At 53.2% G+C, this 57,671-nt stretch carries 50 protein-coding genes and 2 tRNA genes (2 of these 52 only partly in view); 31 read left to right on the top strand and 21 right to left on the bottom strand.

Annotation, left to right across the window (positions count from 1 at the left end; genetic code table 11):
• From EB241_RS02630 to lplT, 4 genes are all read left to right on the top strand, one after another.
• Positions 1-772 carry the end of a multidrug efflux RND transporter permease subunit gene (locus tag EB241_RS02630; RefSeq protein ID WP_124231645.1) on the top strand. 2,324 nt of this gene lie to the left of the window's left edge, so only the last 772 of its 3,096 coding nucleotides appear in the window; its start codon lies beyond the left edge, outside the window; it ends in the stop codon at positions 770-772.
• Between the two features lie 6 nt (positions 773-778).
• Positions 779-2,191, top strand: a complete 1,413-nt coding sequence (locus EB241_RS02625; protein WP_124231683.1) for an efflux transporter outer membrane subunit — start codon at positions 779-781, stop codon at positions 2,189-2,191.
• A gap of 191 nt (positions 2,192-2,382) precedes the next feature.
• Positions 2,383-4,545 carry a bifunctional acyl-ACP--phospholipid O-acyltransferase/long-chain-fatty-acid--ACP ligase gene (gene aas, locus EB241_RS02620; protein WP_124231644.1) on the top strand — a complete coding sequence of 721 codons (2,163 nt, stop codon included), beginning with the start codon at positions 2,383-2,385 and terminating at the stop codon, positions 4,543-4,545.
• Positions 4,538-5,743 (top strand): lysophospholipid transporter LplT, encoded by a 1,206-nt coding sequence (lplT, locus tag EB241_RS02615; RefSeq protein WP_124231643.1) that lies wholly within the window; start codon positions 4,538-4,540, stop codon positions 5,741-5,743. The genes aas and lplT overlap by 8 nt, the downstream gene beginning before the upstream one ends.
• A 99-nt stretch (positions 5,744-5,842) precedes the next feature.
• Here lplT and EB241_RS02610 read toward each other — a convergent pair whose 3' ends face one another.
• The 4 genes from EB241_RS02610 to mutH form a co-directional block, all read right to left on the bottom strand.
• Positions 5,843-6,883 (bottom strand): NADP(H)-dependent aldo-keto reductase, encoded by a 1,041-nt coding sequence (locus EB241_RS02610; RefSeq protein ID WP_124231642.1) that lies wholly within the window; start codon positions 6,881-6,883, stop codon positions 5,843-5,845.
• Positions 6,884-7,054: 171 nt separating this feature from the next.
• Complete coding sequence (locus tag EB241_RS02605) at positions 7,055-7,270, bottom strand: YgdI/YgdR family lipoprotein (protein ID WP_124231641.1); 216 nt, start codon at positions 7,268-7,270, stop codon at positions 7,055-7,057.
• Between the two features lie 155 nt (positions 7,271-7,425).
• Positions 7,426-8,136 carry a TerC family protein gene (locus EB241_RS02600; protein WP_124231640.1) on the bottom strand — a complete coding sequence of 237 codons (711 nt, stop codon included), beginning with the start codon at positions 8,134-8,136 and terminating at the stop codon, positions 7,426-7,428.
• Positions 8,137-8,311: 175 nt separating this feature from the next.
• Entirely contained in the window at positions 8,312-8,998 is a 687-nt protein-coding gene (mutH, locus tag EB241_RS02595; RefSeq protein ID WP_124231639.1) for a DNA mismatch repair endonuclease MutH, read from the bottom strand.
• A gap of 679 nt (positions 8,999-9,677) precedes the next feature.
• Here mutH and rppH point away from each other — a divergent pair.
• The 4 genes from rppH to thyA all read left to right on the top strand — a co-directional run bounded on the left by rppH (position 9,678) and on the right by thyA (position 14,314).
• Entirely contained in the window at positions 9,678-10,202 is a 525-nt protein-coding gene (rppH, locus tag EB241_RS02590) for an RNA pyrophosphohydrolase (protein ID WP_124231638.1), read from the top strand.
• A gap of 12 nt (positions 10,203-10,214) precedes the next feature.
• Positions 10,215-12,461 (top strand): phosphoenolpyruvate--protein phosphotransferase, encoded by a 2,247-nt coding sequence (gene ptsP / locus EB241_RS02585; protein ID WP_124231637.1) that lies wholly within the window; start codon positions 10,215-10,217, stop codon positions 12,459-12,461.
• Positions 12,462-12,641: 180 nt separating this feature from the next.
• Entirely contained in the window at positions 12,642-13,523 is an 882-nt protein-coding gene (gene lgt / locus EB241_RS02580; RefSeq protein ID WP_124231636.1) for a prolipoprotein diacylglyceryl transferase, read from the top strand.
• Positions 13,520-14,314, top strand: coding sequence for a thymidylate synthase (gene thyA, locus EB241_RS02575; protein WP_124231635.1), 795 nt, complete (start codon positions 13,520-13,522; stop codon positions 14,312-14,314). Before lgt ends, thyA begins: the two co-directional genes overlap by 4 nt.
• Positions 14,315-14,500: 186 nt before the next feature.
• Here thyA and EB241_RS02570 read toward each other — a convergent pair whose 3' ends face one another.
• The 7 genes from EB241_RS02570 to EB241_RS02540 form a co-directional block, all read right to left on the bottom strand.
• Positions 14,501-15,043, bottom strand: a complete 543-nt coding sequence (locus EB241_RS02570) for a DEAD/DEAH box helicase family protein (RefSeq protein WP_124231634.1) — start codon at positions 15,041-15,043, stop codon at positions 14,501-14,503.
• Positions 15,040-15,693, bottom strand: coding sequence for a 2OG-Fe(II) oxygenase (locus tag EB241_RS02565; protein ID WP_124231633.1), 654 nt, complete (start codon positions 15,691-15,693; stop codon positions 15,040-15,042). Before EB241_RS02565 ends, EB241_RS02570 begins: the two co-directional genes overlap by 4 nt.
• Before the next feature lie 42 nt (positions 15,694-15,735).
• The gene (locus EB241_RS02560; RefSeq protein ID WP_124231632.1) at positions 15,736-16,980 is read right to left on the bottom strand and encodes an aminotransferase family protein; all 1,245 of its coding nucleotides are present in this window, start codon (positions 16,978-16,980) and stop codon (positions 15,736-15,738) included.
• Complete coding sequence (locus EB241_RS02555) at positions 16,964-18,013, bottom strand: sulfotransferase family protein (protein ID WP_124231631.1); 1,050 nt, start codon at positions 18,011-18,013, stop codon at positions 16,964-16,966. The genes EB241_RS02560 and EB241_RS02555 overlap by 17 nt, the downstream gene beginning before the upstream one ends.
• 13 nt (positions 18,014-18,026) lie before the next feature.
• On the bottom strand, positions 18,027-18,860 hold the full coding sequence (locus EB241_RS02550) for a TauD/TfdA family dioxygenase (RefSeq protein ID WP_233592517.1): 834 nt from the start codon (positions 18,858-18,860) through the stop codon (positions 18,027-18,029).
• A gap of 145 nt (positions 18,861-19,005) precedes the next feature.
• Entirely contained in the window at positions 19,006-19,785 is a 780-nt protein-coding gene (locus EB241_RS02545) for an SDR family oxidoreductase (protein ID WP_124231630.1), read from the bottom strand.
• Between the two features lie 415 nt (positions 19,786-20,200).
• Positions 20,201-20,440, bottom strand: a complete 240-nt coding sequence (locus EB241_RS02540; protein WP_124231629.1) for a hypothetical protein — start codon at positions 20,438-20,440, stop codon at positions 20,201-20,203.
• Here EB241_RS02540 and EB241_RS02535 point away from each other — a divergent pair.
• From EB241_RS02535 to recD, 8 genes are all read left to right on the top strand, one after another.
• On the top strand, positions 20,435-20,926 hold the full coding sequence (locus EB241_RS02535; protein WP_324128841.1) for a prepilin-type N-terminal cleavage/methylation domain-containing protein: 492 nt from the start codon (positions 20,435-20,437) through the stop codon (positions 20,924-20,926). The genes EB241_RS02540 and EB241_RS02535 overlap by 6 nt on opposite strands.
• Positions 20,917-21,468: a prepilin peptidase-dependent protein gene (locus EB241_RS02530; protein WP_124231681.1), complete on the top strand. Its 552-nt coding sequence runs from the start codon at positions 20,917-20,919 to the stop codon at positions 21,466-21,468. Before EB241_RS02535 ends, EB241_RS02530 begins: the two co-directional genes overlap by 10 nt.
• Positions 21,465-21,887, top strand: a complete 423-nt coding sequence (locus EB241_RS02525; protein WP_233592515.1) for a DUF2509 family protein — start codon at positions 21,465-21,467, stop codon at positions 21,885-21,887. The genes EB241_RS02530 and EB241_RS02525 overlap by 4 nt, the downstream gene beginning before the upstream one ends.
• Positions 21,880-22,185 carry a prepilin-type N-terminal cleavage/methylation domain-containing protein gene (locus tag EB241_RS02520; protein WP_124231679.1) on the top strand — a complete coding sequence of 102 codons (306 nt, stop codon included), beginning with the start codon at positions 21,880-21,882 and terminating at the stop codon, positions 22,183-22,185. The genes EB241_RS02525 and EB241_RS02520 overlap by 8 nt, the downstream gene beginning before the upstream one ends.
• A 351-nt stretch (positions 22,186-22,536) precedes the next feature.
• Positions 22,537-25,917, top strand: coding sequence for an exodeoxyribonuclease V subunit gamma (gene recC, locus EB241_RS02515; protein ID WP_124231627.1), 3,381 nt, complete (start codon positions 22,537-22,539; stop codon positions 25,915-25,917).
• Between the two features lie 133 nt (positions 25,918-26,050).
• Positions 26,051-28,939, top strand: coding sequence for a pitrilysin (gene ptrA, locus EB241_RS02510; RefSeq protein ID WP_124231626.1), 2,889 nt, complete (start codon positions 26,051-26,053; stop codon positions 28,937-28,939).
• Positions 28,936-32,472 carry an exodeoxyribonuclease V subunit beta gene (recB, locus tag EB241_RS02505; protein ID WP_124231625.1) on the top strand — a complete coding sequence of 1,179 codons (3,537 nt, stop codon included), beginning with the start codon at positions 28,936-28,938 and terminating at the stop codon, positions 32,470-32,472. Before ptrA ends, recB begins: the two co-directional genes overlap by 4 nt.
• A gap of 5 nt (positions 32,473-32,477) precedes the next feature.
• Positions 32,478-34,328 carry an exodeoxyribonuclease V subunit alpha gene (gene recD, locus EB241_RS02500; protein WP_124231678.1) on the top strand — a complete coding sequence of 617 codons (1,851 nt, stop codon included), beginning with the start codon at positions 32,478-32,480 and terminating at the stop codon, positions 34,326-34,328.
• Positions 34,329-34,382: 54 nt separating this feature from the next.
• On the opposite strand, the gene EB241_RS21730 is transcribed toward recD, so the two are convergent.
• Together EB241_RS21730 and argA are read right to left on the bottom strand one after the other, a co-directional pair.
• A complete protein-coding gene (locus EB241_RS21730) occupies positions 34,383-34,508 on the bottom strand; it encodes a hypothetical protein (protein WP_267431873.1) in 126 nt (41 codons plus the stop codon).
• 84 nt (positions 34,509-34,592) lie between these two features.
• Positions 34,593-35,936 (bottom strand): amino-acid N-acetyltransferase, encoded by a 1,344-nt coding sequence (gene argA, locus EB241_RS02495; protein WP_124231624.1) that lies wholly within the window; start codon positions 35,934-35,936, stop codon positions 34,593-34,595.
• A 238-nt stretch (positions 35,937-36,174) separates the two neighbouring features.
• Between argA and amiC the strand changes: the two genes are divergently transcribed.
• Positions 36,175-37,422: an N-acetylmuramoyl-L-alanine amidase AmiC gene (gene amiC, locus EB241_RS02490; RefSeq protein ID WP_124231623.1), complete on the top strand. Its 1,248-nt coding sequence runs from the start codon at positions 36,175-36,177 to the stop codon at positions 37,420-37,422.
• A 67-nt stretch (positions 37,423-37,489) separates the two neighbouring features.
• Here the strand turns inward: amiC and EB241_RS02485 are convergent.
• Positions 37,490-37,566: transfer RNA gene (locus EB241_RS02485), tRNA-Met, on the bottom strand.
• Positions 37,567-37,632: 66 nt separating this feature from the next.
• A tRNA-Met gene (locus EB241_RS02480) sits at positions 37,633-37,709 on the bottom strand.
• A 207-nt stretch (positions 37,710-37,916) separates the two neighbouring features.
• Here EB241_RS02480 and mltA point away from each other — a divergent pair.
• The gene (mltA, locus tag EB241_RS02475) at positions 37,917-39,059 is read left to right on the top strand and encodes a murein transglycosylase A (protein WP_124231622.1); all 1,143 of its coding nucleotides are present in this window, start codon (positions 37,917-37,919) and stop codon (positions 39,057-39,059) included.
• A 53-nt stretch (positions 39,060-39,112) separates the two neighbouring features.
• On the top strand, positions 39,113-39,913 hold the full coding sequence (tcdA, locus tag EB241_RS02470) for a tRNA cyclic N6-threonylcarbamoyladenosine(37) synthase TcdA (RefSeq protein ID WP_124231621.1): 801 nt from the start codon (positions 39,113-39,115) through the stop codon (positions 39,911-39,913).
• A gap of 4 nt (positions 39,914-39,917) precedes the next feature.
• Here the strand turns inward: tcdA and csdE are convergent, their stop codons facing one another.
• On the bottom strand, positions 39,918-40,361 hold the full coding sequence (gene csdE, locus EB241_RS02465; RefSeq protein ID WP_199737291.1) for a cysteine desulfurase sulfur acceptor subunit CsdE: 444 nt from the start codon (positions 40,359-40,361) through the stop codon (positions 39,918-39,920).
• A 2-nt stretch (positions 40,362-40,363) separates the two neighbouring features.
• The gene (csdA, locus tag EB241_RS02460; protein ID WP_124231619.1) at positions 40,364-41,569 is read right to left on the bottom strand and encodes a cysteine desulfurase CsdA; all 1,206 of its coding nucleotides are present in this window, start codon (positions 41,567-41,569) and stop codon (positions 40,364-40,366) included.
• A 210-nt stretch (positions 41,570-41,779) separates the two neighbouring features.
• Here csdA and EB241_RS02455 point away from each other — a divergent pair, with 210 nt between their 5' ends.
• The 4 genes from EB241_RS02455 (at position 41,780) to rlmM (ending at position 44,797) form a co-directional block, all read left to right on the top strand.
• The gene (locus EB241_RS02455) at positions 41,780-42,004 is read left to right on the top strand and encodes a YgdI/YgdR family lipoprotein (protein WP_124231618.1); all 225 of its coding nucleotides are present in this window, start codon (positions 41,780-41,782) and stop codon (positions 42,002-42,004) included.
• Positions 42,005-42,335: 331 nt separating this feature from the next.
• Entirely contained in the window at positions 42,336-43,253 is a 918-nt protein-coding gene (locus EB241_RS02450; RefSeq protein WP_124231617.1) for a transcriptional regulator GcvA, read from the top strand.
• Between the two features lie 55 nt (positions 43,254-43,308).
• Positions 43,309-43,704 (top strand): DUF423 domain-containing protein, encoded by a 396-nt coding sequence (locus EB241_RS02445; protein ID WP_124231616.1) that lies wholly within the window; start codon positions 43,309-43,311, stop codon positions 43,702-43,704.
• On the top strand, positions 43,697-44,797 hold the full coding sequence (rlmM, locus tag EB241_RS02440; RefSeq protein ID WP_124231615.1) for a 23S rRNA (cytidine(2498)-2'-O)-methyltransferase RlmM: 1,101 nt from the start codon (positions 43,697-43,699) through the stop codon (positions 44,795-44,797). Before EB241_RS02445 ends, rlmM begins: the two co-directional genes overlap by 8 nt.
• 25 nt (positions 44,798-44,822) lie before the next feature.
• On the opposite strand, the gene xni is transcribed toward rlmM, so the two are convergent.
• From xni to queF, 3 genes are all read right to left on the bottom strand, one after another.
• On the bottom strand, positions 44,823-45,590 hold the full coding sequence (gene xni / locus EB241_RS02435) for a flap endonuclease Xni (RefSeq protein ID WP_124231614.1): 768 nt from the start codon (positions 45,588-45,590) through the stop codon (positions 44,823-44,825).
• Between the two features lie 42 nt (positions 45,591-45,632).
• Entirely contained in the window at positions 45,633-46,991 is a 1,359-nt protein-coding gene (gene ppnN / locus EB241_RS02430; RefSeq protein WP_124231613.1) for a nucleotide 5'-monophosphate nucleosidase PpnN, read from the bottom strand.
• A 190-nt stretch (positions 46,992-47,181) separates the two neighbouring features.
• A complete protein-coding gene (gene queF, locus EB241_RS02425; protein ID WP_124231612.1) occupies positions 47,182-48,027 on the bottom strand; it encodes an NADPH-dependent 7-cyano-7-deazaguanine reductase QueF in 846 nt (281 codons plus the stop codon).
• Between the two features lie 291 nt (positions 48,028-48,318).
• Between queF and syd the strand changes: the two genes are divergently transcribed.
• The 4 genes from syd (at position 48,319) to EB241_RS02405 (ending at position 51,027) form a co-directional block, all read left to right on the top strand.
• The gene (gene syd / locus EB241_RS02420; RefSeq protein ID WP_124231611.1) at positions 48,319-48,885 is read left to right on the top strand and encodes a SecY-interacting protein; all 567 of its coding nucleotides are present in this window, start codon (positions 48,319-48,321) and stop codon (positions 48,883-48,885) included.
• A gap of 565 nt (positions 48,886-49,450) precedes the next feature.
• Positions 49,451-49,777 carry a YqcC family protein gene (locus EB241_RS02415; protein WP_124231610.1) on the top strand — a complete coding sequence of 109 codons (327 nt, stop codon included), beginning with the start codon at positions 49,451-49,453 and terminating at the stop codon, positions 49,775-49,777.
• Complete coding sequence (gene truC, locus EB241_RS02410; RefSeq protein WP_124231609.1) at positions 49,777-50,556, top strand: tRNA pseudouridine(65) synthase TruC; 780 nt, start codon at positions 49,777-49,779, stop codon at positions 50,554-50,556. Before EB241_RS02415 ends, truC begins: the two co-directional genes overlap by 1 nt.
• A 21-nt stretch (positions 50,557-50,577) precedes the next feature.
• Positions 50,578-51,027: a flavodoxin gene (locus EB241_RS02405; protein WP_124231608.1), complete on the top strand. Its 450-nt coding sequence runs from the start codon at positions 50,578-50,580 to the stop codon at positions 51,025-51,027.
• A 27-nt stretch (positions 51,028-51,054) separates the two neighbouring features.
• Here EB241_RS02405 and garD read toward each other — a convergent pair whose 3' ends face one another.
• Positions 51,055-52,614: a galactarate dehydratase gene (gene garD / locus EB241_RS02400; RefSeq protein WP_124231607.1), complete on the bottom strand. Its 1,560-nt coding sequence runs from the start codon at positions 52,612-52,614 to the stop codon at positions 51,055-51,057.
• Between the two features lie 511 nt (positions 52,615-53,125).
• Here garD and EB241_RS02395 point away from each other — a divergent pair.
• The 4 genes in view from EB241_RS02395 to garL are tightly spaced (at most 27 nt apart) and all read left to right on the top strand, a layout consistent with a single transcriptional unit that may run on beyond the window.
• Complete coding sequence (locus EB241_RS02395) at positions 53,126-54,469, top strand: MFS transporter (RefSeq protein ID WP_124231606.1); 1,344 nt, start codon at positions 53,126-53,128, stop codon at positions 54,467-54,469.
• Between the two features lie 9 nt (positions 54,470-54,478).
• Positions 54,479-55,816 carry an enolase C-terminal domain-like protein gene (locus tag EB241_RS02390; RefSeq protein ID WP_124231605.1) on the top strand — a complete coding sequence of 446 codons (1,338 nt, stop codon included), beginning with the start codon at positions 54,479-54,481 and terminating at the stop codon, positions 55,814-55,816.
• Between the two features lie 27 nt (positions 55,817-55,843).
• Complete coding sequence (gene gudD / locus EB241_RS02385; RefSeq protein ID WP_124231604.1) at positions 55,844-57,184, top strand: glucarate dehydratase; 1,341 nt, start codon at positions 55,844-55,846, stop codon at positions 57,182-57,184.
• Positions 57,185-57,202: 18 nt separating this feature from the next.
• Positions 57,203-57,671, top strand: partial view of a 2-dehydro-3-deoxyglucarate aldolase gene (gene garL / locus EB241_RS02380; protein ID WP_124231603.1) — the 5' portion only. 302 nt of this gene lie beyond the right edge of the window; 469 of the gene's 771 nt are visible here — the first part of the coding sequence; the start codon lies at positions 57,203-57,205; its stop codon lies off the right edge, out of view.

Raw genomic sequence — 57,671 nt, 5'->3', positions numbered from 1 at the left:
GAATGATTCCGGCGACCAAATCCCACTTTCGGCGTTTGCGTCGTTTAGCGGCGGTAACGCGCCGCTGTCGGTCGCCCACCAGGGGCAGTCTGCTACCAGTACCATCGCCTTCAATCTGGCCGATGGTGTCTCACTGGAACAGGCCACGGCGTTGATCAAAACCGCCATGGCAAAAATTGCGCTGCCCGATACCATCCAGGCCGGATTCCAGGGAACTGCCAAAGCCTATGCGGCGTTGGCGGCGTCAATGCCGTGGTTGATCCTGGCGGCGTTGGCGGCGGTCTATATCGTGCTGGGGATGCTGTATGAAAGTTATATCCATCCGCTGACTATTCTCTCCACGCTGCCTTCGGCGGGCGTCGGCGCACTGCTGTTGCTGTTGCTGACCGATACGCAACTGACGGTTATCGCGCTGATCGGCATTTTACTTTTGATCGGTATCGTCAAGAAAAATGCCATTATGATGATCGACTTTGCGCTGGCCGCAGAACGTCAGCAGGGAATGACGCCACAGCAGGCGATTACCCAGGCCTGTCTGATGCGTTTCCGGCCGATTATGATGACCACGCTGGCCGCGTTCTTCGGTGCGCTGCCGCTGGCGCTGGGCAGCGGTGGCGATGCTGATTTGCGCAGCCCGCTGGGGCTGGCGATTGCCGGTGGTCTGGCGTTGAGCCAGCTGTTAACTTTGTTCACCACTCCGGTGGTTTACCTTTACCTTGATCGCGCCAGCCGTGCCACCAGACGGCAGTGGGCCAGATTGCGTAGCCATTAAACGATGATGAAAACAACGAACAAACTCACTCCTGTTTTACTGGCGCTGTTGTTAAGCGGTTGCGCCGTCGGCCCCGATTATCAGCGCCCAACCGCCAGCGTCCCTGCTCAGTACAAAGAGGCCAAAGGCTGGCGTCAGGCACAGCCGCAGGACGGTCAGAATAAAGGCGAGTGGTGGGCGGTTTACCATGACCACACGCTTTCCTCATTACTGCGTCAGGTGGCGGTGTCTAACCAGAACGTTGCGCAGTATGAAGCACAATATCGCCAGGCAAAGGCGCTGGTGGGGGAGTCGCGCTCCGATCTGTTCCCCAGCGCTACCTGGAGTGGCTCCTCAACACGCAGTGGTACAACGGCCAGTACTGCCAGCGGGCAACGTACCACCAGTAACAGTCATTCGTTGCAGGCCAGTGCCAGCTGGGAGCTGGATTTATGGGGCAAGCTCCGACGTACCCTCGAAGAGAACAACGCCAGCGCGCAGGCCAGCGCGGCCGAGCTGGCCAATATTACCCTGAGTGCGCAGTCTGAACTGGCGCAGGACTATTTCCAGCTGCGGATTATGGATCAGCAAATTGCGCTGTATCAGCAGAGTGTGGATGCCTATCAGCGTTATCTGAACGTCATCAACAACAAATATCAGGCGGGCAGCGAATCCCGCGCTACCCTGGCACAGGCGCAGGCGCAGCTGGAGAGCGCCCGTGCATCGGCGCTGGATTTGAGCTGGCAGCGAGCGCAAACCGAACATGCTATTGCCATGCTGATTGGCAAAACCCCGGCAGAGTTCAGTCTGCCAGCGGCGAAGCTTGACGCTACGCTGCCCGCGATCCCGCAGTCGGTGCCGTCTGAACTGCTGCAACGCCGACCGGATATCGCCTATGCGGAGCGTAATGTTGCCGCCGCCAATGCGGCAGTTGGCGTGGCTATCGCCGGGTATTTTCCCGACCTTACGCTAAGTGCTTCCGGGGGTTATACCAGCTCGTCGTTCCATAACCTTCTCTCTCTGCCTAATCGCGTCTGGTCGCTGGGACCGGAGCTGAGCGGTACGCTTCTGGATTTTGGCGCAACCTCCTCCAAAGTGGCTCAGGCCAGGGCCAGTTATGATGCGGATGTGGCCAGCTATCGGCAGGCGGTACTGACCGGCTTCCAGGAAGTGGAAAACTATCTGGTTGAGCTACACACCCTGCAGGAGGAGATGCTGGCGCAGCAGCGGGCGACTGACGCAGCGAAAGAGTCTGCCCGCGTCACTTACAATCAGTACCAGGCGGGCATGATTGATTATCTCGACGTGGCGACAACCGAAAACACCAGCCTCAGTGCGCAGCAGAGCCTGTTGTCGTTACAAAGTACGCAATGGGTAGCCAGCGTCCAGTTGATCGCCGCGCTGGGCGGCGGCTGGCAGGGGGAAAACCTGCCGAAGTAACCTGGTTTAATACCTGAATCAGCGTCAGCCAGCGCAGGAAGGCCTGTCAACAGAAGATTACGCTGCGTGACACGCCGCCAGTTTTTGTCCCGCACTGGCGGCGAACGTTACATTTTTCGTTGCCGTGCATTGAGTTATCCCCTGCTATCCTGCATCGTTATAGCCAACTTTTTTAAGCTCATGGAGTTGGCATGCTTTTTTCTTTTCTTCGTCTGTTGTTCAGACTCTGTTTTCGCACCCACCTGAACGGTGACCTGTCGGGTTTATCAAAAGAAAAAGTCCTGATCGTCCCCAATCATATGTCTTTTCTCGACGGTATCTTACTGGCGGTTTTCCTGCCGGTGAAACCGGTTTTTGCCGTGTATTCTTCGGTCAGCAGGCAGTGGTATATGCGTTGCCTGAGCAAGCTGATTGACTTTGTTCCCCTCGATCCGACCAGACCGATGTCGGTGAAATATCTTGTAAAGATGATCGGGCAGGGACGTCCGGTGGTGATTTTCCCTGAAGGGCGAATCACCGTGACCGGGGCGCTGATGAAAATATACGATGGTGCGGGGTTTGTGGCGGCCAAATCGCAGGCGACGGTTATCCCTCTGAGAATTGAGGGCGCGGAGTTTTCACTCTTTGGCCGACTTGCCGGCGTGTGTAAACGTCGTCTGTTTCCCCGTATCACCCTGACGGTGCTGCCAGCCACCACGCTGCCGATGCCGGAAGCGAACAGCGCGCGCGAACGGCGCAAACTGGCGGGAGAACACCTGCATCATATTATGATGGAAGCCCGCATGGCAGTACGTCCGCGCGAGACGCTGTATCAGGCGTTTCTGGCTGCACGCACGCGCTATGGCTGGTTCAAACCCTGCATAGAGGATGTCAGTTTTGCCGTGGACAGCTACAGCGGATTACTGAAAAAATCCCTTGGCGTGGGGCGCATTCTGGAACGTTACACGGCCCCCGGTGAGTATATTGGTTTACTGCTGCCCAATGCCACGGTGACGGCGGCGGCGATTCTGGGCGCATCAATGCGCGGACGCATCCCTGCGATGCTGAACTATACGGCCGGCGTGAATGGCATCAGCAGTGCGGCGATGGCGACCGGCCTGAAAACGGTTTTCACCTCACGGCAGTTCCTCGACAAAGGTAAGCTGTGGCACCTGCCGGAAGGGGTAAGCCAGGTAAAATGGGTTTTCCTTGAAGATCTGAAAGATACCGTCACGCTGGGTGATAAGCTGTGGGTGCTGAGCAGGCTGGCTTTTCCGCTGCAGGCCGCCGTTGCGCAGCAGCCGGAAGAGGCGGCGATGGTGCTGTTTACCTCGGGTTCAGAAGGCCATCCAAAAGGGGTGGTGCATTCGCATAAAAGCCTGTTGGCAAACGTCGAACAGATCCGCACGGTGGCTGACTTTACTCCGCGCGATCGTTTTATGTCAGCCCTGCCACTGTTCCATGCCTTTGGTCTGACCGTAGGACTGTTCACCCCGCTGATGACCGGGGCGCAGGTGTTTCTCTATCCCAGCCCACTGCATTACCGCATTGTGCCTGAGCTGGTCTACGACCGGAGCTGTACGGTGCTGTTCGGCACCTCCACCTTTCTGGCTAACTACGCCCGCTATGCCAGTCCATACGATTTTTTCCGTTTGCGCTATGTGGTCGCGGGGGCGGAAAAACTTCAGGACGCCACCCGACAGGCCTGGATGGATCGGTTTGGTATTCGCATTCTGGAAGGCTACGGCGTAACGGAATGTGCGCCGGTGGTGGCAATTAATGTCCCGATGGCGGCAAAAAACAACACCGTTGGCCGTATCCTGCCGGGGATGGATTTCCGGCTGATCGCCGTGCCGGGCATAGAGCAGGGAGGGCGGCTGCAACTTTGTGGTCCCAATATCATGAAAGGCTACCTGCGTGTCGACAATCCTGGCGTACTGGAAGCGCCGGAGGCGGACAACGGTGAAGGCCGCAGTGACGCCGGGTGGTACGACACCGGCGATATTGTCAGCGTTGATACCCAGGGGTTTTGTCAGATCCAGGGGAGGGTAAAGCGTTTCGCAAAAATGGCCGGTGAAATGATCTCGCTGGAAACGGTGGAGAAGATTGCGCTGGAAGCGTCCCCGGAGAAACAACATGCTGCTGTCGTGAAGCCCGATGGTCAGCGCGGTGAAGCGCTGGTGCTGTTTACCACTGACGCGACACTGGCACGGGATGCTCTACAGCGGGCTGCCCGGAAGCTTGGCTGCCCGGAACTGGCCGTGCCGCGTGATATCCGTTTCCTGAAACAGTTGCCGTTGCTGGGCAGCGGCAAGCCCGATTTTGTCAAACTGAAAAGCATGGCTGAACAGCCGGAGAATCAGAACGATGCATAATGTTGTTAGCGGCGAGAGGCTGCTGTCACGGAGTATGATGGCGGTGGTCACCGCCCAGTTTCTCTCGGCCTTTGGCGACAATGCCCTGCTGTTCGCCACGCTTGCCGTATTGAAACAGCAGGTATGGCCGGACTGGAGCCAGCCGGTTTTGCAGATGGTGTTTGTGGCGACCTACATTATTCTGGCACCGTTTGTCGGACAGATTGCCGACAGCTTTGCCAAAGGTCGGGTAATGATGTTCGCCAATGGGCTGAAGTTGTTTGGGGCGCTGGTTATTTGCTTCGGCTTCAATCCGTTTCTTGGCTACGGTCTGGTGGGGGTGGGTGCGGCGGCTTACTCACCGGCGAAATATGGCATTCTGGGCGAGATTTCAGATGGCAACACCCTGGTGAAAGCCAATGGCCTGATGGAGTCTTCCACCATTGCCGCCATTCTGGCTGGCTCTGTTGCTGGTGGCTTACTGGCGGACTGGAATCTGCTGGCCGCGCTGGTGGTCTGTGTTATTTCCTATGGACTGGCGGTGATGGCCAATGTGCTGATCCCCTCGCTGGCAGCGGCGCGCCCTGGGCAAACATGGCATCCGTTACAGATGTCATCCAGTTTCTTTCGTGCCTGTGGCGTACTGTGGCGGGACGGTCAGACCCGCTTTTCGCTGATGGGCACCAGCCTGTTCTGGGGGGCCGGTGTGACGCTACGTTTTCTGCTGGTGCTGTGGGTGCCGGTGGCGCTGGGGATCGCTGACAACAAAACCCCTACGTTGCTGAATGCGATGGTCGCCATTGGCATCGTTATTGGCGCGGCTGCCGCTGCGAAGCTGGTGACGCTGAAAACCATTGGCCGCTGTATGCCTGCGGGAATGCTGATCGGTGTGGCGGTAGTCTGTTTCTCACTGCAACACACGGCGGCGGGTGCTTATGGTCTGTTGATTGCCATTGGCGCACTGGGAGGCTTTTTTGTGGTGCCGCTCAACGCGCTTTTACAGGTTCGTGGTAAAGAAAGCGTTGGCGCAGGCAATGCGATTGCGGTCCAGAACCTTGGTGAAAACACCGCGATGCTGTTCATGCTGGGACTTTATTCGCTGGCGATCAGGCTGGGCGCGACGGCGGTGGCCACCGGCATCGGTTTTGGCGCGTTATTCGCGCTTGCGATAGCGCTGCTGTGGGGCTGGCAGTGGAAAGCGAAACAAAAACCACGCTGACGGCGGGATTGCCCCTGTGCCTGATGATGGCGGTCGCGGACTGCGGTTTAACAAAGCCGGAGCGATGACTCCGGCTTTATTACTTACCGCCATACCACTTTATGGCGCAGGGAAAGTATGGCGTTGATGAATGGCCTCCAGCTTCTGCAAGACTTCCTCGTCGAGCGTCAGGTGGTAGCTGTCAATGTTGGTCTGTAACTGTTCCAGAGTGGTTGCTCCGAGCAGGGTGCTGGCGACAAAGGGTTGCTGGCGAACAAAGGCCAGCGCCATCTGTGAAGGATCAAGCCCGTGTTGCTTCGCCAGCGTGACGTATTCCGCAATCGCCAGTTGAGACTGCTCGCCACTGTAGCGGGTAAAACGGCTGAACAGCGTGTTACGTGCTCCAGCCGGTGTGGCACCATGCAGGTATTTACCGCTCAGCGTACCGAATGCCAGGCTGGAATAGGCCAGCAGCTCAACACCTTCAAACTGGCTGATTTCTGACAGCCCAACTTCAAAACTGCGGTTAAGCAGGCTGTACGGGTTCTGAATAGTGACGATGCGCGGCAGCTCATGTTTTTCCGCCAGTTGCAGATAGCGCATTACCCCCCACGGCGTTTCGTTCGATACGCCGATATAGCGGATTTTACCTGCCCGTACCTGCTCATTCAGGGCTTCCAGCGTCTCCAGCAGGGTGACGGGAACGCTGCTGTCGCTCCAGGTGTAATTCAGTTTGCCGAAGCAGTTGGTCTGGCGCTGTGGCCAGTGAAGCTGGTAAAGATCGAGGTAATCTGTGTTCAGGCGTTTCAGGCTGGCATCAAGTGCCTCACGGATATTCCTGCGATCCAGTGCCTGGCCTGGACGAATTGCAGCATCAGCGCCACGGGATGGTCCCGACACTTTAGAGGCGAGGATAATTTTTTCGCGGTTACCTCTGGCCTTCAGCCAGCTGCCGATATAGGTTTCGGTTAAGCCCTGCGTCTCTGGCCGGGGCGGCACCGGATACATTTCAGCGGTGTCTATAAGGTTAATACCGCAGCGAAGTGCCAAATCCAGCTGGGCATGGGCGTCGGCTTCGCTGTTTTGCTCACCAAACGTCATGGTGCCCAACCCCAGGCTACTGACTTCGAGCGTACTGTGGGGGATACGATGATAGTGCATTTGCCGACTTCCTTTTTTCATTATTAAAAAGTGTGAAAGCTGACAGCCAGCTTAAGAGCGACCAGATCCGACATTTGACTATAACCGTCGATGGCAGGAGGGGGAAGAGGGGATTTATCGGGAAATGCGTTCACGCCACCCGCACGACAGATACGGGTGGGGACAGAGCGGTTAACGTTCAACAATCGATGAAACTTCATCGCCGTTAATCTGTAAAACATGGCCGGTGTTGTCGGTATATTTTACCAGCCCCGTTTCTTTATCAATCTCAGGTTTGCCCTGGGTCATGATCATTTTGCCGTCTTTCGTTGCCATCACATAGTCACTGCTGCATCCGCTGACCAGCGTAACCAGCGTCAATGCAACCGCGCTAACTATCCACTTCATATACCACTCCCATTGCCTGCTATTTATTTGGTTATTGATAACGCATATAGCACCATTTGCTAATCGTAACACTCTGATAATAGGTGCCCGACAGTCGCCGGATTCACTTTTTTTCGTAAAGTGATATTACAAATCTAATCACCGGACAGCGTAAATCAGGCGTGATTTTTTTTATTTCGTAATAAATTCAGGCATTCAACTGCCATTGAGAAGAACATGGCGAAATAAATATAGCCTTTGGATATATGGAAATTGACGCCTTCGAGGATCAGGGTAAAGCCAACCAGAATAAGGAATGCCAGCGCCAGCATTTTGACCGACGGATGACGATCAACAAACTCACCAATACTGCGGGCGGCAAACATCATGATCAGCACGGCAATGACCACCGCGGCCATCATGATAAACAGATGGTCGGAAAGTCCTACCGCAGTGATCACCGAATCCAGACTGAAAATGATATCCAGCAGCATAATCTGCACGATTGCCCCGGCAAAAGAGTGGACATTGGTTTGCTTTTCACTCTCGCTACCTTCAATGGTTTCGTCTATTTCCTGAGTTGATTTCCACAGCAGAAACAGTCCTCCGCAAATCAGGATAAGGTCGCGGGCGGAGAAGCTGTGATCCATCAGGGTGAACAGTGGATTGGTCAGACGGACAACCCAGGCGATGGAAGCCAGCAGGCCAAGCCGCATCAGCATGGCACCAGCCAGCCCCAGTCGGCGTGCGATATTTTGTTGATGTTTAGGGAGTTTTGCCACAACCAGCGAGAGGAAAATAATATTATCAATACCAAGGACGACTTCCAGAATCGTCAACGTACCCAGTGCCAGCCAGGCATTAGGATCTGTAATCCACGCAAACATAGCAATATTGCATCCTAAACAGAAGTTAAACGAAGAGGATACTCAACCTGGGCAACAGAAGCTATATGTGCACCCTATTTCGCTGGCATCGGCCCGCACATTAATGCAGACAGGCTGGTTTCCACACTGCGCCTTGCGGCTCTCACCGACCATCACTCTGGCACTGAACACGGGTTTACAGCAGGAAATGGCGCGCGAGTAAAGGGCCAGTAAAGGTTTTTTTCAGATAGAAACCGCGCGGCAGGGTCATCACAGGCTGGCCGTTTTCGCCAATGCCTTCGGTCAGCGCTTTGCTGTTGGCAGCTTTGGGACGGATTTGCAACACTTCGCCATGCCGTGCCGTAATCCGCTCAACCTGGCCGAGCACAATCATATCCATCAGTTCTTCCCAGTCCTGACGAAGCTGTGCTTCCTCTTCCTGATTCGGGCTCCATAACAGTGGCGCACCCACCCGGCGTTCAGCCAGCGGTATGCTACGCTCACCCTCTACCGGTACCCACAGCACCCTGTCCAGCTTATGACGGACATGGCTGGTCTGCCATACCACGCCGCTATTACCGGTAAGTGGAGCCACGCAGACAAAGGTGGTTTCCAGGGGGCGTCCCAGCGCATCGACAGGAATGGTTTTCAGCTCCACGCCAATGCCGACAAAATCCTGCTCTGGCTTACTGCCCGCAGTGGCACCTAAATGGCGCTCCAGTAACATGCCGACCCAGCCCTTATCCCGACGCAGATCGCGGGGAACAGGAATATGTGCCCGTTGTGCCAGTTCTGCCAGCGTAAAGCCAGCCAGTTGTCGGGCGCGCTCCAGAAGTTGGGCTTCATTTTCCGGTGGAGGAACCGGAGGGAAATGTTGGCTCATGGATAATTCCCGGTTGCCGTATAAAAAAACGTCATATCACCTTCAGTGCTACCAAGGACATTGTGTACAAGCGGAATAATAGCATGATAAATCATGTTTTTTTGTTTTTACGGCGCGGCGTTTTTTTTACCCGCTGTCGGGTTATGCTCTGGTTACCAGCGACAATAAACAGGATCTTACCCCCTGTTATCCACAGAAAAGTGGGATAACTCATCTGCCGTGAGAATACTGTTTCGATTTACAGCCTTGACGTCAGCGATTTACACCGCTTTTACGCTTTTTTTGCTCATCATATCGGCATAACCTGTGGATAAAAATATTGATGTTCGATCTTTCGCCAACGCAGATTCAAATTAATGTGACAGCCACATGACAGCGATGAAAAATCATGAAAAGGTGATATTAACACTCTATTAAACATGGTGTTATTGAATTTCCCTTCCACTGTTTCTCTGACGTCTCAGAAAGTTTTCCCCACGGGTTAATTAAGTTCTGCACAAAGATATCCACAGAAAAGGTGAATAAAATCGTCTTGAAACGGCAATTTCTGTTCATAACCAGGCTGATTATCGTAAGTTATCCCATCTTCGCGGCGGGCAAAGCAGGTAAACCAGTGGTTTACCACCTGTAAGGAGTATGAAACAATCAGAACATCCTAGTTTTAGTTTGAGGTAGTCCAGTGATCGATGATGATGGCTACCGCCCGAATGTTGGTATCGTAATTTGTAACAGGCAGGGGCAGGTGGTGTGGGCCAGGCGGTATGGTCAGCACTCCTGGCAGTTTCCTCAGGGCGGGATTAATCCCGGGGAGACGGCGGAACAGGCGATGTATCGGGAACTTTTCGAGGAAGTCGGCTTGCACCGTAAAGATGTGCGTATTCTTGCCTCAACCCGCAACTGGTTACGCTATAAGTTGCCAAAACGTTTGGTGCGTTGGGACACAAAGCCGGTTTGTATTGGCCAGAAACAGAAGTGGTTTCTTCTGCAATTATTGTGCAATGACGCGGATATCAACATGCAAACCAGCAGCACGCCGGAATTTGATGGCTGGCGTTGGGTCAGCTTCTGGTACCCGGTAAGGCAGGTAGTTTCTTTTAAACGTGATGTTTATCGTCGCGTGATGAAGGAGTTTGCCGGTGTGGTCATGCCATTGCAGGAAAATGCCGGACAGCGAAATGCGTTTTACCGTCGAAAGCGAGGTTAAGCCAGAAAGATTATGCTGACACAGCTGCGCGAAATAGTCGAAAAAGTCGCCGGAGCCCCAAGGCTGAACGATGCACTTGATATTCTGGTTAACGAGATTTGCCTGGCGATGGAAACCGAAGTGTGCTCGGTTTATCTCGCTGACCACGATCGCCGCTGTTATTACCTGATGGCGACCAGAGGACTGAAAAAGCCGCGCGGTCGTACTGTTGCACTGGCCTTTGATGAGGGGATCGTCGGACTTGTCGGACGGCTGGCGGAGCCAATCAACCTTGCGGATGCGCAAGCTCACCCCAGTTTCAAATATGTTCCTTCGGTAAAAGAGGAGCGTTTCCGCTCTTTCCTGGGAGCCCCAATCATCAGCCGACGCCAGCTGCTCGGCGTGCTGGTGGTGCAGCAGCGTGAACATCGTCAGTTTGACGAAAGTGAAGAATCGTTTCTTGTCACGCTCGCCACCCAGATGGCGACCATCCTTTCCCAATCACAGCTCAATGCATTATTCGGTCAGTACCGGCAGACCCGTATCCGTGCGCTGGCGGCGGCGCCCGGCGTCGCGGTCGCCACGGGGTGGCTGGACAGCACGCAACCTTCGCTGGATAACGTTTTTGCTGCCTCCACGCTGGACACGGTACGTGAGCGTGAGAGGCTCTCGCTGGCGATGGATGAAGCAGCTGGTGAATTCCGTCGTTTCAGTAAGCGCTTCACTGCCAGTGTGCAAAAAGAGAGCGCGGCGATCTTCGATCTCTATTCTCACCTGTTAAGCGACAACCGCCTGAAAAAAGATCTTTACGCCAAAATCGACGCCGGGTCGGTGGCGGAGTGGGCGGTAAAGACGGTGATTGAAAAGTTTGCTGCACAGTTTGCCAGCCTTCAGGATAACTATTTACGTGAGCGCGCTGGCGACCTGCGCGTCCTTGGTCAGCGCCTGCTGTTCCACCTTGATGACAGTATGCAGAGCACCAACAGCTGGCCTGAGCAATTTGTGCTGGTGGCTGACGAACTGACCGCAACAACGCTGGCGGAGTTGCCGCATGATCGCCTGGTCGGCGTGGTGGTAAGAGACGGTGCGGCCAACTCGCACGCGGCGATTATGGTGCGGGCGATGGGTATCCCGACGGTGATGGGCGTGGATGCTCAACCTGAACTGCTGAATGGCCGCCTGCTGATTGTTGATGGATATCGCGGTGAGCTGCTGGTGGACCCGGAGCCAGTGCTGGTGCATGAATACCAGCGGCTAATCAGTGAAGAACACGAACTGAGCAAGCTGGCTGAAGATGTGGTTGAATGCCCGGCGGCGCTGAAAAGTGGCGAAGCGGTGAAGGTGATGCTCAATGCCGGGTTGAGTGCTGAGCATGAAAAAGCGCTGGGAAACAGGGTGGATGGGGTTGGCCTGTACCGCACAGAAATTCCGTTTATGCTACAAAATGGTTTTCCATCGGAAGAGGAGCAGGTGGCGCAATATCAGGGAATGTTGCAACTGTTTCTCGATAAGCCTGTCACCCTGAGAACGCTGGATATCGGTGCTGACAAGCAACTGCCTTATATGCCAATTAGCGAAGAAAACCCCTGTCTGGGCTGGCGTGGTATTCGCCTGACTCTGGATCAGCCAGAAATCTTCCTGGTACAGGTAAGGGCGATGCTGCGGGCTAATGTCGCCAGCAACAATCTCAGCATTCTGCTGCCAATGATTACCAGTATTGATGAAATCGACGAAGCCATTCGGTTAATCGATCGTGCCGCTCAGGAAGTGGAAGAGATGCTGGGTTACGCCATTCCCACACCGCGCATTGGGGTGATGATTGAAGTTCCGTCGATGATTTTTATGATTGGTCATCTGGTGGGACGGGCCGATTTTGTCTCTGTCGGCACCAACGATCTGACCCAGTATCTGTTGGCGGTGGACAGAAACAACACCCGCGTCGCCACGCTTTATGACAGTCTGCATCCGGCGATGCTCAGGGCGTTAAAAACCATAGCCGATGAGGTGAAGCGGGCCGGAATAGAATTGTGTGTCTGTGGCGAAATGGCAGGAGATCCGTCCTGTGTCCCGCTGTTAATTGGGCTGGGATATCACCATCTGAGTATGAATGGGCGCAATGTGGCGCGGGTGAAATATCTGCTGCACCATCTTGACTACGCGGACGCACAGAAGCTGGCAGAAGCAGGGCTAAAGGCACAGCTGGCGACAGAAGTGCGACAACAGGTGGCGGCGTTTATGGAACGCCGTGGACTGGGTGGCCTGATAAGAGGCGGTCGTTAGTACAGCTCGCGGTTGTCAGTAATCTTCGGAAATCTTAACCGGTTAATAAAGTTTACAGTTAAGCCAGGCCCGGACATTTCTGGCTGTGATATGATGCCCGCCTAATTTTCGCGCCCCGTGCGCACCGGATGACCTACTTTGCCTCCTGCGGTTCAGGAGCGATACTGAAAATGGTGAAAGATGACTAACGGATATCTGGCTTTCCCTCAATTTGATCCTGTGATTTTTTCTGTCGGGCCAGTTTCCCTGCACTGGTATGGCCTGATGTACCTGGTTGGTTTTCTTTTCGCTATGTGGCTGGCAGTGCGTCGCGCCAACAAGCCCGGTAGCGGCTGGAAAAAAGAAGAAGTTGAAAATCTGCTCTATGCGGGATTCCTCGGTGTATTCCTTGGTGGTCGTATTGGTTATGTGCTGTTCTACAACCTTCCGCTGTTCCTCGATAACCCGCTCTATCTGTTTAAAGTATGGGATGGAGGCATGTCGTTTCACGGTGGCCTGATCGGGGTGATCGTGGTAATGCTGTGGTTTGCCCGTCGCACCCGGCGAAATTTCTTTCAGGTGGCTGATTTTATCGCCCCGTTAATTCCGTTTGGCCTGGGTGCCGGTCGCCTGGGGAACTTTATTAACGGTGAACTGTGGGGGCGTGTTGCACCCGATCTGCCGTGGGCAATGCTGTTTCCGGGATCGCGTAGCGAGGATGTCGCGCTGGTGGCGACTCATCCTGAATGGCAGTCTCTGATCTCCACTTATGGCATATTGCCCCGTCATCCTTCCCAGGTCTATGAACTGCTGTTGGAAGGCGTGGTCCTGTTCATTATTCTGAACCTGTTTATCCGTAAAAGCCGCCCAATGGGTGCGGTTTCTGGCCTGTTCCTGATTGGCTATGGCCTGTTTCGTTTTATTGTGGAATTCTTCCGCCAGCCTGATGCGCAGCTGGGCCTGTTTGACAACAGTATCAGCATGGGACAGATCCTCTCCACGCCAATGATTTTTGCCGGTATGGTGATGATGATCTGGGCTTATCGCCGTCGTGGCGCACAGCAACTCAGTGAGGAAAAATGAAACAATACCTGGAATTAATGCAAAAAGTGCTCACTGAGGGCACGCCAAAAAATGATCGTACCGGAACGGGCACCCTGTCAATTTTTGGTCATCAGATGCGTTTCAACTTGCAGGAGGGGTTTCCGCTGGTAACCACCAAGAAATGCCATCTGCGGTCAATCATCCATGAGTTGTTATGGTTCCTTAACGGCGATACCAATATTGCTTACCTGCGTGATAACAAGGTGACCATCTGGGACGAATGGGCTGATGAGCAGGGCGATCTGGGGCCGGTTTATGGTAAGCAGTGGCGCAGCTGGGGTGCTGCCGATGGTCGTGAGATCGATCAGTTGAGCCAGGTAATGCAGCAGCTTAAAAGCGATCCTGACTCGCGTCGCATTATTGTCTCAGCGTGGAACGTGGGTGAACTGGATCGGATGGCACTGGCACCGTGCCATGCTTTTTTCCAGTTTTATGTCGCCGATGGCAAACTGTCCTGCCAGCTTTATCAACGCTCGTGCGATATTTTCCTGGGATTGCCGTTCAATATTGCCAGTTATGCGCTGCTGGTGCATATGATGGCACAGCAATGTGGGCTGGCGCCTGGGGATTTTGTCTGGACGGGCGGCGATACCCATCTTTACAACAATCATCTGGAACAGACCCGGTTGCAACTTACCCGCGAACCACGTGCGTTGCCAACCCTGACCATCAACCGCAAACCGGCTTCACTGTTTGACTACCGCTTCGACGATTTTGAGATTGAAGGGTACGATCCGCATCCTGCTATTAAGGCCCCGGTGGCCGTCTGAATCATGGCGGCGGCGAAGCCGCTGCCCTCGAAAAGCGGGTAAATCACGCCAGGACGCCAATTATTGCCACAGTCAGGCGGGGCATTATGCCACCATGCAATGGGTTATACCCCACCAAAAACTGTGGTCATCCAGGATAGCGTTCAGCAACGGAAAATTGCGAAGCGCTTCATTGCAGCTGGTTTTTCAGGACGGATAAAACCAGTGCATCAGACGTTCAACAACCTGCTGGGGGGCCAGCGAGGAGGTATAAAACGTACGATGATGCGTGGCGTCGATTGCGTTGCCGTAGTCGCAGTTTTTCAGAATCTCCCTGAGTTTCCCCTGCGTATTTACCTTGCCAAACTGGCGCCGGTCAGCGTTTTCCACCCGATTTAACAGGTGCGTATCGTCACTACAGAGCTGCACGAAAAATGGCGTAATACCATGTTCCGTACAGACTCTTTTGATTTCCTCAATGTACCAGTTGTCGCTGTTTCCTTCGTAACAGAAGGTGGTGATGAGTTCGCGGGCGCTTTCTTCAAACAGCCGTGTTATGGCATCAAGCCTGAGCTGACAGGCGAAGCGTCTGATGGTGCTGAATTCACTGTCAGGTGCCAGTAGTTCCATCGCTAAGTCATACGTCATGTGATTATGGAAGAGAATGGCTTCCATTTTCTTCATCAGTAAACGACTGACGGTAAGTTTACCTACCGCTGGCGGGCCGTAGATAAAAATTAGCTTCCTCATTGCGCTGTACTCGTCGTGCTGGAGTCATACCAGGTGATATTGAGTGCATTGCGTGTTTTAACGGAAATGCCGGTTAATGGCACCACTTCGTGCCAGGTTTCATCATATCCGTTACGGATGATGACGCTGGCGTTGCCCATGACTGGCAGTACAGAATGGCATACCTCGGCATGATTTACCGGGTTGAGGATCCGAAATGCTCCTCCCCAGCTTTCGTCCCAGTCAATGTTAAAGTAGATGATCAGTCGAAAGCCCTGCTTTAAAGAAGAATCAACATGCGGGCGATAGTGCGTGTCTCTGCCACCCCGAAATGCCACGGCTTCCATTTTATATTCGGAAAGATCGGCTTCACAAAACGCGGACATCGCAAGCGTAAATTCATCAGAAACCAGTTCGGAGCACATTTCCTGCCAGGCCGTTGACAGCGTGGTCGTCTCGCCTGCTTTACCGGAAGCTAAGGGAATAATGGTGCGGCGATAATAGTAGCCCCCGTTACGCTCACGATAGTTAAACCCGTCAGTCGGAAATTCGTCAGCAAGAATGGCAGCGACAGTATCGTTACGCCATATTTGCGTCAGCTCTCCCCAGGGAAAAGGTGTTTTATGCCGTTTGCCGTCGACGATACGCTCAAGATCAAAATAACTGGACATATTTTCATTCCCTGTTGGCAAAGTTGGGTTAATTAACGTCTGTTACAGGTTTCTCAGGGCTGTCGCCATCCGCCGGGTGAGTTCCTCAATTTCCTGGGCAGAAATGGTAAATGCTGGTGCCAGTTTCAAATGAGGGCCTGCTGTGCCCACGATAACACCCTGCTGGCGGATGGCCGACTGCGCACGGCTGCTGAATGCGGGGGACGCAAAGGTTATCGACAGCATCAGCCCTTTTCCTTGCAGGCTGATCAGCCCTTCTGTTTCGGGAAACTGCTGTCTGGCGAGGGCCAGGAACTGCTTTCCTTTAGTCATTACGTCATCGTAAAGATGATGATTATCGAGATAATCAAGGACGAACATCCCCGCGCGGCACCCTAACAGGTTGCCGGATTGTGTGTGTCCATGGCGAAAAAACGGAAAAGGCTGTCCCCTGAAACTGTCTGCGATGGTTTCGGTGGCAAGCACGGCGGTAACTGGAACCCCACCGCCCAGACACTTACTGAAAATGATGATGTCAGGATATACGCCTTGTGAGATTGATTCACAGAACGACCCCGTCCGACCAATGCCACAATAAACCTCATCACAGATCAGGGGAATATCGTGCCTTTTGGTGAGCCGTGAGAGCTGTTGCAGAAAACCTTCGGGCAACTGTCTGGTACCCTCCATCGCCATAACCGGCTCAATAATCACGGCGGCGATGGTTGACTCCTGCTCTTCCAGTAGCGTTTCCCAGCTTTTAATGTCTTCGGAATGCTCCGGGGCAGGCATGGTTATCGTGTTGCTGGCGAGTAAAGACGGTAAAATGCCATCGTTAATAAAAGGGCGTCTTGTCGCCATCATTGCACCCAGCGTACAACCGTGATAAGCACCGTCGATCGCAACAATTCGCGTTCGGGCGGGGTGTGAAGCATTGACCTGATATTGCCATGCCATCTTCAGTGCGCTTTCCACGCCCTCGCTGCCGCTACCAACAATAAATGTTTTACGCAGACCGCTTTTGCTTAACCGGGAGACGAGTTTTTCCGCCATTTCACCGGGAAGCTGCGTGTTTGAATAGATGTTGCAGGCGTGGACCAGCGTGGATAACTGTTGTTGTAATGCAGCAATGAATTCAGGATGAGAGTGTCCGAGACAATGGTTATAGCACCCGGAAATCGCGTCGAAATAGCGCCTGCCCTGTTTATCATACAGATATACGCCTTCGCCACGCTGGATAACGGGTCGCTGATCCTGTCCGGTAAGGGCGGTGTACGGCGGCCAGTATGAATCAGAGGTTGCATTCATATTTTGTTCCTTCCAGCCTGGTTCTGATCTCGTCAGGGTTACTGATGACGGAGTTAATCGGTTGCGTCTCTTTTTTTCCTGTGCCGGCACAAAGCCTTAAATCAGCAACGCCAAGAAATGAGAGCAGGCGACTGGCAGCACTGTCTGGAGATGAAATGACATCTTCGTAATCAACAGTGAGAATATCGTGATGTTGAAACGCCTGATAAAACCTGATCTGGTTTTCCCTGTTTTTATCAATAAAATCGGTTAACTCATCGACGGAAACCTCTATTTTTTCTCTGTCCTTTGGTCGGTTATCATCCCGGCCCACGTACCAGATGCGATCGCGCAGGCTTTTTTTCAGGGAGACAAATTGCTGTAAACGACTTCTTCTTTCCAGGAGGATAAGCTTCAGATTCGGAATAGCCTGTAATGCAGGCCAGATCGGCGTGTTGTCCCAATCAGTGTCCAGGTCGCGAAATAACACAAAGCCGACGGCTTCAACATATTCGAAATAGTGTCTGAACAGGTGGCGATCCAGGATGGTCTTTACAGAGATGTCTTTAACATTATAAGGCAGCAGGTGTTGACCAAACCGGTTGAATGCTTCGCCATGCATTTCAATATTTGGATGAGAGCCAAGCAGGGTGCGCAGAAAGTGGGTGCCCGCTCTCGGCGTCGAGACAATCGCAAATTTCTGATAGCGGGTTTGTGCCGACAGAATGTCTGCACTCAGACTACCACCAACCCATTTGTATTTTTCGGCAAGGGATATTTTCTCGCAAAATAGCCTGTAGCAGGAAGGCGCTTCATGCTGAAGATCTTTTAGCCGATCCTGAACTTCATCACCACGTATTCCCTGTTTGCTCCAGTTCACGCCGCCCAGTCGGAATTCATCAACGAATGCCACCAACATCGACAGTGTATCCTTGCCGATCGCGTTGGTGGCTAAATCACCCTGTATTTGTCGCTGAAGTTGATCCGCTGGGCACTTTAACCAACGATCCCAACATGCCGCCAAAGCGGTTTCACTGATTGAACAATTATTCATTCGCTCTCCTTAATTACGCGACCAACACAGGCGCGTGGGTAAACAAACCACGTAGCAGCGTTCTGGGATTCTCAGGATCATCAACATAGGACTGACGTCCATGTGAGATTTTATCGTTGCGAAAAATCAAAGCCTGCCCTTTGTTGAGTGGAAATTCGAGATAATAGCGGCTGTTTTCAGAAGCCAGTCGTGAAAGATATTCCACGGCTTCTACAACCCGGGGATTAATCCTGCGTGAATAATCCCAGTCCGCAGTGGGATCCAGCGTAAATCCACCAATAAACCCACCGTTTTTATCGGGACGAAATACCGGGCCAATATGAGAATATTGTTTGCCAGAATGCGTGACGGTTGAACGGCGCCGGAAAATGTTTTCTTCAAGCAGGATCTCCGCCAAGTCAGGGTGCTTAGTCTGGAGCTGCTGAAATGCGGATGTGCTGTCAAACAAAATGGTTCTACCGCCCTGGCTTGCGTGCTGTTTACAAAGAAGAACCGATGTTTTAATACTTCCTATTGGAATATAAGAACCATCGGTATGAAGAGACAGAGGTGAGGTGCTGTTAAAAACCGCATGTATGCCGTTTAAAAGCCCACCAATCTGATTAATCCCGGAATGCTGCACTCCCTCCTTGTGTTCCAGACGATTAAAATCTGACTGGTAAATATGCCCTAATGAATACAGTGATGATATTTTGTAGAAATCGGATTCGTCATAATTCCATTCGCTGGTAACGATTGCAAATTGATGTTTTTCAAGGTGATAAATTACTGATTTTTTATTTTCACAATCAATAATTTGTGGGGACCATCCGTCAAAGCAACTTTTCATCGCTGTTATTCCTTTCATTAGCGTGACCGGATGGATCGGTAAAAAAGCATCGTCACACTTTACATAATATGCGTTTTATTCATTGTCAAAGAATACCCACAATGCGTCTGGTGAGTAGTATAAAACTAAAGGAAATAGTGATTAGCAGAGCAATAAATGGAAATTATATGGCGCTCATTCCTCCGTCAATAGCAAGAATCTGGCCTGTGATGTATTTGCTGGCATCGGAGGAAAAAAGGAGCGCGGCACCTTTTAAATCGTCATTATCACCGATACGCTTCAGGGGGGATTTTTGCGATAAAAAATCCACACCATGCCGGTTCAACAAATTACGCGTCATTGCGGAAGCAAAAAAACCGGGGGCAAGGGCATTGACGGTGATATTAAATTCTCCCCACTCACCGGCTAAAGCCCGGGTAAAATTTACCACAGCGCCTTTACTGGTGCTGTAGGCGATGCCTTCCAGCCAGCCTGGCAGATTACCTTGTAAACCAGCCACAGAAGCGACATTGATAATTTTGCCATAGTTACGGGGGATCATGGTGCGCTTACCGATTATTTGCGTGAGTAAAAACAGGCTACGAATATTCAAATCCATTACATGATCCCAGTCTTCAATGGCGTGATCTTCAGCAGGTGCACCAAGCGCAATACCGGCATTGTTAACGAGAATATCTATTTTCCCCGTTTTGGCTATGGCCTCATTTGCAAGATATTCCACGTCGCGATCTTGCATATTGTCAGCGGAAATCCAGTCAGCACTAATTCCCAACGAAGAAAGGTGTGACTGTGCTGTTTGTAATTCATCGTGGTGGCGTGCGGAAATAATAACATGAGCACCTTGTGCACCAAGCGCTTCGGAAATTTGTAGCCCCAGCCCACGCGATCCCCCGGTAATGAGCGCTGTTTTACCTGACAGGTCAAAGAAGTGTGGTGTATTCATATCTATCCTTTTATATCGTGTTTTATAAACAGGAATTTATTGTGGATAATTTGATGTGAAACATAAACATTATTACTAAAACAGGTCAAGTTAAAGAAGATTTTTTTTCTCATAATTCTAGCAGGAAAGGTACTCAAGTCATGCTTTGAAAAGTTAATCTGCCTGCCTGATTTACAGGTTATTCAAACCATAACGACCCGCAGTGACATTAAAAAACATAAAGTATTTCTCGCTAGGAATTTTCTGAATTTTAAATTTTTGCTTACGTTACAGTTTGGGGTTAACCAGGAAAATAAATATTGACAAGACAGATGATCTGAACATTTTTCCAGTAAAAATATGATTTATAAATCTTTATAAGGTAATCCAGAATGACAGTGACATGATTTTTTTGATGCAGCAGGGTTAAGTACAATTATGTGCCTGAATACCGTTTTGATTGTACTGTTAAAGCAAAATTTTTCAGGAGAGGGCTGAAAAAACCGTTAAAATTATCTCTTCCTTGTGCAGCGCGATCATATAGTGGCGAGACAACCGTGAAAGGTACTCCGGGAAAATAACCTCGATTTTTCGGCACATGCCGCAATAATTTTTCTCTCTTTTTCTTATTACCATGATTCTCTGTAAACCACCATACAAAACTGTCGTTATGCATTTGAGCTTCTTTATTAAATATCACATGCTAAAAGCCATGCAAAAGATAAACGGATTTACCTTAATGGAACTGCTGGTCGTCATGGTCATTGCCAGCACACTTACCCTGACGGCCATTGATGGTTGGCAGCAGTGGCAGCATCGTCAGAGGCTGAATACCAGTGCCAGACAGCTTCAGCATTTCCTGCTGCGACTGCGTAATGAAGCAAACTGGCACAATCAGCGGGCACTCCTGTGGCAACAGCATGGTGAAGTGTGGTGCGTGGGAAGCGGGCCTTTTCCCTCTGCGTGTTCGGTGCAACGACGGGTGTTTGTTGCGCCGTGGCCGGAAGTCAGGCTGATAAGGCTGACGGAAGGAATGGGATTTTATGGCCGTCGCAATGTAGCGAAACCGGGAAGGATCGTCATTGCCAGTGAGGCAGGAGAGCGTCATATCATCGTCTCGTCACGTGCCAGAGTACGTATATGCGAGGCATCGTGCCTGTGAAAGCGACAGGGTTCAGTCTGCTGGAGATGCTGATCGCGCTGGCAATTAGCAGCCTGTTGCTCACCGGTGCCGCCAGATTTTTGCCGCAATTGCAGAAAGCAAATCTGCGTACGTTGATGATGTTACAACTGAATGAGGAGCTGTACCTGATGATGGCAACGCTGGAAAAAGCGGTGCGCCGGGCGGGCTATTGTCGGGGAGCATGTGAAGGGCCAGGGCTGATTATGACGCAGCATCCCCAGACCTGTCTGCTGGTGCGCTGGGATGAAAACAGTAATGGCACGTGGGAAGGCGTGGAAAACCAGGACAGCGACTATTACGGCTATCGCCTGCGGGACGGCAACCTGGAAGCCCAGCGCGGCGTGGCGAGTTGCAGCGCTGGCGGTTGGGAAAAACTCAACGATCCTGCGACGATGACGGTCACGGCGTTTCAGGTAACGCGTACAGGTGCAAAAATTCGTCTGAAACTAAGCGGTATCGCTCTGGCCTTCCCTCAGTCACCGGTCACGCTTGAGAGCTGGCTGACAGCGAAAAATTTATGATCCACAGGCAACAGGGAAATGGGGCAATGATTATGGTCATTACCGTGCTTTTGATGTCAGCCGCATTGCTGAACGCCACCCGGCGGCAAATGGAAGATGCGCTGAGTCTGCTGGTTGGTGAACAGGCTTATTATCAACAGTCCAGCCAGGCAATATCAGCGTTGAACTGGGGGGAACAGCAGCCGTGGTCTGAACAAACGGGCTGGCAGTGTAAAACCCTGAATGCAACAGGCTGGCGTGCCTGCCTGTTGCAACGCAGGCAGTCTCCGTCTTTGCTCCGTGCAGACAGTGGTAACGGCACCATCGCATTCTGGCAATGGATGACACGAAGCACCGCTGGCTATCTGAAAAAGGTGCCCCATGGCTGGCTGGATTTTTGTCCACTTACCGACGAAAAGTTGTGTCAGCCGGATGAATAGCCAACGTGGTTTCAGCCTGCCAGAAACGCTGGTGGCACTGCTACTGTTTACGCTCAGCTTTACGGCATTACTGAATTATCAGCTGATGCTGGCTCAAGGCGCTCAGCAGCAGATACAGCAAAGAGAAGCCTGGCGGCAAGCCTGGTTGCGATTTGAAGGTTATCAGGCACCGGACTGGCGGACGTCACTGGAAAAGGAAAACGTGCAGGGGTGTCTTATGTGGACCGCCAGTGCTATCAGCAGTGGCGGCAGGCGAGCGGTGCTGTCGCAATTACATTGCGATGGGGCAGAGAAATAATCTGCCTGAGTCTGACTCTGTGGAGGGTGTTGTGATCGCTTAAACCTGAGGGGGTTATATATGTATTTATCTGATATAAAACCTTTTTTATCCGATGATAAACCAACCGCTGTGATTAATCACCGCGATGGTTGCGGTTAGTCAGACCGCGCATATCGTGGTAAGCGGCCTTGTCGGACGATAGTTTTTAAACGATGCCGATAAAATGCAAAACCGACGATCTGAATCTTCAGCGAGGATTGCTGGAATATCAACCTCAGCAACCAAAGGCAATGCCGTTACATTTGCAATGAATGCCGGACGGGGTAGAGTGTCCGCCCGGAGTCCGTCCCCAGTGATACAGGAGCAAAGATGTTTACCGTTTACCACTCAAATCAGCTGGACTTGCTGAAATCGCTGGCGGCCTGGCAGATAGAGCATCAGCCACTGCGTGATCCGTTCCAGCCGGAAGTGGTACTGGTGCAAAGTCCGGGGATGGCGCAGTGGCTGCAAATTGCGCTGGCAGAGCAATTTGGTGTCGCTGCCAATATTACCTTCCCGCTCCCCGCCTCCTTTATCTGGGATATGTTTGTGCGTGTTCTGCCTGATATTCCCGGCGAAAGCGCGTTTAATAAGCCTGCCATGAGCTGGAAACTGATGGCGATCCTGCCCCAGATGCTGGGGCAGGATGAATTTGCCATGCTACGACACTATCTGGCGGATGATAAAGACCAGCGCAAGCTGTTCCAGCTGGCTTCCCGCGTGGCCGATCTGTTCGATCAGTATCTGGTGTATCGTCCTGAGTGGCTCAACAGCTGGGAAAACGGACAGACGCTGGCGGAATTGGGAGAAGCACAGCAGTGGCAGGCTCCTTTGTGGGCGGCGCTGGTGGCGTACACGCATCAACTTGGCCAGCCGGAATGGCATCGTGCCAATCTCTATTCGCGTTTTATTGCCGCGCTGGAAAACAGCCAGCGCCGGCCTGCTAACCTGCCGGATCGCGTTTTTATCTGCGGGATTTCGGCACTGCCACCAATCTATATGCAGGCGTTACAGGCGTTGGGTAAGCATATTGATATTCACCTGTTGTTCACCAATCCGTGCCGTCATTATTGGGGAGACATCCAGGATTATGCTTTTCTGGCGAAGCTGCAAAGCCGCCGACGCCAGCATTACAGCACGCAGGGTGAAAGTACGCTGTTTCGCCAGACGGATGCATCAACGCTGTTTAATGAGTCCGGTGAGCAACAGCTGAGCAACCCGCTGCTGGCCTCCTGGGGCAAACTGGGACGCGATAATCTGTACCTGCTGGCACAGATGGAGTGCCGGGAGATCGATGCTTTTGTTGATATTGAACCGCAGAATCTGTTGAAAACCCTGCAACGCGATCTGTTGGAGATGGAGGATCATGCGGCGATGGGGCTGAAGCCGGATGAGTGGGAAACCAGCCGTAATAAACGGTTGTTGGATCCCGCCGACCGTTCCGTCAGCATTCATCTGTGCCACAGTCCACAGCGCGAAGTGGAAGTCCTCCAGGATGCTCTGCTGGAAATGATGGCGAACGATCCTGCACTTTCGCCACGCGAGATCATCGTAATGGTGGCGGATATCGACACCTGGGCCCCGTTTATTCAGGCGGTGTTTGGTAATGCTCCCCCGGAACGCTATCTGCCTTTCGCCATTTCTGACCGGCGTGCCAGCCACGCCCATCCTGCGTTGCAGGCTTTTATCTCCCTGCTGAATCTGCCAGACAGCCGTTTTACCTCAGAAGAGGTACTGGCACTGCTGGAAGTTCCCGCCGTTGCTGGCCGTTTCAATATTGATGAAGAGGGGCTGCGACGGCTGCGACAATGGGTGGAGGAAGCTGGTATTCGTTGGGGGTTGGACGATGACACGGTAAGGGAGATGGATCTGCCCGCCACCGGGCAACACACCTGGCAGTTTGGTCTGTCGCGAATGCTGCTGGGTTATGCAATGAACAGCCAGGCGGGCGTGTGGCAGGGCATTTTGCCCTATGACGAATCAAGCGGGTTGATTGCCGCGTTGGCGGGTGATCTGGCGGCGTTGCTGATGCGGCTGCGGCACTGGCGTCGGCGACTTACGGAGCCGCGCTCGTTGGAGAGCTGGTTACCGCTGTGCCGTGAGTTACTCGATGATTTTTTTGTGCGTGATGTGGAGACCGAATCGGCGCTGGCGCTGATTGAAGAACAGTGGCAGCAGGTCATCAGCTATGGTGTCCAGGCACAGTATCAACAGGCGATCCCGCTGTCACTGCTGCGTGATGAGCTGACGTCACGTCTGGATCAGCAACGCATCAGCCAGCGCTTTCTTGCTGGGCCCGTGAACTTCTGTACGCTGATGCCGATGCGTTCGATTCCTTTCAGGGTGGTTTGCCTGCTGGGGATGAACGACGGCGTATATCCGCGCACGCTGCCGCCGTTGGGATTTGACCTGATGAGCCAGCAGCCGAGAAAAGGTGACCGCAGCCGCCGTGATGACGACCGTTATCTGTTTCTGGAAGCGCTGAATTCAGCACAGCAGCAGCTGTATATCAGTTACATCGGTCGCAGCATTCAGGATAATTCAGAACGGTTTCCCTCTGTGCTGGTCAGTGAGCTGATCGGCTACATCAGTCAGAGCTTCTGCTTGCCGGAACACCAGGACCTTGATGTGGACGCCAGCGCGGCAGCACTGGAGCAGCATCTCCAGCACCTGCACAGCAGAATGCCGTTTGCCGCAGAAAATTTTACCCCACAGGGGGAATATCAAAGCTTCGCGTCAGAATGGTTGCCTGCAGCAAACGGAAGTGGTGTTGCACATCCCGCGTTTATGCAGCCGCTTCCGGCTCTGGAAATCAACGAGCTGAATTTCGGGCAGCTGGTGCAATTCTGGCGTCACCCGGTGCGGGCTTTTTTCAGCCAGCGCTTAGGGGTAAGTTTCCTGATGTCGCCTTCTGAACTACCGGAGACCGAACCTTTCACGCTGGATAACCTGAGTCGCTATCAGATCAACAGCCAGCTGCTGAATTCGCTTATTGATGCACAGCCTGCCGGAGCGCTTTATGAAAGGCAACGGGCCGCAGGAACCCTACCTACAGGCGTCTTCGGTGAGCTGTTCTGGCAGACGCAGCTGGCGGAGATGGAAGCCCTGGCCGGGCAGGTGAGGGAGCTACGTAAAGCCTCTGACAGTATTGAAATCAATCTTCAGACGGATGGTTTGCAACTTAGTGGCTGGCTCCCTGCCGTGCAGGAGGATGGGCTGCTGCGCTGGCGGCCGGGGCAACTGAACTTTACTGACGGACTGACGCTGTGGCTGGAACATCTGGTTTATTGTCTGTCTGGCGGAACGGGCCACAGCAGGATGCTGGGGCGTAAAGACAGCCGGTGGTGCTTTCCTCCTGTGTCGGCAGAGCTGGCCAGTGACTGGCTGGAACGCTATGTCGCAGGCTATCGCAAGGGAATGTGTACACCGCTGTTGTTACTGCCCCGTTCAGGCGGTGCCTGGCTGGAGACCTGTTTTGATAAAAAAACGCAGACGCTTTCCGAAGATGACAGTACCCTGGCGAAAGCGCGTATTAAGTTGTTACAGGCCTGGCAGGGAAATATCCAGATGGAGGGAGAGGGGAGCGATCCCTGCCTGGCCAGGCTTTTCCGTACCCTGAATGAACCTGCGATTGAAGCAATAACTGACAACGCCAGGACCTGGCTGTTGCCGCTGTTACAGATCAATGACATTAAGTCGGACATCCTGTAGTGTCACTTTATAACTAATTTATTGTGTTTCCGTTCATTTTTCCTCCACGGCTGAAAAATGAATTCTCCAGGGTAAACATCAGTCGCCCGCGGTTTGCGGGCCTGACAAAAAATGAGATTGTCGAGGAGTCTGAATGCGTCGTTTTGCAGTCTGGTTTACCACTCTGTTCCTTTTTGCCACATTCTGGAGTCCTCTGATTCAGGCCCAGCCGGGTTGGCAACCGATCCCTGACACTGTCCGTAAAAGTAAGCAGGATCCGCGTGAGTATCAGGCCATTCGGCTCGACAATGGTATGACGGTACTGCTGGTTTCAGATCCCCTCGCCACCAGGTCACTTTCTGCACTGGCCATTCCGGTTGGATCGCTGGAAAACCCGCGTAATCAGCAGGGGCTGGCACACTATCTGGAACATATGCTGTTGATGGGGTCCAAACGCTACCCGGAACCGGATAACCTCGCGGAATTCCTGAAAAAGCACGGCGGCAGTCATAATGCCAGTACCGCGTCTTATCGCACGGCATTCTATCTTGAAGTGGAAAATGACGCGCTGGAACCTGCCGTTGATCGGCTTGCGGATGCCATCGCAGAACCTCTGCTGGACCCGGTAAATGCCGATCGGGAGCGCCATGCTGTAAATGCCGAGCTGACAATGGCACGCTCCCGTGACGGCTTACGTATGGGGCAGGTTGGTGCAGAAACGCTCAACCCGCAGCATCCCGGCTCATTGTTCTCCGGTGGGAATCTGGAAACGCTGAAGGATAAACCAGACAGTAATCTGCACGACGCGCTGAAGGCGTTCTATCACCGCTACTACTCAGCCAACCTGATGAAAGCAGTTATTTACAGCAATAAGCCGCTGGAAGAGCTGCAAAGGGTTGCCGTCAGTACCTTTGGTCGTGTGGAAAACCGCAACGCCACCGTGCCTGAAATCACCGTCCCGGCAGTCACCAGCAAACAAACAGGCATCATCATTCATTACGTGCCGGCACAGCCGCGTAAGCAGCTGAGAATTGAATTCCGTATTGGAAACAACAGCGCTCAGTTCCGCAGCAAAACCGATACGCTGATTGCTTATCTGATTGGTAACCGCAGCAAAAATACCCTGTCAGACTGGCTGCAAAGCAACGGACTGGCGGATTCCATTAATGCCGGTGCCGATCCGATGGTTGATCGTAATGGTGGGATCTTCTCCATTTCAGTCTCGCTGACTGAAAAAGGGCTGGCCGATCGTGATACGGTTATCGCGGCGATATTCAGCTATCTGAACATGTTACGTTCCGGGGGAATCGATAAGCGCTATTTTGACGAAATGGCACACGTACTGGATCTGGATTTTCGTTATCCGTCGATCACCCGTGATATGGATTACATTCAATGGCTGGTGGACACTATGCTACGTGTGCCGGTGGCTAATACGCTGGATGCCGGTTACGTTGCGGACAGGTTCGATCCTCAGGCAATAAGGTCGAGACTTGACGCAATGACCCCGCAAAATGCAAGGATTTGGTTTATCAGCCCCCATGAGCCGCATAACAAAATGGCTTATTTCGTCAATGCGCCGTATCAGGTTGATACCGTTACTCCGCAGCGCTTTGCCGACTGGCAGGCGGCCAGCGAGAAAATCTCGCTTTCTTTGCCGGTGCTGAATCCGTGGATCCCGGATGACTTCACATTGGTTGCCCCACAGCGCAAATACGATCACCCCGAAGAGCTGGTTAACCAACCTGGCCTGCGGGTGTTTTATATGCCGAGCCAGTTTTATGCTGATGATCCGAAAGCCAATATTACCCTTTACCTGCGCAATAAAGAGGCGATGAGTACGGCAAAGCATCAGGTGCTGTTCAGCCTTAATGATTATCTTGCCGGGCTGGCGCTGGATGAGTTGAGCTCGCAGGCATCGGTTGGCGGGATCGGCTTTTCCACCAGTCAGAACGACGGCGCTTCTTTTAACGTTAGCGGTTATACCCAACATCTGTCTGAGCTGATGAAGGCGCTACTGAAAGGCTATGCCAGCTATGTGCCCACTCAGCAGCAGTTGGATCAGGCCAAATCCTGGTATCTGGATCAGCTGGATTCGGCGGAAAAGGGCAAAGCATTTGAACTGGCGATCCAGCCGGCACAGGTCCTGCCGCAGCTGCCTTACACGCAACGCGCCGAGCGCCGTCGGCTGGTGAGCGGCATCACCCTGCAGGAGCTGAATGCTTACCGCCAGATGCTGTTGCAAAAATCCACCCCGGAACTGATGGTGGTGGGCAACATGACTAAAGAGAGCAGCAAAGCGCTGGCCAGTGATATTAAAACGCAGTTGAACTGCCAGGGGGAAAGCTGGTGGCGCAGCGATTACCTTGATGTTGATAAGAAAACCTTTGCCAATTTACAAAAGGTGGGAAGCAGCACCGACTCAGCGTTGGCCGCGCTTTATGTGCCTTTGGGCTATGACGAATATACCGGTATCGCCAGTAGCGCGATGCTCAGCCAGATCGTACAGCCGTGGTTCTATAATCAACTGCGTACGCAGGAACAGCTGGGCTACGCGGTGTTCGCTTTTCAGATGTCGGTTGGTCGTCAGTGGGGACTGGCTTTCCTGCTGCAAAGCAATGTAAAACAACCTGCTTATCTGTTACGCCGTTTTGAGACCTTCTATCCCGCGGCTGAAAAGCGCCTGCGTGCCATAAGCAAAGAGGATTTTGCTCAGTATCAGGCAGCGATGATCAACGAGCTGAAACAGCGTCCGCAAACGTTGGATGAAGAGGCCGGACGTTTCGGCAAAGACTTCGGCCGGGAGAATTACCGCTTTGATACGCGTGCCAAAGTGATTGCACAGATTGAGGCGCTGACACCTGAGAAACTGGCAACGTTCTTCCATGACGCGGTGATTGCGCCAAAAGGGCTGGTGCTGCTGTCGCAGATCTCCGGTAGCCAGCATGACAAAGCAGAATATGCTGAGCCGAAAGGGTTTACCACCTGGCAGGATGTGTCCAGCCTGCAGCAGTCTTTCCCGGTGAAAAGCGATAAACCATGACGCAATCGGCCAGCCGTCTTGACCCTCTGACGCTTCCGCTACGTGGCGAAAGGCTTATTGAAGCGTCGGCAGGAACAGGAAAGACCTTTACTATCGGTCTGCTCTATCTGCGGCTGCTACTGGGTTTAGGCGGCGAGGCGGCATTTCCCCGACCGCTGACGGTGGAGGAGATCCTGGTGGTGACCTTCACCGAGGCGGCCACGGCAGAATTGCGTGGCCGCATTCGCCAGAATATTCATCAGTTACGTATAGCCTGTGTGCGTGGTCATACCACCGACAGTATGCTGGCCAGGGTGATGCAGGATATTGACGATTTACCCCGCGCGGCGGCACAGCTGCTGGCGGCGGAAAGGCAGATGGATGATGCGGGGATCTTTACCATACACGGTTTCTGCCAGCGTATGCTCAACCACAACGCCTTTGAATCAGGGATCCTGTTTGAACAGCAGTTGATTGAAGATGAGTTTCCGCTACGGCAGCTGGCGGCAGCGGATTTCTGGCGACGCTATTGCTATCCGTTGCCGTTGGCGGTTGCCAGAGTGATGGTGCAGATGTGGTCCGGGCCGGAACAGCTGTTGACCACGCTCTCTCCCTGGCTCAATGGTGAAGCGCCAGCGCTGAAATATCCCCCTGATTTACAGGAAAGCTTTATCCAGCGGCATGAAAAAATTATTGCCCGTATTGACCAGATGAAAGCCCGCTGGCTGGCGGCGGAGGATCTGCACTTTTTGCTCACACAGTCAGGCGTGGACAAGCGCAGTTATAGCAGTAAGCACTTACCTGTATGGCTGGAAAAACTGACCCACTGGGCGCAAAGCGACACGGAAGATTACCGCGTTCCGCAGGAGCTTGAGCGCTTTGGCCAGCGCATGCTGCTGGAGAAGACCAAAAAAGGGGAGCCACCACGGCACACTTTATTTGAGCAGATCGATGATTTTCTGGCTGAACCGTTGTCGCTGCGGGATCTGGTTATTGCCAGGGCGCTGAGTGAAATTCGTCTTGCCACGCAGAAAGAGAAGCAGCGCTCGGCGCGGCTGGGCTTCGACGATTTGTTGGGCAGGCTGGACAGCGCCTTGCAACAACCCGGCGGAGACATGCTGGCCGGTACCATTCGCCATCGTTATCCGGTGGCACTGATTGATGAGTTTCAGGATACCGATCCGCAGCAGTACCGTATCTTTCGCACGCTGTATGCCCGGCAGCCTGATCATGCGTTGCTGCTAATTGGTGATCCAAAGCAGGCAATTTATGCCTTTCGCGGTGCTGATATTTTCACCTACATACGGGCGCGTAATGAAGTTAGCGCTCACTACACGCTGGAGACCAACTGGCGTTCTTCTCCGGCGATGGTTGGCAGTGTCAATCAGCTGTTTAACCGCCAGCCATGTCCTTTTCTGTTCAGCGAAATTCCGTTTATTGCCGCCCAGCCGGCGGCGTCCAATGCAGCATTACGTTTTATGCTACAGGGAAAAGAGCAGCCCGCTCTGCACTTCTGGTTACAGCCTGGCGATGGCGTGGGGGTAAGCGATTACCAACAGTTTATGGCGCGGCAGTGTGCGGCGAATATCAGCGAATGGCTTACCGCCGGGCAAAAAGGCGAAGCGCTGACAGGCCGTGGCGACCATCTTCGCCCTGTGCAGGCTTCTGACATCACCATTCTGGTTCGTAGCCGTAAAGAGGCCTCGTTGATGCGTGAGGCGCTGAACAACCTGCGTATCCCTTCGGTTTATCTCTCTAATCGTGACAGTGTGTTCTCCACGCCGGAAGCCCGCGAAATGCTGTGGCTGTTGCAGGGAGTGCTGGCTCCCGACCAGGAAAGCATTTTACGTAATGCGCTGGCGACCAGCATTTTTGGTCTGGATGCGCTGGCGTTGGAAATTCTCAGCCAGGATGAGCGGCAATGGGATGCCCTGGTGGATGAATTTGACGGTTATCGCCAGCGCTGGCTGAAACGCGGCGTGCTGCCGATGCTACGTGAGGTGATGGTCCGACGGCAGATAGCCGAAAATCTGCTGGCGTCTGAGAATGGTGAACGCCGCCTGACGGATTTGCTGCATCTGGGAGAACTGCTACAGGAAGCCTCAGCGGCGCTGGACAGTGAACATGCGCTGGTGCGCTGGCTGGCACAGCAAGTGGCACAGCCAGACGGTAAGGTTGCCAGCCAGCAGCTTCGTCTGGAGAGCGACCGCCATCTGGTGCAGATTGTGACCATCCACAAATCCAAGGGGTTGCAGTACCCACTGGTCTGGCTGCCGTTTGTTGCCAGCTTCCGCGAGGCGGGCCAGGGCATTTATCATGATCGGCACAGTTTTCAGGCGCTACTTGATTTGCATGATGATGCAGAAAGCCTCGAAATGGCAGAGCAGGAGCGGCTGGCGGAAGATTTGCGCCTGCTGTACGTCGCGTTGACCCGTGCGGTATGGCACTGTAGCGTCGGCATTGCACCGCTGGTGAAGGGAAACAGGAAGAAAGAGGGCATCAGCGATCTGCATCGCAGCGCACTGGGTTATCTTGTACAGCAGGGAGAACCGGCTGATGCTGCCGGATTGCGAGAAACGTTACTGTCGCTGAGCAATGATGCACTGGCGGTCACTGTCGCCACCCAGCCGGGTGGCCAGATATGGCAATCGGCCCAGCCGCAATTGCCCATCCTCAGTAGTCGGCAGATAACCCGTAACCTGCATGACGAATGGCGGGTGACCAGCTACTCAGGGTTACAGCAACAGGGCCACGTATCCACCGTTGAGCTGTTGCCGCGTCTTGATCTGGATGCAGCCGGCGAGGCGCAGGGCCAGTATGATCAACAGCTGACGCCACATAATTTTCCACGGGGAGCGACACCAGGAACATTTCTTCATGCCCTGTTTGAACATATCGACTTCACCCAGCCGGTTGATCGGCAGTGGCTGAGCGAGCAGCTGCTCTCCGGGGGATATGATATCGCCTGGCTGCCGGCGATGGTTGACTGGGTTGAACAGGTGGTGCGGACGCCACTGAATGACAGCGGCGTCAGCCTGCATCAACTGTCGCCAGCCTGCTGTCAGGTTGAACTGCAATTTTTTCTTCCCATTCAGTGCCAGCTCAGTGCTGAGCGACTTGATCTTCTCAGTCGGCATTATGATCCGCTGTCCGCCGGATGTCCGCCGCTTAACTTCCGGCAGGTACAGGGTATGCTGAAGGGCTTTATCGATCTGGTTTTCTGCTGGCAGGGGAAGTATTACCTGCTGGACTATAAATCAAACTGGCTGGGAGCCTCGGCCGCAGATTATACCCCTGAGGCAATGGCACGGGCGATGCGCGCCCATCGTTACGATTTGCAGTACCAGCTCTATACGCTGGCGCTGCATCGTTATTTACGCCACCGGCTGTCGGACTACGATTATCAGCAGCACTTTGGTGGGGTGATCTACCTTTTTTTGCGCGGTGTGGAAGGGAAAAACAGTGAAAATGGTGTCTGGTACACCCGGCCTGATGTTGGCTTTATTGCCTCTCTGGACGCGTTGTTTCGCGGCAGAAAAGAGGACAAGCTGTGAACCGGATGGCTGAACTGCTGGCGGTGGCCTGCGATCGCCAGCTGTTACGGGCGCTGGATGTGCAGTTTGCCCGGCTGATTGCGTCTGACGATCGGCCCGCACTGATGCTGGTTGCCGCTTTCGTCAGTGCCGGGGCGGGCGAAGGCCATGTCTGCCTGCCGCTGGCGCAGTTCACAGAACAACATCTGTTTGGTGGCCGCCATCCTGAACTTGCGCAGCAGCTCTGGTTCGAGGCAGGTGAGCCTGACTGGCAAACCCTGTTGCCAGAGGAAGAGGCCGTGGGTGATGGTGACGCCGCCACACCGCTGGTACTTTGGCAGCAACGGCTTTATCTGCATCGTATGTGGCAATCAGAAAGGCAAGTGGCACGCTTTTTTGCCAACGATACTCCGGTTGCGGTTCAACATCCTGAACAACTCCGGGCGATCCTCGATTGTTACTTTGGACAGCAGCCAGATAACTGGCAGAAAATCGCCGCGGCGGTGGCCATCACCCGACAGATTTCGGTGATTTCAGGTGGACCAGGTACCGGTAAAACCACCACGGTGGCAAAACTACTGGCCTCACTACTGGCACTTTCCGGCTCAGCGCTACGTATTCGTCTTGCCGCACCAACCGGCAAAGCGGCTGCCCGGCTGACCGAGTCGCTGGCTAAGGCACTCCAGGCGCTTACGGTCAGTGAGGCGATAAAGCAGCAGTTTCCGTCCGAAGCTACCACACTGCACCGCCTGCTTGGCGCACTGCCTGGCAGTCAGCGAATGCGTTACCACGCCGGAAATCCGTTGCATCTTGATTTGCTGGTGGTTGATGAAGCATCAATGGTGGATTTACCGATGATGGCGAGCCTGATTTCCGCGCTGCCGGCTCAGGCAAGGGTGATTTTTCTTGGCGATCGCGATCAGTTGGCGTCGGTGGAGGCAGGTGCCGTTCTGGGCGATATTTGCCGTTGCGCGGAGGCGGGGTACAGCAGCGTAAGGGCGCGGGAGCTGGCCCTGCTGACCGGCTGTGAGATTGTGGGTAACGACGAGGTGCAGGCTGCCAGCGTGCGTGACAGTATCTGTCTGCTGCGTAAAAGCTATCGTTTTGATGCCTCATCCGGCATCGGGCAGATGGCCATGGCGGTGAATGCCGGAGATACCCAAAAGGTGGACAGACTCTTTACCGCCGGTTTTGTGGATATTGAGCGGTTTTCACTGCAAACCAGTGAGGAGTATCAGCATTTGCTCAATGCGTGTCTGGCGGGGTATCAGGATTATCTGCTGCTGTTACAACAGGGGGCTGCGCCAGGCGAGGTCATTAATGCATTTGGGCGTTTTCGGCTGCTGTGCGCCCTGCGTGAAGGGCCCTTTGGCGTCACGGGACTGAATGAACGTATCGAAGCCTTACTGTCGCAGCAGCGGTTGATCCGGCGTGCGGCTGGTATCAGCGGAAAGTGGTATGTGGGCCGGCCGGTGATGATCTCCCGAAATGACAGTGCTCTGGGGCTGTTTAATGGCGATATCGGTATTGCCATGAACGATGATGAAGGAAAGCTGAAGGCCTTCTTTCCACTGCCAGATGGCACGATCAAAGCAGTACAGCCAGGCCGCTTACCCTCACATGAGACGGCTTTCGCCATGACCGTGCATAAATCGCAGGGATCGGAGTTTGACCATACGCTGCTGGTATTACCGGACCCGTTTACGCCGGTACTGACGCGTGAACTGGTTTATACTGCTATCACCCGTGCCCGCACAAGGCTGACGTTGTTCGCCAGGCAAACGGTATTCAATCAGGCGGTGAAAATACGCACCCAGCGTCGTAGTGGTCTGATGGTGAGCACTGGCGAATCATCAAGCCCGGTCAGAAAAACGTGAATATTGCCAGACTCAGCGGGATTTCAGCCGCGACCACGCAGATGTTATTGCGGTTTAGCAGGATTGCGTTGCGACTGGCGTTGATGCATCCCGCCATGCTTTTTTCTCTGAGCCCTGCTGATAACGCATCGCCGTACAACATTCATCCACCCGGTGATGAGCCAGAAACCCAGTTAACATGTTGATTTCACACCGGATGGACAGATAAATATTGTGCTGCGGAATGATATGACGGTCCCATTCCGCATTGATTACCGCGTCGCCTCAGGTGAGGCGTGCATGACGCAGGTCGATCATCAGCACTTTGGAACGACGCTGGTAGTTGTACATCTGCTTTTTGCTCTCAGGTAAAAGCTCAATATCAACCGGCATGAAGCCCCGCTCCTGGAACCAGTGAATGCTGCGAGTGGTCAGTACAAACAGCTTTTTCAGTCCCATCTGACGGGCCTGAAGCGCTACCCGTTCCAGCAGAGCTTCCCCGCGGGAGGAACTGCGATAGTCGGGGTGTACCGCGACACAGGCCATTTCGCCAATTTGCTCTTCCGGGAATGGGTAGAGCGCGGCACAGCCTATGGTCAGGTTGTCGCGCTGAATAATTGTGAACTTGTCGATTTCCATCTCCAGCTGTTCACGGGAGCGGCGCACCAGGATCCCTTGTTGCTCCAGCGGACGGATCAGTTCCAGAATGCCGCCGATATCATTGATGGTGGCGCGTCGGATCTGCTCTGCACTCTCCATCACAATCTGAGTACCAATACCGTCGCGAGAAAACAGCTCCTGTAACAGTGCGCCATCTTCCTGATAGCTAATCAGATGGCTGCGACGAACGCCGCTGCGACAGGCTTTCACCGCACCACGCAGAAAGCGAACGGTGCCGGAGAGATAATCATCATTCTGCTCCAGCGCTTCTATGCGTTGCTGTGCCTCGTTAGGAAACAGTTCAGAAATGATCACCCCTTCGTTGTCCGTGACTCCCTGCCCGGAACAGAAGCCAATCATCTTTTCGGCGTTCAGCTTAATTGCCAGCTGGGTGGCGACCTCTTCTGACGTCAGGTTAAAACTTTCGCCGGTAACAGATACGGCCACCGGGCCGACCAGCACAATGGCACCGCTGTCGAGCTGGCGGTGAATGGCTTCTTCGTCAATGCGGCGGATACGTCCGCTGTGGCAGTAATCAACGCCATCATCCACGCCAAGAGGCTGTGCGATGATAAAATTGCCGCTGACCACGTTGATGTGCGCCCCCTGCAAAGGGGTGTTATTCAGGCTCATCGACAGGCGAGCGGTAATATCGAGCTGCAAGCGGCCTGCGGCCTGTTTAACCAGCTCCAGAGAATGCGCATCGGTAACGCGAGTATATTTGTGGTAGACCGGTTCCAGATGATGTTCTGCCAGATTGGCATCAATTTGTGGCCGGGCACCGTATACCAATACCAGACGGATGCCTAAGCTGTGCAGCAGGCCAATATCATTAATGATACCGGCAAAGTTCTCATGCCCAATAGCTTCACCACCCAGCATAATGACAAACGTTTTACCACGATGGGCATTGATGTAGGGGACCGTATGGCGAAACCCCTGAACCAGCTCGGTACTACGTTCCTTCACGGCAAATCCTCTGTGAATGATTATTCGGTAAAAATGTATTTTTATTCTTTTATAGCCAGGGCGCAAGGGGCAATTGATCGCGCATCTGTTTAACTATAGTGCCAAATGGATGCGTGAGGAGCGCTTTCGCTAAAGGTTTTGAAGGTGACATCCCTGAATTGACTCGCTAAAATTATGGCAATTGGTAGTTTTTATAGCTTTATTTTTGCCTTTAAAACAGCAAATAATCTGGAGTTGTATGTCCGATTTACCTTCGCCCGGTCGACGTCGGTGGATAAAAACTGCGGGGGCCGTTGTGCTTCTGGGCATCAGCAAAGCAGGTTTTGCCAGGCAAGCTGAAGTGGTTGCCATCCGTATCTGGCCCTCATCGACTTACTCACGCTTAACGCTGGAATCCAGCACCCCGCTGAAATACAGACAGTTTGCCCTGAGCCACCCTGAGCGTGTGGTGATTGATATTGCGGACCTGCATCTGAACCCCGTTCTGGGAAGTGCCGGTAATCTGGTTCGTGGCGACGATCCCCTGATCGATAACGTCAGGGTGGGACAGTTCGACAAAAACACCGTGCGGCTGGTGGTGGAGCTAAAGCAAAGCGTCACGCCTGAAATTTTCACGCTGGCTCCGGTTGCCGGAATGAAACACCGGCTGGTGCTGGATCTCTATCCTGCGTCAGGCAAAAGCAGCCAGCAGGATGATCCCCTGTTGGCATTACTGGAAGATTACAACAGCGGAGGCCTTGAGCAGGATCAGCCAGCCAGGGCCACTTTGCCTGGGAAGGCGGGGAAAGATCGCCCGATTGTGATCATGCTCGATCCCGGACATGGTGGTGAAGATCCCGGTGCGATTGGTAAAAACAACACGCGGGAAAAGGAGATCGTGCTGAAGATTGCCCGACGGCTGAAAAAGCTGATCGAAAAAGAGGCCAATATGCGTGTGTACATGACCCGCAATGAAGATATTTTTATTCCATTAAAGGTGAGGGTGGCAAAGGCCCGTAAGTTGCGTGCCGATCTCTTTATCTCAATTCATGCGGATGCCTTTACCAGCAGGGCGGCACGGGGTTCCTCCGTCTTTGCGCTTTCCACCAGAGGGGCCACCAGTAACGCCGCCCGCTATCTGGCAAGTACCCAGAATGAATCCGATCTGATTGGCGGCGTCAGTAAAAGCGGCGATCGTCATCTCGACCATACGCTCTTTGATATGGTGCAGAGCCTGACCATCAATGACAGCCTGAAATTTGGCAAAGAAGTGTTATTGCGTATGGGTAATATCAACCATCTGCATAAGAAAACGGTCGACCAGGCAGGTTTTGCAGTGTTGAAGGCCCCTGATATTCCGTCAATTCTGGTGGAAACGGCATTTATCAGCAACCCGGAGGAGGAGCGTAAATTGCGCACCAGCCATTTTCAGCATCAGGTCGCCGCAGCAATTCTTTCGGGGATAAAAGCTTATTTTGCACAGCAAACAGCACATAAAAGAGACTAAGCCGCAGGTTATAAACAGCGTGTTACTGTTTTTCAGACACAAAAAAACACCCTTAAGGGTGCTTGATTGGTTGCGGGAGCCGGATTTGAACCGACGACCTTCGGGTTATGAGCCCGACGAGCTACCAGGCTGCTCCATCCCGCGTCCGCGTTGGTGTCGCTTCCGTCACGACACGCTTTCTTTTTTTACTGCATTTCCCCGAAAGGAAATTGGTTGCGGGAGCCGGATTTGAACCGACGACCTTCGGGTTATGAGCCCGACGAGCTACCAGGCTGCTCCATCCCGCGTCCGTGGATGCGCACTATACTCGCCGTGCGTTTTGTTGCAACCCCTTTTTTCATCAAAGTCATTAAAATAGCGCCTGCTGCTTACTTTTTCCGCCATTTGTACTGTTGTTGTCCAATGCCGGGCGATCTTTATTCTCCCCCCGCATTTCAATCTTCGGGCCGCTTTGCTATCTTCGGCCTGGCATTTTGCACAGAAGGCGAAAAGTAATGACGGGACGTTGGGCGAATTATGTGATTTGCGGGGCATTGATCGCTCTGCTGGCGGGATGTTCTTCAAAGCCTACCGATCGTGGGCAACAATATAAAGATGGAAAACTGGAAGAACCGCTGGGGCTGGTCAATCAGCCTAACGTTAAGGGACGACCGGTTAATGGTAAAGACTTTGCTGACCAGGTGACGGAAATCAAATACGCTTCGCCTGGCATGTTTACCAATCAGAACAGCACCTACAACGCTATCGAAAGCTGGCTGCTCGCCGGCGGGGATACCCGCCAGCTGCGACAGTTCGGTCTTAATGCCTATCAGATGGAAGGCACGGACAACTATGGCAACGTGCAGTTCACCGGCTATTATACGCCGGTAATTAAGGCACGTTACACTCGCCAGGGCGAGTTTCAGTATCCGCTATACCGTATGCCTGCCAGCAAACGCCGCCTGCCCAGCCGCGCACAGATCTACAGTGGTGCGCTGGACGATCGTTATGTGGTCGCTTACAGCAATTCTCTGATGGATAACTTTATTATGGATGTGCAGGGCAGTGGCTATGTTGACTATGGTGATGGTCGTCCGCTGATGTTTTTCGGTTATGGCGGTAAAAATGGCCATCCTTATCGTAGTATCGGCAAAGTGTTGATCGACCGCGGGGAAGTAAAGCGAGAAGATATGTCGATGCAGGCTATCCGTGAGTGGGGCGAACGGCACAGCGAGGCAGAAGTGCGCGAGTTGCTGGAGCAAAACCCCTCTTTTGTCTTTTTCAAACCAGAAAATTTTGCGCCAGTGCGTGGAGCCAGTGCTGTGCCGCTGGTAGCGAAAGCCTCCGTTGCGGCCGATCGTTCACTGATCCCGCCGGGAACCGTGCTGCTGGCCGAAGTCCCTTTGTTGGACAATAACGGTAAATTTACCGGGAAATACGAAATGCGCATCCTGGTTTCTCTGGATGTTGGCGGGGCAATCAAAGGTCAGCATTTCGATATTTATCAGGGAATTGGGCCAGAGGCAGGTCATATGGCAGGGTGGTTCAACCACTATGGACGGGTCTGGGTGCTGAAAGCGGCACCGGGTTCAGGTTCCCCCATTTTCTCTTCCGCTCAAAACAGTACCGGCGGCTCGGCGCTGCTAACACGGCAGTAATTGCTGATGGTGGGCTGGCTTCACAGCTCACCGGGAAATATCAGGGGTAATTAATGACTTCTCTTTCTGACGCCTGGCTGCAACGCTTTGGCGGCACGGCGCGATTATACGGTCAGTCCGCGCTGCAACGCTTTGCAGAGGCGCATATCTGCGTAGTGGGTATTGGTGGCGTGGGTTCCTGGGCGGCGGAGGCGTTGGCGCGGACTGGCATTGGTGCCATCACCCTTATCGATATGGATGATGTCTGCGTGACCAATACCAACCGGCAAATTCATGCGTTGAAAGAGACGATTGGACAGGCCAAAACAGAGGTGATGGCGCAGCGGATCCTGGCGATCAACCCTGAGTGTAACGTGACCTGCGTGGACGACTTTATCACGGCGGAAAATACCGCGGAATTGATGAGTGGTTCATTTACCTATGTGATTGATGCCATTGACAGCGTTCGTCCGAAAGCGGCACTCCTGGCCTGGTGCCGACGTAATAAGATGCCACTGATCACCACAGGCGGTGCGGGTGGGCAGATTGATCCGACGCAGATCCAGGTGGCTGATCTGGCCAAAACCATCCAGGATCCGTTGGCGGCGAAGTTACGTGAGCGCCTGAAGCACGATTTTAATGTGGTTAAAAACAGTAAGGGCAGGCTGGGTATAGATTGCGTGTTCTCCACTGAAGCACTGATGTATCCGCAGCCGGATGGATCAGTTTGCGCTTCCCGCAGTACTGCACAAGGGCCAAAACGTATGGATTGCGCTTCAGGATTTGGCGCGGCCACAATGGTGACCGCCACCTTCGGTTTTGTTGCTGTGGCTCATGTGTTGAAGAAAATGATGGCCAAAGCGGCCCGCGGATAGCTCTCTATCCGGCCCGATGGGCCACGGCGATCACGGCGTTTGCCAGCGCGTTAAGGCCGGCACTGCGCGAGGCGCTGAGCTGATTGCGCAAGCCCAAATCGTCGAACAGCGCCAGCGGTTCCTGTCGGAGTAATGCAGCGGGATGCTGGCCTTCGACGGCGGTCAACAGTATGGCCAGTAATCCCCGCACAATGCGCCCTTCACTGTCACCAAAAAAATGCAGACTGCCATCGGACAGTTGCTGATGTCCCAGCCAGACGCGATTCTCACAGCCACTCAGTTCATTCTCTGCCGTTTTCAGTTCATCACTGAGCTGTGGCAACTGTTTGCCCAGCAGGATCAGCTGACGGTAGCGTTCCTCCCACTGGGAGTAAGATGCAAATTGTTGTTTTAAAAAGTCGGCGGTAATAAGCTTGCCAAACGGGTGTGGTGCCACGATTAAAGTCATGATTAGTCTGCCAGCAGTTCCAGGGCGCGGGCCATGCTATCGACCAGCGCATCAACGTCGTTAAGCGTATTATACGGCGCAAATGAGGCGCGCAAAGTGCCGCTGACGCCAAGTGCCTGCAACAGGGGTTGGGCACAGTGCTGACCAGCCCGCAACGCCACACCACTTTCTGCCAGCAGCGTCACTATATCGCTATGGTGGACGCCAGCAATCTCAAACGACAACAGGCTGGATCGACCGGCGCGAAAACTGCGAAAGCCGGGCAAGGCAGCCAGGCGTTCCCCGGCCAGATCGGCCAGTTCACAGCTCCAGTTTTCAGCCCTCACGCGGTCCAAATCTTCCAGCCAGGTCAGTGCTGCACTGAGACCAATCACACCAGCGACGTTGGGCGTACCTGCCTCAAAACGCCAGGGTACGGGTTGTGCCGTGAAGCCTTCAAACGTAACCGTCGACAGCATTTTCCCGCCGCCCTGCCAGGGCTGCATTGCTTCCAGTAACTCTGGCTTACCGTACAGCACGCCGGTACCCATTGGGCCATACAGTTTGTGGGCAGAAAAAGCATAAAAATCGATATCCAGCGTCTGCACGTCAATGGGGGCGTGTACCACACCCTGAGCACCGTCAATCATTACCTTTGCCCCTGCCTGATGGGCGAGGGAAATCGCCTGAGCCAGATCGGGACAGCCGCCGGTGACGTTCGACATCTGGCCCAGAGCCAGCAGGCGCGTTGAGGTGTTAATCAATGCTGGCAGCCGTGAAATATCCGGTAAAAGATCTTCCCCAACCGGCCAGCGGACGACTTTCGCTCCGCACTGTTCTGCCACCATCAGCCATGGCACCAGATTGGCGTGGTGTTCTGCCTCACTAACCAGGATCTCATCACCCGGTTGCAGGCGGTGGCGTAGCCAGGCCTGAGCGACAAGGTTAATGGCCTCGGTGGTGCCTTTTGTCCAGACAATACTGTGGTCTGTTGGCGCATTCAGCAAACGGGCAACCTGGCTGCGGGCATGTTCATAGCGTTCGGTCAGTTGACGGGCGGCCGCAAACTGGCTGCGGTGCACCGTACCGGCACTCAGGCTGTAAAATTGTTGTGTAGCCTGAATGACGGCTTCCGGCGTTAATGCTGTTGCTGCACTGTCGAGGTAGACACCGGCATCGGCCAGCGCAGGAAACTGCTGGCGAAACTGTTCGGGGATAAATGACGTCATACTCTCCTCAAGGGATGATGGATTGCTGCGGTTTCATTCAGGACCACTCTGAATTACCGAAGCCTGGCTGGCAATGTTGAAAAAGCGCGTTATCCTCAATTATGCAAGGTTTAAACTATCACCTGCAAACAAGCGATTGGCTGACAGATTGTTTTCCGATCGTCCATGCAGGGGGGACACCGCATTACTACTGCAAGGAGATACAAAAAGATGAAAAAATTTGCTGCTATTATGGCCGCATGCGCCATGACGTTTACCCTGGCTGCGTGTTCCAGTAATTATGTGATGCACACTAATGATGGCCGGACCATTGTTTCCAGCGGTAAACCTGTCGTGGATAGTGATACCGGAATGATCAGCTACAAGGATGCCAATGGCAACAAACAACAGATCAACCGTTCCGATGTAAAAGAAATGGTTGAAATGGGTCAGTAAGCCTGAAATAAAAAAAGCACCGCAATTTGCGGTGCTGTTAATCTCAATGGACAGACAGGGTAAATCTGAAGAGTAAAAAGGGTAGCGCCGCTACCTGGTCCGCAAAGCATCAGACCAATTGCAAACACAACATCACCATCACCAGCCGAAGCCCACCAAAATTTCCTCTTACTGACTCAATTATGGCGACCGACTCTGAAAGTGCGGCAACTATAGGGATTTGCTGGTGCATCCTCAACGGAAAAATTATAATGACCCGGATAAAAAAAACTAATGCGTAAATCTCCGCCAGGAGTGTTGCGTTTATTGTTTCTGATAACTTCCGGTAATCATGTCAAAACGTCTTCCTCCTCTGAATGCGCTGCGTGTTTTTGATGCGGCAGCCCGGCATCTTAGCTTTACCAAAGCGGCTGAAGAGTTGTTTGTTACTCAGGCGGCGGTCAGCCATCAAATCAAATCTCTTGAGGATTTTCTTGGCCTTAAGTTATTTCGTCGTCGCAACAGGTCCCTGCTGTTAAGCGAAGAAGGTCAGAGCTATTATCTTGATATAAAAGAAATTTTTTCCTCACTGAATGAGGCAACCCGTAAGCTCCAGGCGCGAAGCGCGAAAGGCGCACTGACGGTCAGCCTGCTTCCCAGCTTTGCCATTCAGTGGCTGGTGCCAAGACTTTCCAGCTTTAACTCAGCTTATCCGGGAATTGATGTGCGTATTCAGGCGGTGGACCGCGATGAAGCGAAACTGTCTGATGATGTTGATGTGGCTATTTTCTATGGTCGCGGCAACTGGCCAGGGCTGAGAGTGGAAAAACTCTATGCCGAGTATTTACTGCCGGTATGCTCTCCGCTGCTGCTCACCGGCAATAATCCGTTGAAAACACCGCAGGATCTTGCCTGTCATACGCTGTTGCATGACGCTTCCCGCCGCGACTGGCAATCCTATACCCGGCAGCTTGGTGTGGCGCATATTAATGTGCAGCATGGGCCAATTTTCAGCCACAGCGCAATGGTATTGCAGGCCGCCATCCATGGACAGGGGGTGGCGCTGGCTAACAATGTAATGGCACAGACAGAAATAGAAGCCGGGCGCTTAGCCTGTCCGTTTAATGACGTTCTGGTGAGTAAAAATGCTTTTTATCTGGTTTGTCATGACAGTCAGTCAGAACTGGGTAAAATAGCCGCCTTTCGTCAGTGGATTCTGGCAAAAGCAGCGAGTGAGCAGGAGAAGTTTCGCTTTCGCTACGATAACTGAAGCCAGACTGGGGCCGACCTGGCGCTCGGCGCGTGTAATCTTTGAGGATGAGTGAATGTCGAGTCGTGCAATGCTGATTTTTGCAGCCATCAGCGGATTTTTATTGGTAACGCTGGGCGCGTTTGGCGCTCATGTACTGAGCAAATCGCTGGGCGCGAATGAAATGGCCTGGCTGAAAACCGGCCTGGAGTACCAGGGCTTTCACACGCTGGCGATTTTGGCAATGGCAGCGGCGATGTTGCATCGGGCTAATATCTGGTTTTACTGGAGTGGTGCGTTTCTGGCGTTGGGAACGGTGTTATTCAGCGGCAGTTTGTACTGCCTGGCGCTTTCACATCTCAGGCTGTGGGTATATGTTACGCCTGTCGGAGGCGTGGGTTTTCTGGTGGGCTGGATGTTAATGTTGGTTGGCGCGCTGCGTCTGAAAAAAAAGGCAGATCGCCATGAATAAAGTGTTGCTTTACTGCCGTCAGGGTTTTGAGAAAGAGTGTGCGGCCGAAATCACGGCCAAAGCCGCCGCCCGTGAGGTGTTCGGGTTTGCCAGGGTAAAAGAAGAGTCCGGTTACGTGTTGTTTGAGTGTTACCAGCCGGGAGAAGCAGAAAAGCTCATCAGAGAGTTGCCGTTCAGGGAGCTGATTTTTTCCCGCCAGATGGTTGTCACCGGTGAATTATTGCGCGATCTGTCGCCTTCCGATCGCGTGACGCCGGTAACGACTCTGTTGACAGCTGTGGTTGAAAAGGGCGGTGAATTGCGCGTCGAGGTGCCAGACACCAACGAGAGCAAAGCGCTGTTGAAGTTCTGCCGGAAATTTACCGTGCCTTTACGCACCAGCCTGCGTGCTGCCGGTGTGCTGCTGAATAACGAAAACCCTAAGCGGCCGGTGGTGCATGTCTTTTTTATTGCGCCGGGCTACTGCTATGTCGGCTATTCACTGCCGCAGAATAACTCGCCATTTTTTATGGGCATTCCCCGCCTGAAGTTTCCGTCTGATGCGCCAAGCCGTTCAACACTGAAGCTCGAAGAGGCATTCCACGTTTTTATTCCTGCCGATGAGTGGGATGAACGTCTGGGCAGTGGTATGTATGCGGTCGATCTTGGTGCCTGTCCGGGGGGCTGGACATGGCAACTGGTCAAACGCAGCATGATGGTGCATGCCATTGATAATGGGCCGATGGATCCTGCCTTAATGGACAGCGGACAGGTTTTTCATCATCGGGAAGACGGTTTTAAATATCGCCCGACACGTAGCAATATTTACTGGCTGGTGTGCGATATGGTGGAAAAACCGGTGCGGGTCGCCAACCTGATGGCAGACTGGCTGGTGAATGGCTGGTGCCGCGAAGCGATCTTCAATCTTAAACTGCCGATGAAAAAGCGTTATGAAGAAGTCATAAAGAATCTGGCAATGATCGATGAGAAACTAAAAGCCAACGGTATCAATGCGCAGATCCAGGCCCGCCAGCTTTATCATGACCGCGAGGAGGTCACCGTGCACATCCGGCGCGTATGGGGAGCAACGCCGGGGCGCCGTGACGAAAGATAACAGTGATGATGCCTGGACTTGTTTCTTACGACACGGCCGTTTGTGGCAGCCTCAGCTCCTTCAGGTTGCCAGCCAGCGCCAGATCGGTTTTGAGCGTGGCAACCTGGCGGCAGATAATGGCCATCTCGCGGTTCTGCTCCAGCTTGTTTCGCCACTTTTGTGTCACCTCAGGCAGGCGTTCATAGAGCGCATCCAGCGAGCCGTATTCCTGCAGAAGCTGAGCCGCACTTTTCGCGCCAATGCCGGCTACGCCGGGGATTTTGCTGCTGGCAATCCCGGCAAGTCCCCAATAGTCAGTCAGCTGTGCCGGACTTACGCCAAATTCTTTACTGATAAATGGCACATCCAGCCAGCGTTTCTGAAAATAGTCACGAATGCGGATCTCCGGGGCGAGCAGCTGACAGTAACCTTTGTCTGTGGAAACAATTGTCGCCCGGTGTCCATTGCTGGCCACTTTTGTCGCCAGGGTCGCGGCCAGGTCGTCTGCCTCCTCGCCGCTGGCGTGCCAGCAGGCGACACCGGCAGCGGTGAATGCCTCCCGCAGTTGGGGCATCTCCTGCCGGAGCATTTCCGGCATGGGCGCACGTCCTGCTTTGTAATCGGGCAACAGTTGGTGACGCCAGCCCTCGTGGCGATCGTCATCATCAAATACGGCAACAGCATGGGTTGGCTGGCTGTATATGATCAGCTGTTGCAGTGCCTGAACGCAGGCTTGCAGACAGGGCGACCCCTGTACCGCGTGGATACGACGGATCAGATTCAGGGCATCAACAATCAACAAATGAATGGTCATGGTCAGGCCGGGAGGGAGCGACAGATGTCGCTCCGGTTGCGTTTATTTAATGATTTCGTAGCAGGGGATGTAAGCGGTTCCCGGCAGCTTCATGCGATGCTGGGCAACAAATCCCTGTAACAAATCGTCCATGCGGCGCATTATTTTTGGATCGCCATGCAGCTTGTAGGGACCTTTCTCTTTAATTGCCCGGATCCCCATATCCTTAACGTTCCCGGCGACAATACCGGAGAAAGCGCGACGCAATGCGGCGGCAAGCTGTTCAGCTGGCTGGTCTGGTGAAAGATTCAGATTTGCCATATTTTCATGCGTTGGGACAAAAGGCACCTGAAGGTCCGGGGCAATCCGTATCGCCCAGTTAAAACTATAGGCATCCCCGGTTTCACGGCGGTGTTCCTTCACCTTTGGCATCGCTTTCTTCATCAGGCGAGCCACTTCAGGCGCATCGTCAATAATAATGGTGTAGTGCTGACGGGCGGCCTCACCCAGCGTATTGACGATAAATTCGTCCATTACCCGGAAGTAATCTGCGCTCTCTTTCGGTCCGGTCAGGATTAACGGTAACACCTGGTCGTGATTGTGTGGATTCATCATAATGCCCAACAGATAGAGCAGTTCTTCTGCGGTTCCCACTCCGCCGGGGAAGATGATGATGCCGTGGGCAATACGTACAAATGCTTCGAGCCGTTTCTCAATATCCGGCATGATAATCAGCTCGTTTACCAGCGGGTTTGGTGGCTCTGCGGCGATAATGGAAGGCTCTGTCAGGCCAATAAAACGTCCCTCTTTATAGCGCTGCTGTGCATGGCCTACCGCCGCGCCTTTCATTGGGGCTTCCATCACGCCGGGGCCGCATCCGGTACAGATATTCAGTTCACGCAGACCCAGTTGGGAACCGACTTTGCGACAGTACTGATATTCAATTTCATTGATTGAGTGGCCGCCCCAGCAGACCACGGTGTTAGGCTCTTCACCAACGTGCAGCGCTCTGGCATTGCGCAAAATGGAGAACACCAGGTTGGTGATTTGCACAGGATCATCGCTTTCCTGATGCTGCACGGCGCTGTCGATCTGCCCGTTTACAAATAAAATGTCACGTAACACCGCAAACAGGTTCGCCTGTAGTGAACGGATAATCCGCCCGTCAACGAAAGCCTCTTCCGGTGGGTTAAGCAGTTCAAGCTTGACGCCACGCTCACGTCGCAGCACGTTAATATCAAAATCTTCAAAACGCGACAGTAGCTCATGGCTACTGTCGGTCTGACTGCCGGAGTTGAGCACGGCAAGAGAACAGTTGCGGAAGAGTTGGTAAAGGTCGCTGCTGGCTGTTCTTTTCAGCATGTCGACTTCCAGCTGGGACAACAGGTCCATTGAGCCTAACGGGCTGATTTGTGTTATCAATTTAACTCCTTTACACCCATCCGGGTGGTGGCCATTCCCAACGACAGCGAGGCGTATTTCCCCGCTGCGGAAAGAAAATATAAGTAAGGCAGGAAAATCCATCGCCCACACACTGAGAGTAGCCTTGTACGGCAGGATTTAACAATAGCCTGGCGTGTGCTTATGCGTAACGGTGCGCAAACCGGACCGATTACTGGCGTACCAGGCGGGAACGCGCCGGTATGAATGTGCCATTGCTACGCCATGGATTGATATCCAGCCCCCCGCGCCGTGTGTACCTGGCATAGACGCTAAGTTTTTCAGGCTGACAGAAACGCAGAATATCGTTAAAAATGCGCTCAACGCACTGTTCGTGGAACTCATTATGGTGGCGAAACGAGATAAGATAACGCAGCAGTGCCTCATGTCTGATACGCGGCCCGCGATAGCTTATCTGCACTGAACCCCAGTCAGGCTGGTTGGTTATCAGGCAGTTGGATTTCAGCAAATGGCTGACCAGCTGTTCTTCCACCACTTCAGATTGCGTCGCCTGTGACAGGTGCGTGGTGCTGAATTCGTAACTGTCGATTTCAATATCCTGTTCATCAATGCATTCACCACTGAAATGACCAATGGGTTGGCCTTCCACTTCCTGTAAACGGAACAACGCCACGCTCACCTCGCCCTGGGCACAGTGGCTGAGATCCTGCTCCAGCGTATGGCGCACTTCGTCCCAGTCAGCAAAACGGGTTTGGTTAAAGCTGTTGAGGTAGAGCTTAAAACTCTTCGACTCGATCAGGTTAATGCTGTTGGCATCAAGCGTGACCTCGCCAACGGCTACCTGCGGCACACCTTTGGCATTCAGCCACGACAGTTCATAGAGTGTCCAGATGTCGGCACCATGAAAAGGTAAGCGCTGTGGAAAGAGTCCCAGCGGTTCGCGGTTCATACTCCGGGGTACGGCCTGCAGTAAAGAGGGTTGATAAATATCGTGGTATTCTGTGGGTTTTCCCAATGTCAGACCGCTGAGTGTCTGCTGTGTATCCTTTAAAGACATCGTTTTACCTTCTTACCTGCTACAGCAGATGAGTGAGAATAAAATGGACAGGCAGCCGGCATCGCAAAGCATCGACTGAACTGAGCCGGTTACCGGTACGAGTTTAGCCTTAGAGCCTATCCCGTTAGGCTATTTTATTTGCCAGTTTGGCCCTGGGCAGTGCTCAAAATCCTCACGTACTTCGTGTACGCTCCGGTTTTTGCGCGCTGTCCGTGTCTAAACTGCCTGCGACAATTACGCCTGGTGGGATAGGCTCTTAGTGTAACTCAGGCTATAAAGAGTGAAAAAAGAATGATTGAAGAGACTACAGCTGCGCTGATTGATTTTACCCGGCACTATTATGAATCCTGGCAACGGGAATGTGGGCATCCTCCGGCCAGTCGTGAGCTGTATGGAATACCATCACCCTGCGTGCAGGAAAACGATGACGGACGGGTTATCTGGTTGCCACAGCCTTTTACATTGGCAAAAAATCTGGATGCGGTTGAGCGGGCACTGGCGTTGCGAATTCAGCCATCCGTGGTTGCATGGTACACCACGCAATTTGCGGGTGATATGCATACGGCAGTGGATGGTCAAATGTGTACTCTGCTGCAAACCTGGAGCGAAGACGATTTTGTGCGCTTACAGGAGAATTTGATCGGGCACCTGATCATGCAACGCCGTCTTAAGTTATCGCCCACGCTGTTTATTGCCACCACCTGCTCTGAACAGGAGATTATCTCTGTGTGTAATCTCACTGGCGAGGTGATTCTGGAGCAGTCGGGCAGCAAAAAGCGCCGTGTATTGGCAGATAATCTCATTGATTTTCTTTCAATATTAAGGGATTCAATCAGGTTTGCGGAAAACAGCGGCTGACTTTGTGAGAGATCTCTTACATGCTTTGTAAGAGATCGCTATTTAAAAAGTGGGGTTTTCTCAAGCTTTTTGATTAAAAACATTGTAAATCATAATCTTGTTTACTGTATTATTCAGTAAAGACACCTTTGCAATCAAAAATAGATGTAACCGGTATTGTTTGCTAATGATATTAGGGCAAAATACATCCCATCGGAAAGGATGCTGTGATTCAGGGATTGGATCAGGACACATCTGGATGATGATGCAGGGATAGTCTTCAGGATGAAGAAAAGGGGACATCTCAGGATGAGATAAAGGACACCTCCAGGATGGAGAATGTGAGCTATCAGTATAGATAGTGGGCAGGATGCTCAGGGAATATCACCACAGACGGTGAATGGTAGGAAACTTAAAGGACAAAGTTATCAAGGACGAGCAGGGAGCATTAATGTAGCGGGATAGCTGCGGACGAATCGGGAGCACTGTTTTTACAGTGCTCCCTTTTTTTCGTCGCCACTTTTTACCCGCTACGGCAGGCAATGTTATTCTTGCTGCCAGGTTGTGAACTGACAGGAGATAACGGATGAGCAGAGAAATGCAGGTCAGAAAATGCTTAAAAACAATTGAAGAAATACTACAGAATACGGGACTGTGGCAGACCTGTGCGCCAAACGCTGCCGCCTTTGAGAGCACGGAGCCATTTTGTGTGGATACCATGATGCCGTTGCAGTGGCTGCAATGGCTTTTTCTGCCGAGAATGCATGCCCTGCTCGGTGCCGGATCTGAGCTGCCGGGCAAACTTGCCATCGCGCCGTACTATGAGGTCGCGCTTGAAGGCGATATTCCCGGCCGCGCGACGTTATTACATGCGCTGAATCAGCTGGACAAACTTTTTGAGTCGCACGCCTGATGCTGGAAATTATCTATCAGGATCAATGGCTGGTGGCGGTAAATAAACCCACCGGATGGCTTGTTCACCGAAGCTGGCTGGACCGCCATGAAACGGTGTTTGTAATGCAGACATTACGGGACCAGATTAGCCAACACGTTTACACCGTCCATCGTCTGGATCGTCCCACTTCTGGTGTATTGCTGTTGGCGTTATCCGGCGATGTCGCCCGTCTGCTGTCTGAACAGTTTGCACAGCACCAGTTACAAAAAACTTATCATGCGGTTGTCAGGGGGTGGCTGACCGGTGAAGAGACGCTTGATTACGCCCTAAGCGAGGAGCTGGACAAAATCGCTGATAAATTTGCGCTGCCGGAAAAAGCGCCGCAGTCGGCGATAACCCACTGGCGTTCGCTGGCAACGGCTGAACTGCCAGTGCCGGTCAGTCGTTATCAGACCTCACGTTATACCCTGATGGAACTGCAACCCAGCACCGGACGCAAGCATCAGCTACGACGTCATATGAGCCATCTTCGTCATCCAATTATTGGTGATACTGCGCATGGCGATCTTCGCCAGAACCGCAGTGCCGCAGAGCATTTTGCCATGAACAGGCTGATGCTGCATGCCAGTGAACTGAGATTAACTCATCCGGTCACTGCCGAACCACTGATACTGCGTGCCGGGCTGGACAACATATGGCGGGGTGTTATGAGCACCTTCGGTTGGCAGGGATGTCTCCGTTATCTTGCCGGGGTTGAGTTTGCGCCCGACTGGCCTCAGGATAGAACCTTAAAATAAGCGCCAGGACAGGAGAAAAGCATGGCTCAGGTAGGCATTTTTGTTGGTACAGTTTATGGCAACGCATTGCTGGTGGCTGAAGAGGCGGAACCCTTGCTGACAGAGCAGGGGCACCAGGTGAAGATTTTTGAAGATGCCACGTTGGATGACTGGCAGCACTACAGTGATGGTGTGGTTCTGGTTGTTACTTCCACCACCGGCCAGGGCGATCTGCCCGACAGTATTGCGCCGTTGTTCCACAGCATCAGAGAAAAACTGGGGCATCAGCCCAGCCTGCGCTATGGCCTGATCGCGCTGGGTGACAGCAACTACGATGATTTTTGCGGTGGCGGTAAAAAGTTTGATGCGTTGCTACAGGAACACGGTGCACAGCGGCTTGCAGACGTGCTGATGGTCGATGCCAGCGAAACTCCCGAACCGGAAGAAGTCACTTCGCCCTGGGTTGAGCAGTTGGCGAAGCGCCTCGGCTGATGGCTACTGGCTGAGAAACAGCCACCGTCAGGTTACCGGTGCCGGATTAAACACCGACAGGGCATTATGGATCCCCCAGCGGTCAGACCAGGTATGCTTACGACCGCTGGCGATATCCAGAATCAGCTCAAACAACCGCCAGCCAACCTGCTCAATGCTTTCCTCTCCGGTGGCGATGGTTCCCGCGTTAATGTCCATCAGATCATGCCATCTTTCCGCCAGAGCGCTGCGCGTTGCCATTTTGATCACCGGTATTGCAGCCAGTCCATAGGGTGTGCCACGGCCGGTGGTGAAAACCTGCAATGTGATACCGGATGCCATTTGCTGGGTACCGCAGACAAAATCGCTGGCCGGCGTGGCTGCGTAAATCAGCCCACGTTTAGTGGGGCGCTGTCCGGGAGAGAGCACTTCCACGATGGCGCTGCGACCGGACTTTGCTATGGAACCCAGCGCCTTTTCCACCACGTTTGCCAGTCCTCCCTTTTTATTGCCGGGGGAGGGATTAGCACTGCGATCGGTTTTACCCATATTGAGATAGTCGTCGTACCAGGCCATCTCCTCCAGCAGCCGTTGCCCCACTTCTGTATTGGCGACCCTTGGCGTGAGCAAATGGACGGCGTCGCGCACTTCGGTGACTTCCGAAAACATCACTGTGGCACCGCACCTGACCAGGAGATCGGAAGCAAACCCTACCGCGGGATTTGCCGTGACGCCGGAAAAGGCATCACTGCCGCCGCACTGTGTACCGACAATCAGCTCAGCGGCGGGAACGGTTTCGCGCCGACGCTGATTGAGGCGTTGCAGATGACGCTCAGCAACCTGCAAAATATCGTTCACCATTGATGCAAAGCCAATATGCTTTTCATCCTGCAGGCGAACCACATCTTCTTCATCCAATGATATCGCCTGTACATCTGGCGTGCCTTCCAGTAGTCGCTCCGGCTGCAATTTCTCACAACCCAGGCTGACGATCATCACCTCACCGCCAAAGTTCGCATTCAGCGCCAGATTATGGATAGTGCGGATCGGTACCACTGCCGCCGGGGCGTTAATAGCCACACCACAGCCATATAAATGATTCAGGGCCACCACGCCATCGACGTTGGGATAACGGGGCAATAGCTGCCGCTCAATAATGTTCACCACATAATCGACCACGCCTGCCACACAGTGAACGCTGGTGGTAATACCGAGCAAATTGCGTGTACCCACGCTGCCATCAGCATTTCGGTAGCCTTCAAAGGTGTAGCCTGTCAGGGGGGGTAAGGGTGGTGGAACATGACTTGCCAGCGACATGCCGGAGAGTGCCGGTGCTTCCGGCAGTACGACCAGTGATTCATCTATCCAGCTGCCGCGTTCAATATCGCGCACGGCATAGCCAATAATTTCGCCATAGCGCACGATATTGCCGCCCCTGGCAATATTCTCCAGTGCCACTTTGTGGCCCTGGGGAATATGTTCCTTCAGGTGCAGGCCACAGGGAAATGCAGTGCCGGCAGCAAGCCCATGATGATTCACCACAATGGCAACGTTATCGCGTTCATCAACCTGGATATAGCGGGGGGGATCATTTCTGGAAATGTTCATTGCTCGACAAGTCCTGACTGTATGAGTGTAGGTTTTTTTATTTATCCCTTGATGATGATAATCCCTTGTCAGCGCTCAGACCTTTCTGCCATCCACAGTATAAAAAGGGAATACGGTAAAAAACATTATGCGGATGTCTGACAAGTAACGTACTGAATGGCTGATTTTCAGGCATAAGCCCTGGTTCCAGTGAGAGTCCTCACAAAGCAGGTCAGAGTGTGACTGGCTCCGCAGAATGCGGATGTTCCGTGAACCAGTCGGCATTTAATTATGCAAATGCAATAATTATTTTCCTTTTAACACTTTTTTATCGTGCATTTTACCGATGCTTTTGCCATTGCCAGGTTTCTATACTTTTAGTCACTGATGATGGTTCGCCACGCTGCGTTTCGACTCTCTCTGCCAGCCAACTCAATCGCTGTGTTTAACCCAACATCATTCTGATACCCAATGCGATGTGTATGCCGTTCAGAGTGCCAATAGTCTGCGGACTCTATTTCAGGAGTGCATCATGAATTCAATCACTGGTAGCGCGAGCGATGTGCAAAAAAGAACTCACGCTCGCTACTGGATAGTGGTGATGCTGTTTATTGTCACCTCTTTTAATTACGGGGACCGGGCAACCATTGCCATCGCCGGTTCTGCAATGTCAAAAGATATTGGTCTTGATCCTGTCGGGTTGGGGTATATCTTCTCCGCGTTCTCATGGGCTTATGTTATCGGGCAGATTCCAGGCGGCTGGCTGCTTGACCGCTTTGGTTCCCGGCGGGTCTATTTCTGCAGTATTTTCCTCTGGTCGCTGTTCACCCTGCTTCAGGGATTTGTCGATTTGTTCAGTGGTTTTACCGTGATCGCCGTGCTGTTTCTGTTGCGCTTTATGGTGGGGCTGGCTGAAGCCCCCTCTTTCCCCGGTAACAGCCGGATCGTCGCTGCCTGGTTTCCTGCTCAGGAGCGCGGCACGGCGGTGGCGATATTTAATTCTGCCCAGTACTTCGCCACGGTGATTTTCGCTCCGGTTATGGGTTGGCTGGTATCTGAAGTTGGCTGGGCGCACGTATTCTGGTTTATGGGCGGAGTGGGGATCATCATCAGCTTCATCTGGTTACGGGCGATCCGCGATCCTAATGAACATCCCGGCGTCAATAAAGCCGAACTGGCGTATATGGAGCAGGGCGGCGCGTTGATCAACATGGATCAAAAGAAACAGGTACAAAAAGTCAGCTGGGAAGAAAAAGTTTATCAGATCAAACAGTTGGTTGGGTCAGGAATGATGATAGGCATCTATCTGGGGCAATATTGTATTAACGCTTTAACCTACTTCTTTATTACCTGGTTTCCGGTGTATCTGGTTCAGGCTCGCGGCATGTCCATTCTGAAAGCGGGAATGGTTGCTTCCATCCCTGCCATCTGTGGTTTTCTTGGCGGCGTGCTGGGCGGCATCATCTCCGACTGGCTGATGCGCCGAACCGGTTCGCTGAATATTGCCCGTAAGACCCCGATTGTATTGGGTATGCTGCTCTCCATTTCCATGGTGGTGTGTAACTACGTGGAAACGGAATGGGTGGTAGTGTTCTTTATGGCGCTTGCCTTCTTTGGTAAAGGCATTGGCGCGCTGGGCTGGGCGGTTATGGCGGACACCGCACCGAAAGAGATCAGCGGCCTGAGTGGTGGCCTGTTCAATATGTTCGGCAATATTTCCGGCATCGTCACCCCCATCGCTATCGGATACATCATTGCCAAAACAGGTTCTTATAACGGCGCGCTGATTTACGTGGGTATCCATGCATTTGTCGCGGTCCTGAGCTATCTGGTACTGGTGAAAGACATCAAACGCATTGAGCTGAAACCCCTCTGAGGAAGTGCGATGAACACACAAAGTTCCCCTGTCATCCTGGAAATGAAAGTCATCCCGGTGGCGGGTCATGACAGTATGCTGCTGAATATCGGTGGTGCACATGGTGCTTATTTTACCCGGAATATTGTGGTGTTGACCGACAGTGCCGGCCATACCGGTGTGGGTGAAGCGCCGGGGGGAGACACCATTTATCAGACGCTGGTGGCAGCTATTCCGCAGGTGAAAGGGAAAGAAGTGGCACGAATGAATCGCCTGGTACAAAGCGTGTACAAAGGAAACCAGTCGGCGGATTTCGATACCTTCGGTAATGGCGCATGGACATTTGAGCTGCGGGTCAATGCGGTGGCCGCGCTGGAAGCGGCGCTGCTGGACCTGTTAGGGCAATGCCTGAATGTCCCGGTGGCAGAACTGCTGGGGCCAGGCAAACAGCGCGATGCAGTGACCGTTCTGGGGTATCTTTTTTATATCGGCGACCGCCAGAAAACTGATTTGCCCTATCTTACCGGTGAGAAAGCCAGCCATGAATGGTATCAACTGCGTCATCAACAGGCATTGGACAGCGCCGCCGTGGTGAGGCTGGCAGAGGCCGCTCAGGACAAATATGGTTTTAAAGATTTCAAACTGAAAGGGGGCGTTCTGCCGGGGGAACAGGAGATCGACACGGTGAAAGCGCTAAAAAAACGCTTTCCCGATGCACGTATCACCGTTGATCCTAACGGCGCCTGGCTGCTGGATGAAGCCATTACGCTGTGCAAAGATCTGCATGGCATTCTTGCCTACGCTGAAGATCCGTGCGGCGCGGAGCAAGGCTATTCCGGGCGGGAAGTGATGGCTGAATTTCGCCGCGCTACCGGCCTGCCGGTGGCCACCAATATGATCGCCACCAACTGGCGTGAGATGAACCATGCCGTAATGCTGAATGCTGTCGATATTCCGCTGGCAGACCCGCATTTCTGGACACTCAGCGGTGCAGTGCGTGTCGCCCAGCTCTGTGATGACTGGGGCCTGACCTGGGGCTGCCACTCCAATAACCACTTCGATATCTCACTGGCGATGTTTACCCATGTGGGCGCTGCTGCACCGGGTAACCCTACCGCTCTCGATACCCACTGGATCTGGCAAGAGGGAAATCAGTGTCTGACCAGAGAACCGTTAACAATCCGAAACGGTCAGATTGCCCTGCCGGACGCACCGGGTCTGGGGGTTGAACTGGACTGGGCCAGGCTGGAGCAGGCCCATGAACTTTATAAAACGCTGCCCGGTGGCTGCCGTAACGATGCCGTCGCCATGCAGTATCTGATCCCCGGCTGGACATTTAATCGCAAGCGCCCGGTTTTTGGGCGCTGACGGCTGATTATGCAGAAGGAACACGTTATGAGTCATGCTACAGCAACCCCAACTATCACCGAAATGCAGGTGATCCCCGTTGCAGGCTACGACAGTATGCTGCTGAACCTGAGCGGTGCGCATGCGCCGTTTTTCACCCGTAATATTGTCATTATCAAAGACAATGCCGGTCATACCGGGTTAGGCGAAATTCCGGGCGGCGAGAAAATTCGCCAAACGCTGGAAGACGCGGCGGCGTTACTGACCGGCCGTGCGCTGGGTGAATATAAAAATCTTCTCAGTCTTGTGCGCAACACTTTCGCCGATCGTGATGTCGCTGGCCGTGGCCTCCAGACGTTTGATTTGCGTACCACCATTCATGTGGTGACCGGTATTGAGTCGGCATTACTCGACTTGCTGGGCCAACATCTGGGCGTCAATGTTGCCACGCTATTGGGGGATGGTCAGCAGCGCAGCCAGGTCGGGATGCTGGGCTATCTGTTCTATATCGGCGATCGTCGCAGAACCTCGTTGCCTTATCAGAGTCAGCCAGATGAAACCTGCGACTGGTATCGCCTGCGACATGAAGAGGCGCTGACCCCAGAGGCCATCGTCCGGCTGGCAGAGGCGGCGTATGAAAAGTATGGTTTCAACGATTTTAAACTGAAAGGCGGCGTGCTGGCGGGCAGTGACGAAGCGGAAGCGGTGACCGCGTTGGCGAAACGTTTTCCACAGGCGCGCATTACGCTGGATCCCAACGGTGCATGGTCGCTGAATGAGGCTATCGCACTGGGCAAGTCATTGCAGGGCGTGCTGGCCTATGCTGAAGATCCTTGCGGAGCAGAGCAGGGCTATTCCGGGCGGGAAGTCATGGCAGAGTTCCGTCGTGCTACCGGGCTACCCACCGCGACAAATATGATTGCCACCGACTGGCGGCAGATGGGCCACACCCTGTCGCTGCAATCTGTCGATATTCCGCTGGCAGATCCGCATTTCTGGACCATGCAGGGATCGGTTCGCGTCGCCCAGATGTGCCATGATTTTGGCCTGACCTGGGGCTCACACTCCAACAACCATTTTGATATTTCACTGGCGATGTTTACGCATGTTGCGGCGGCAGCACCGGGTGAAATTACTGCGATCGATACTCACTGGATCTGGCAGGAAGGCAACCAGCGTCTGACCCGCCAGCCACTGCAAATCAAAGGTGGATATGTACAGGTCCCTGAAAAACCGGGACTCGGTATTGAGCTGGATATGGATCAGGTTATGAAGGCGCATCGGCTGTATCAACAGCACGGGTTGGGGGCGCGCAATGATGCCCAGGCCATGCAATTCCTGGTACCGGACTGGACTTTCGATAACAAACGCCCCTGCCTGGTGCGCTAACTTTTTCAGGAGAACGTGATGAGCTATGTAAACATGCCGAACAGTTTCCGCCAGCGCCTGTTAGCCGGAGAGACATTGATTGGCAGCTGGTGTGCACTGGCCAACCCGATTACCACCGAAGTGCTTGGGCTGGCCGGTTTCGACTGGCTGGTGCTGGATGGCGAACATGCACCTAACGATATCACCACTTTTATCCCGCAGCTGATGGCGCTGAAAGGCAGCGTCAGTGCGCCGGTGGTTCGTCCACCCTGTAACGAACCGGTGATTATCAAACGTCTGCTGGATATTGGTTTTTCTAATTTTTTGATCCCCTTCGTGGAAACGGCTGAGGACGCGACACGGGCCGTGGCATCCACCCGTTATCCACCGATGGGCATCCGTGGGGTGTCCGTTTCTCATCGCAGTAACATGTATGGCACCGTGTCGGAATATAACCGCAGGATTAATGACAACATCACGTTACTGGTACAGATCGAAACGCAGCTGG

The organism is Erwinia psidii (assembly GCF_003846135.1).
Taxonomy (GTDB): domain Bacteria; phylum Pseudomonadota; class Gammaproteobacteria; order Enterobacterales; family Enterobacteriaceae; genus Erwinia; species Erwinia psidii.
This window is presented reverse-complemented; position numbering and strand designations above follow the sequence as displayed.

Bases quoted from the DNA above. Each gene is read 5' to 3' on its own strand.
- EB241_RS02625 (WP_124231683.1), top strand. From the start codon at position 779: ATGAAAACAACGAACAAACTCACTCCTGTTTTACTGGCGCTGTTGTTA.
- aas (WP_124231644.1), top strand. From the start codon at position 2,383: ATGCTTTTTTCTTTTCTTCGTCTGTTGTTCAGACTCTGTTTTCGCACC.
- lplT (WP_124231643.1), top strand. From the start codon at position 4,538: ATGCATAATGTTGTTAGCGGCGAGAGGCTGCTGTCACGGAGTATGATG.
- EB241_RS02610 (WP_124231642.1), bottom strand. From the start codon at position 6,883: ATGCACTATCATCGTATCCCCCACAGTACGCTCGAAGTCAGTAGCCTG.
- EB241_RS02605 (WP_124231641.1), bottom strand. From the start codon at position 7,270: ATGAAGTGGATAGTTAGCGCGGTTGCATTGACGCTGGTTACGCTGGTC.
- EB241_RS02600 (WP_124231640.1), bottom strand. From the start codon at position 8,136: ATGTTTGCGTGGATTACAGATCCTAATGCCTGGCTGGCACTGGGTACG.
- mutH (WP_124231639.1), bottom strand. From the start codon at position 8,998: ATGAGCCAACATTTCCCTCCGGTTCCTCCACCGGAAAATGAAGCCCAA.
- ptsP (WP_124231637.1), top strand. From the start codon at position 10,215: ATGCTGACACAGCTGCGCGAAATAGTCGAAAAAGTCGCCGGAGCCCCA.
- lgt (WP_124231636.1), top strand. From the start codon at position 12,642: ATGACTAACGGATATCTGGCTTTCCCTCAATTTGATCCTGTGATTTTT.
- thyA (WP_124231635.1), top strand. From the start codon at position 13,520: ATGAAACAATACCTGGAATTAATGCAAAAAGTGCTCACTGAGGGCACG.
- EB241_RS02570 (WP_124231634.1), bottom strand. From the start codon at position 15,043: ATGAGGAAGCTAATTTTTATCTACGGCCCGCCAGCGGTAGGTAAACTT.
- EB241_RS02565 (WP_124231633.1), bottom strand. From the start codon at position 15,693: ATGTCCAGTTATTTTGATCTTGAGCGTATCGTCGACGGCAAACGGCAT.
- EB241_RS02560 (WP_124231632.1), bottom strand. From the start codon at position 16,980: ATGAATGCAACCTCTGATTCATACTGGCCGCCGTACACCGCCCTTACC.
- EB241_RS02555 (WP_124231631.1), bottom strand. From the start codon at position 18,013: ATGAATAATTGTTCAATCAGTGAAACCGCTTTGGCGGCATGTTGGGAT.
- EB241_RS02550 (WP_233592517.1), bottom strand. From the start codon at position 18,860: ATGAAAGGAATAACAGCGATGAAAAGTTGCTTTGACGGATGGTCCCCA.
- EB241_RS02545 (WP_124231630.1), bottom strand. From the start codon at position 19,785: ATGAATACACCACACTTCTTTGACCTGTCAGGTAAAACAGCGCTCATT.
- EB241_RS02535 (WP_324128841.1), top strand. From the start codon at position 20,435: ATGCATTTGAGCTTCTTTATTAAATATCACATGCTAAAAGCCATGCAA.
- EB241_RS02540 (WP_124231629.1), bottom strand. From the start codon at position 20,440: ATGCATAACGACAGTTTTGTATGGTGGTTTACAGAGAATCATGGTAAT.
- EB241_RS02525 (WP_233592515.1), top strand. From the start codon at position 21,465: ATGATCCACAGGCAACAGGGAAATGGGGCAATGATTATGGTCATTACC.
- EB241_RS02520 (WP_124231679.1), top strand. From the start codon at position 21,880: ATGAATAGCCAACGTGGTTTCAGCCTGCCAGAAACGCTGGTGGCACTG.
- recC (WP_124231627.1), top strand. From the start codon at position 22,537: ATGTTTACCGTTTACCACTCAAATCAGCTGGACTTGCTGAAATCGCTG.
- ptrA (WP_124231626.1), top strand. From the start codon at position 26,051: ATGCGTCGTTTTGCAGTCTGGTTTACCACTCTGTTCCTTTTTGCCACA.
- recB (WP_124231625.1), top strand. From the start codon at position 28,936: ATGACGCAATCGGCCAGCCGTCTTGACCCTCTGACGCTTCCGCTACGT.
- recD (WP_124231678.1), top strand. From the start codon at position 32,478: ATGGCTGAACTGCTGGCGGTGGCCTGCGATCGCCAGCTGTTACGGGCG.
- EB241_RS21730 (WP_267431873.1), bottom strand. From the start codon at position 34,508: ATGTTAACTGGGTTTCTGGCTCATCACCGGGTGGATGAATGTTGTACG.
- amiC (WP_124231623.1), top strand. From the start codon at position 36,175: ATGTCCGATTTACCTTCGCCCGGTCGACGTCGGTGGATAAAAACTGCG.
- mltA (WP_124231622.1), top strand. From the start codon at position 37,917: ATGACGGGACGTTGGGCGAATTATGTGATTTGCGGGGCATTGATCGCT.
- tcdA (WP_124231621.1), top strand. From the start codon at position 39,113: ATGACTTCTCTTTCTGACGCCTGGCTGCAACGCTTTGGCGGCACGGCG.
- csdE (WP_199737291.1), bottom strand. From the start codon at position 40,361: ATGACTTTAATCGTGGCACCACACCCGTTTGGCAAGCTTATTACCGCC.
- csdA (WP_124231619.1), bottom strand. From the start codon at position 41,569: ATGACGTCATTTATCCCCGAACAGTTTCGCCAGCAGTTTCCTGCGCTG.
- EB241_RS02455 (WP_124231618.1), top strand. From the start codon at position 41,780: ATGAAAAAATTTGCTGCTATTATGGCCGCATGCGCCATGACGTTTACC.
- EB241_RS02450 (WP_124231617.1), top strand. From the start codon at position 42,336: ATGTCAAAACGTCTTCCTCCTCTGAATGCGCTGCGTGTTTTTGATGCG.
- EB241_RS02445 (WP_124231616.1), top strand. From the start codon at position 43,309: ATGTCGAGTCGTGCAATGCTGATTTTTGCAGCCATCAGCGGATTTTTA.
- rlmM (WP_124231615.1), top strand. From the start codon at position 43,697: ATGAATAAAGTGTTGCTTTACTGCCGTCAGGGTTTTGAGAAAGAGTGT.
- xni (WP_124231614.1), bottom strand. From the start codon at position 45,590: ATGACCATTCATTTGTTGATTGTTGATGCCCTGAATCTGATCCGTCGT.
- queF (WP_124231612.1), bottom strand. From the start codon at position 48,027: ATGTCTTTAAAGGATACACAGCAGACACTCAGCGGTCTGACATTGGGA.
- syd (WP_124231611.1), top strand. From the start codon at position 48,319: ATGATTGAAGAGACTACAGCTGCGCTGATTGATTTTACCCGGCACTAT.
- EB241_RS02415 (WP_124231610.1), top strand. From the start codon at position 49,451: ATGAGCAGAGAAATGCAGGTCAGAAAATGCTTAAAAACAATTGAAGAA.
- truC (WP_124231609.1), top strand. From the start codon at position 49,777: ATGCTGGAAATTATCTATCAGGATCAATGGCTGGTGGCGGTAAATAAA.
- EB241_RS02405 (WP_124231608.1), top strand. From the start codon at position 50,578: ATGGCTCAGGTAGGCATTTTTGTTGGTACAGTTTATGGCAACGCATTG.
- garD (WP_124231607.1), bottom strand. From the start codon at position 52,614: ATGAACATTTCCAGAAATGATCCCCCCCGCTATATCCAGGTTGATGAA.
- EB241_RS02395 (WP_124231606.1), top strand. From the start codon at position 53,126: ATGAATTCAATCACTGGTAGCGCGAGCGATGTGCAAAAAAGAACTCAC.
- EB241_RS02390 (WP_124231605.1), top strand. From the start codon at position 54,479: ATGAACACACAAAGTTCCCCTGTCATCCTGGAAATGAAAGTCATCCCG.
- gudD (WP_124231604.1), top strand. From the start codon at position 55,844: ATGAGTCATGCTACAGCAACCCCAACTATCACCGAAATGCAGGTGATC.